This window comes from Eubacterium sulci ATCC 35585 (assembly GCA_001189495.1).
In the GTDB taxonomy this organism is placed as follows: Bacteria; Bacillota; Clostridia; order Peptostreptococcales; family Anaerovoracaceae; genus Eubacterium_B; species Eubacterium_B sulci.
This window is the reverse complement of sequence record CP012068.1, coordinates 115,343-173,013: the sequence shown is the minus strand read 5'-3', so window position 1 is coordinate 173,013 and position 57,671 is coordinate 115,343. Positions and strand designations below refer to the sequence as shown.

50 protein-coding genes and 4 pseudogenes (2 of these 54 running past the window's edge) are annotated in these 57,671 nt (G+C 39.3%); 20 read left to right on the top strand and 34 right to left on the bottom strand.

Annotated elements, in window-relative coordinates:
- The 6 genes from ADJ67_00785 to ADJ67_00760 all read right to left on the bottom strand — a co-directional run.
- A protein-coding gene (locus ADJ67_00785; GenBank protein AKT46385.1) for a LuxR family transcriptional regulator crosses the window boundary here: on the bottom strand, nucleotides 1-1,194 show its 5' portion. 1,062 nt of this gene lie to the left of the window's left edge; 1,194 of the gene's 2,256 nt are visible here — the first part of the coding sequence; it begins with the start codon at nucleotides 1,192-1,194; the stop codon falls past the left edge of the window.
- A gap of 2 nt (nucleotides 1,195-1,196) precedes the next feature.
- Nucleotides 1,197-1,562, bottom strand: a complete 366-nt coding sequence (locus ADJ67_00780; GenBank protein ID AKT46384.1) for an ornithine aminomutase — start codon at nucleotides 1,560-1,562, stop codon at nucleotides 1,197-1,199.
- Between the two features lie 18 nt (nucleotides 1,563-1,580).
- The gene (locus ADJ67_00775; GenBank protein ID AKT46383.1) at nucleotides 1,581-2,987 is read right to left on the bottom strand and encodes a 2-amino-4-ketopentanoate thiolase; all 1,407 of its coding nucleotides are present in this window, start codon (nucleotides 2,985-2,987) and stop codon (nucleotides 1,581-1,583) included.
- Entirely contained in the window at nucleotides 2,987-3,283 is a 297-nt protein-coding gene (locus ADJ67_00770; GenBank protein AKT46382.1) for a 2-amino-4-ketopentanoate thiolase, read from the bottom strand. The genes ADJ67_00775 and ADJ67_00770 overlap by 1 nt, the downstream gene beginning before the upstream one ends.
- A 69-nt stretch (nucleotides 3,284-3,352) precedes the next feature.
- Complete coding sequence (locus ADJ67_00765; protein AKT46381.1) at nucleotides 3,353-4,411, bottom strand: dihydrodipicolinate reductase; 1,059 nt, start codon at nucleotides 4,409-4,411, stop codon at nucleotides 3,353-3,355.
- A gap of 289 nt (nucleotides 4,412-4,700) precedes the next feature.
- On the bottom strand, nucleotides 4,701-6,092 hold the full coding sequence (locus ADJ67_00760) for an arginine utilization regulatory protein RocR (GenBank protein ID AKT46380.1): 1,392 nt from the start codon (nucleotides 6,090-6,092) through the stop codon (nucleotides 4,701-4,703).
- A gap of 295 nt (nucleotides 6,093-6,387) precedes the next feature.
- Between ADJ67_00760 and ADJ67_00755 the strand changes: the two are divergent.
- Nucleotides 6,388-6,615 (top strand): annotated as a pseudogene (locus ADJ67_00755) (hypothetical protein).
- Between the two features lie 213 nt (nucleotides 6,616-6,828).
- Here the strand turns inward: ADJ67_00755 and ADJ67_00750 are convergent.
- Complete coding sequence (locus ADJ67_00750; protein AKT46379.1) at nucleotides 6,829-7,305, bottom strand: 50S rRNA methyltransferase; 477 nt, start codon at nucleotides 7,303-7,305, stop codon at nucleotides 6,829-6,831.
- Complete coding sequence (locus ADJ67_00745) at nucleotides 7,302-8,102, bottom strand: hypothetical protein (protein ID AKT46378.1); 801 nt, start codon at nucleotides 8,100-8,102, stop codon at nucleotides 7,302-7,304. Before ADJ67_00745 ends, ADJ67_00750 begins: the two co-directional genes overlap by 4 nt.
- A gap of 111 nt (nucleotides 8,103-8,213) precedes the next feature.
- Here ADJ67_00745 and ADJ67_00740 point away from each other — a divergent pair.
- A pseudogene (locus ADJ67_00740) lies at nucleotides 8,214-8,603 on the top strand (hypothetical protein).
- 234 nt (nucleotides 8,604-8,837) lie between these two features.
- Here ADJ67_00740 and ADJ67_00735 read toward each other — a convergent pair.
- The 5 genes and pseudogenes from ADJ67_00735 to ADJ67_00715 all read right to left on the bottom strand — a co-directional run bounded on the left by ADJ67_00735 (nucleotide 8,838) and on the right by ADJ67_00715 (nucleotide 15,162).
- Nucleotides 8,838-9,394, bottom strand: a pseudogene (locus tag ADJ67_00735) (antibiotic ABC transporter).
- A 171-nt stretch (nucleotides 9,395-9,565) separates the two neighbouring features.
- A complete protein-coding gene (locus ADJ67_00730; GenBank protein AKT46377.1) occupies nucleotides 9,566-11,644 on the bottom strand; it encodes a hypothetical protein in 2,079 nt (692 codons plus the stop codon).
- Nucleotides 11,645-11,646: 2 nt separating this feature from the next.
- Complete coding sequence (locus ADJ67_00725; GenBank protein AKT46376.1) at nucleotides 11,647-13,743, bottom strand: ankyrin; 2,097 nt, start codon at nucleotides 13,741-13,743, stop codon at nucleotides 11,647-11,649.
- 122 nt (nucleotides 13,744-13,865) lie between these two features.
- Nucleotides 13,866-14,426: a TetR family transcriptional regulator gene (locus tag ADJ67_00720; protein AKT46375.1), complete on the bottom strand. Its 561-nt coding sequence runs from the start codon at nucleotides 14,424-14,426 to the stop codon at nucleotides 13,866-13,868.
- Between the two features lie 28 nt (nucleotides 14,427-14,454).
- Nucleotides 14,455-15,162 carry a SanA protein gene (locus ADJ67_00715; GenBank protein ID AKT46374.1) on the bottom strand — a complete coding sequence of 236 codons (708 nt, stop codon included), beginning with the start codon at nucleotides 15,160-15,162 and terminating at the stop codon, nucleotides 14,455-14,457.
- A gap of 85 nt (nucleotides 15,163-15,247) precedes the next feature.
- Between ADJ67_00715 and ADJ67_00710 the strand changes: the two genes are divergently transcribed.
- A complete protein-coding gene (locus ADJ67_00710) occupies nucleotides 15,248-16,297 on the top strand; it encodes a hypothetical protein (GenBank protein ID AKT46373.1) in 1,050 nt (349 codons plus the stop codon).
- An 87-nt stretch (nucleotides 16,298-16,384) separates the two neighbouring features.
- On the opposite strand, the gene ADJ67_00705 is transcribed toward ADJ67_00710, so the two are convergent.
- From ADJ67_00705 to ADJ67_00625, 17 genes are all read right to left on the bottom strand, one after another.
- Nucleotides 16,385-18,340, bottom strand: a complete 1,956-nt coding sequence (locus tag ADJ67_00705) for a hypothetical protein (GenBank protein ID AKT47608.1) — start codon at nucleotides 18,338-18,340, stop codon at nucleotides 16,385-16,387.
- 22 nt (nucleotides 18,341-18,362) lie between these two features.
- Nucleotides 18,363-19,229 carry a 16S rRNA methyltransferase gene (locus tag ADJ67_00700; protein ID AKT47607.1) on the bottom strand — a complete coding sequence of 289 codons (867 nt, stop codon included), beginning with the start codon at nucleotides 19,227-19,229 and terminating at the stop codon, nucleotides 18,363-18,365.
- Between the two features lie 4 nt (nucleotides 19,230-19,233).
- Nucleotides 19,234-19,800, bottom strand: coding sequence for a hypothetical protein (locus ADJ67_00695; protein AKT46372.1), 567 nt, complete (start codon nucleotides 19,798-19,800; stop codon nucleotides 19,234-19,236).
- On the bottom strand, nucleotides 19,800-20,120 hold the full coding sequence (locus ADJ67_00690) for a hypothetical protein (protein AKT46371.1): 321 nt from the start codon (nucleotides 20,118-20,120) through the stop codon (nucleotides 19,800-19,802). The genes ADJ67_00695 and ADJ67_00690 overlap by 1 nt, the downstream gene beginning before the upstream one ends.
- Nucleotides 20,084-21,364: a hypothetical protein gene (locus tag ADJ67_00685; protein AKT46370.1), complete on the bottom strand. Its 1,281-nt coding sequence runs from the start codon at nucleotides 21,362-21,364 to the stop codon at nucleotides 20,084-20,086. Before ADJ67_00685 ends, ADJ67_00690 begins: the two co-directional genes overlap by 37 nt.
- A gap of 50 nt (nucleotides 21,365-21,414) precedes the next feature.
- Entirely contained in the window at nucleotides 21,415-22,728 is a 1,314-nt protein-coding gene (locus ADJ67_00680; protein ID AKT46369.1) for a DNA helicase, read from the bottom strand.
- Between the two features lie 9 nt (nucleotides 22,729-22,737).
- The gene (locus ADJ67_00675; protein AKT46368.1) at nucleotides 22,738-23,181 is read right to left on the bottom strand and encodes a 50S ribosomal protein L9; all 444 of its coding nucleotides are present in this window, start codon (nucleotides 23,179-23,181) and stop codon (nucleotides 22,738-22,740) included.
- Nucleotides 23,165-24,931, bottom strand: coding sequence for a hypothetical protein (locus ADJ67_00670; protein ID AKT46367.1), 1,767 nt, complete (start codon nucleotides 24,929-24,931; stop codon nucleotides 23,165-23,167). Before ADJ67_00670 ends, ADJ67_00675 begins: the two co-directional genes overlap by 17 nt.
- A 13-nt stretch (nucleotides 24,932-24,944) precedes the next feature.
- A complete protein-coding gene (locus ADJ67_00665; protein ID AKT47606.1) occupies nucleotides 24,945-25,760 on the bottom strand; it encodes a plasmid stablization protein ParB in 816 nt (271 codons plus the stop codon).
- Between the two features lie 83 nt (nucleotides 25,761-25,843).
- Nucleotides 25,844-26,614, bottom strand: coding sequence for a chromosome partitioning protein (locus tag ADJ67_00660; protein ID AKT46366.1), 771 nt, complete (start codon nucleotides 26,612-26,614; stop codon nucleotides 25,844-25,846).
- A gap of 123 nt (nucleotides 26,615-26,737) precedes the next feature.
- Nucleotides 26,738-27,445 (bottom strand): 16S rRNA methyltransferase, encoded by a 708-nt coding sequence (locus ADJ67_00655; GenBank protein ID AKT46365.1) that lies wholly within the window; start codon nucleotides 27,443-27,445, stop codon nucleotides 26,738-26,740.
- Complete coding sequence (locus tag ADJ67_00650; GenBank protein AKT46364.1) at nucleotides 27,426-29,315, bottom strand: tRNA uridine 5-carboxymethylaminomethyl modification protein; 1,890 nt, start codon at nucleotides 29,313-29,315, stop codon at nucleotides 27,426-27,428. The genes ADJ67_00655 and ADJ67_00650 overlap by 20 nt, the downstream gene beginning before the upstream one ends.
- Nucleotides 29,316-29,344: 29 nt before the next feature.
- The gene (locus tag ADJ67_00645; protein ID AKT46363.1) at nucleotides 29,345-30,754 is read right to left on the bottom strand and encodes a tRNA modification GTPase MnmE; all 1,410 of its coding nucleotides are present in this window, start codon (nucleotides 30,752-30,754) and stop codon (nucleotides 29,345-29,347) included.
- A 50-nt stretch (nucleotides 30,755-30,804) separates the two neighbouring features.
- Entirely contained in the window at nucleotides 30,805-31,668 is an 864-nt protein-coding gene (locus ADJ67_00640) for a hypothetical protein (GenBank protein AKT46362.1), read from the bottom strand.
- Nucleotides 31,669-31,705: 37 nt separating this feature from the next.
- A complete protein-coding gene (locus tag ADJ67_00635; GenBank protein ID AKT46361.1) occupies nucleotides 31,706-32,407 on the bottom strand; it encodes a membrane protein insertase YidC in 702 nt (233 codons plus the stop codon).
- Between the two features lie 242 nt (nucleotides 32,408-32,649).
- Nucleotides 32,650-32,991: a ribonuclease P gene (locus ADJ67_00630; GenBank protein AKT46360.1), complete on the bottom strand. Its 342-nt coding sequence runs from the start codon at nucleotides 32,989-32,991 to the stop codon at nucleotides 32,650-32,652.
- Between the two features lie 13 nt (nucleotides 32,992-33,004).
- Nucleotides 33,005-33,139, bottom strand: a complete 135-nt coding sequence (locus tag ADJ67_00625; protein ID AKT46359.1) for a 50S ribosomal protein L34 — start codon at nucleotides 33,137-33,139, stop codon at nucleotides 33,005-33,007.
- Between the two features lie 352 nt (nucleotides 33,140-33,491).
- On the opposite strand from ADJ67_00625, the gene ADJ67_00620 reads away from it, so the two are divergent.
- From ADJ67_00620 to ADJ67_00585, 8 genes are all read left to right on the top strand, one after another.
- Nucleotides 33,492-34,847, top strand: coding sequence for a chromosomal replication initiation protein (locus ADJ67_00620; protein AKT46358.1), 1,356 nt, complete (start codon nucleotides 33,492-33,494; stop codon nucleotides 34,845-34,847).
- A gap of 172 nt (nucleotides 34,848-35,019) precedes the next feature.
- On the top strand, nucleotides 35,020-36,138 hold the full coding sequence (locus ADJ67_00615; protein ID AKT46357.1) for a hypothetical protein: 1,119 nt from the start codon (nucleotides 35,020-35,022) through the stop codon (nucleotides 36,136-36,138).
- Nucleotide 36,139: 1 nt separating this feature from the next.
- A complete protein-coding gene (locus ADJ67_00610; GenBank protein ID AKT46356.1) occupies nucleotides 36,140-37,243 on the top strand; it encodes a hypothetical protein in 1,104 nt (367 codons plus the stop codon).
- A gap of 176 nt (nucleotides 37,244-37,419) precedes the next feature.
- A complete protein-coding gene (gyrB, locus tag ADJ67_00605; GenBank protein ID AKT46355.1) occupies nucleotides 37,420-39,345 on the top strand; it encodes a DNA gyrase subunit B in 1,926 nt (641 codons plus the stop codon).
- Nucleotides 39,346-39,361: 16 nt separating this feature from the next.
- Nucleotides 39,362-41,857 carry a DNA gyrase subunit A gene (locus ADJ67_00600; protein ID AKT46354.1) on the top strand — a complete coding sequence of 832 codons (2,496 nt, stop codon included), beginning with the start codon at nucleotides 39,362-39,364 and terminating at the stop codon, nucleotides 41,855-41,857.
- Nucleotides 41,858-41,932: 75 nt separating this feature from the next.
- Nucleotides 41,933-42,373 carry a hypothetical protein gene (locus ADJ67_00595; GenBank protein ID AKT46353.1) on the top strand — a complete coding sequence of 147 codons (441 nt, stop codon included), beginning with the start codon at nucleotides 41,933-41,935 and terminating at the stop codon, nucleotides 42,371-42,373.
- Nucleotides 42,370-43,104 (top strand): RNA polymerase sigma 70, encoded by a 735-nt coding sequence (locus tag ADJ67_00590; GenBank protein ID AKT46352.1) that lies wholly within the window; start codon nucleotides 42,370-42,372, stop codon nucleotides 43,102-43,104. Before ADJ67_00595 ends, ADJ67_00590 begins: the two co-directional genes overlap by 4 nt.
- A 12-nt stretch (nucleotides 43,105-43,116) precedes the next feature.
- On the top strand, nucleotides 43,117-43,908 hold the full coding sequence (locus tag ADJ67_00585) for a pyrroline-5-carboxylate reductase (protein AKT46351.1): 792 nt from the start codon (nucleotides 43,117-43,119) through the stop codon (nucleotides 43,906-43,908).
- A gap of 40 nt (nucleotides 43,909-43,948) precedes the next feature.
- On the opposite strand, the gene ADJ67_00580 is transcribed toward ADJ67_00585, so the two are convergent.
- Complete coding sequence (locus ADJ67_00580) at nucleotides 43,949-44,557, bottom strand: hypothetical protein (protein ID AKT46350.1); 609 nt, start codon at nucleotides 44,555-44,557, stop codon at nucleotides 43,949-43,951.
- Between the two features lie 9 nt (nucleotides 44,558-44,566).
- Complete coding sequence (locus ADJ67_00575; protein ID AKT47605.1) at nucleotides 44,567-45,292, bottom strand: hypothetical protein; 726 nt, start codon at nucleotides 45,290-45,292, stop codon at nucleotides 44,567-44,569.
- A gap of 378 nt (nucleotides 45,293-45,670) precedes the next feature.
- On the opposite strand from ADJ67_00575, the pseudogene ADJ67_00570 reads away from it, so the two are divergent.
- From ADJ67_00570 to ADJ67_00560, 3 genes and pseudogenes are all read left to right on the top strand, one after another.
- Nucleotides 45,671-46,030 (top strand): annotated as a pseudogene (locus tag ADJ67_00570) (hypothetical protein).
- A gap of 20 nt (nucleotides 46,031-46,050) precedes the next feature.
- Complete coding sequence (locus tag ADJ67_00565; protein ID AKT46349.1) at nucleotides 46,051-47,214, top strand: hypothetical protein; 1,164 nt, start codon at nucleotides 46,051-46,053, stop codon at nucleotides 47,212-47,214.
- A gap of 44 nt (nucleotides 47,215-47,258) precedes the next feature.
- Nucleotides 47,259-47,417 carry a rubredoxin gene (locus ADJ67_00560; protein ID AKT46348.1) on the top strand — a complete coding sequence of 53 codons (159 nt, stop codon included), beginning with the start codon at nucleotides 47,259-47,261 and terminating at the stop codon, nucleotides 47,415-47,417.
- A gap of 170 nt (nucleotides 47,418-47,587) precedes the next feature.
- Here ADJ67_00560 and ADJ67_00555 read toward each other — a convergent pair whose 3' ends face one another.
- Nucleotides 47,588-48,136 (bottom strand): hypothetical protein, encoded by a 549-nt coding sequence (locus tag ADJ67_00555; protein ID AKT46347.1) that lies wholly within the window; start codon nucleotides 48,134-48,136, stop codon nucleotides 47,588-47,590.
- 102 nt (nucleotides 48,137-48,238) lie between these two features.
- Between ADJ67_00555 and ADJ67_00550 the strand changes: the two genes are divergently transcribed.
- The 6 genes from ADJ67_00550 (at nucleotide 48,239) to ADJ67_00525 (ending at nucleotide 56,946) form a co-directional block, all read left to right on the top strand.
- On the top strand, nucleotides 48,239-49,159 hold the full coding sequence (locus ADJ67_00550) for a nucleotidyltransferase (GenBank protein AKT47604.1): 921 nt from the start codon (nucleotides 48,239-48,241) through the stop codon (nucleotides 49,157-49,159).
- A 1,201-nt stretch (nucleotides 49,160-50,360) separates the two neighbouring features.
- A complete protein-coding gene (locus ADJ67_00545) occupies nucleotides 50,361-55,142 on the top strand; it encodes a hypothetical protein (GenBank protein AKT47603.1) in 4,782 nt (1,593 codons plus the stop codon).
- Between the two features lie 136 nt (nucleotides 55,143-55,278).
- Nucleotides 55,279-55,566: a 30S ribosomal protein S6 gene (locus ADJ67_00540; protein AKT46346.1), complete on the top strand. Its 288-nt coding sequence runs from the start codon at nucleotides 55,279-55,281 to the stop codon at nucleotides 55,564-55,566.
- A gap of 16 nt (nucleotides 55,567-55,582) precedes the next feature.
- On the top strand, nucleotides 55,583-56,023 hold the full coding sequence (locus tag ADJ67_00535) for a single-stranded DNA-binding protein (GenBank protein AKT46345.1): 441 nt from the start codon (nucleotides 55,583-55,585) through the stop codon (nucleotides 56,021-56,023).
- 15 nt (nucleotides 56,024-56,038) lie between these two features.
- A complete protein-coding gene (locus tag ADJ67_00530) occupies nucleotides 56,039-56,272 on the top strand; it encodes a 30S ribosomal protein S18 (protein ID AKT46344.1) in 234 nt (77 codons plus the stop codon).
- Between the two features lie 92 nt (nucleotides 56,273-56,364).
- Nucleotides 56,365-56,946, top strand: coding sequence for a hypothetical protein (locus ADJ67_00525; GenBank protein AKT47602.1), 582 nt, complete (start codon nucleotides 56,365-56,367; stop codon nucleotides 56,944-56,946).
- 148 nt (nucleotides 56,947-57,094) lie between these two features.
- On the opposite strand, the gene ADJ67_00520 is transcribed toward ADJ67_00525, so the two are convergent.
- Nucleotides 57,095-57,671 carry the 3' portion of an alanine racemase gene (locus tag ADJ67_00520; protein ID AKT46343.1) on the bottom strand. Its footprint extends 560 nt past the window's final position, so the window shows 577 of its 1,137 coding nt (coding positions 561-1,137); its start codon lies off the right edge, out of view — the gene reads right to left on this strand; its stop codon occupies nucleotides 57,095-57,097.

The window sequence follows — 57,671 nt, the reverse complement described above, 5'->3', positions numbered from 1 at the left end:
GAAGTATCCACCAACTTCGATGATTTCTTCCATGAATAGGAGTGCTCTTTCCTTGATGTCTCTAACCATCTCTCTGAGTGGACCGTCCTTCTTGAGCTCTACGAGTTCCATAAGTCCGTCCATACCGATGAGTGCCTGTTTAGCGTTGTCGCAAGCTTCCATGTTGTAGATGTGCCATGGAACGTTTCTTCCTTCATCAGGTGTGATTGTTGACTGGATGTCAGCACGTGTAAGCTTTGAAATGAACATGTTTAGCACGTGTGTTACAGTAGCTTCTCTTACTGATGAGCAGATATACTTTGTGTTCTGCTGAGCTCTCATCTTATATCTGTCGCAGATATCTCTAAGTGCTACAGCGTATGGTAAGTCAAGGTACATACAAGGAGCTGGTGTTGCTGTTGGAGGTACTGTTGACAGTGAGATATTGCTTGGCTTAATACCAACCTTCTCTGAGAAGAGTGAGTTGATTGAGTGCTGAACGATTAGCTCAGGCATTACCTTCCAAGCTTCTCTTGCTGTTGCGTTAGCATTGTGAGCGCCGTCAATCTGAAGAATGTCAGCCCAAGCCATAATCTTCTTTGATTCACAAGCGTCAACAAATGATCTAACACAGTTGATATCTCTGTAAAGAACGTTGTACTGTGGATCCTGGTGAGCACCGTTGATACCTTCTTCAGCGAACATTACCGCTACATCTGGTCCTGCTACACCTGATACGTATGAGTGGTAGTTAATTGGACGACCTACTTCATCCTCAATTAAGTCAAGAGCCTTTCTCTGTGCTCTAACCTGTTTTCTTGTTACAGGAATGCCACCGATACCCTGTGGAGTACCCTCCATAAGGCCATCGATATGTGACTGACCCATATGTCTGATTACCATGATATGGTCAGCGCCGTGCCATGCAGCCATTCTCATTCTTCTGATATCATCTTCGAATCTACCAGAAGCGATTTCTGTTGTGATTACTGGAAGTGGCTGTGGATCGATATCTCCAAAGAACTTAGCTGGTGGAAGACCAACACTGTTCTTTAGTGGCTTTGAGCAATCCTTATATACAAAAGGTCCTAGCTCTAGGTTTGGAGCTGGTTCACGCCAGTGCCATCCTCTTCTTCTTGGCTCATACTTATCAAGATCCTTGATAATCTCTCTAACGTCGATTTTTTCGTTATGCTTTAAAATCATATCTGACATTTTTATTTGCCCCCTTTCTTAAAGAGAGCAACAGCATCTGTCCAGTATTCACCGTTTGCTAATGCTGTGCCTGCTTCAGGAATAGTAATGTTCTTTTCTTTTGAAATCTTGTAAACAACGTGACCTGCGCCGTGGCCCATTAGTCCGTTGTCCATGCAACCCTGTACAATCTTCTGTGTCTCGAGTGATGAAATTCCCATTCTTAGGAGTACAGCTCTCTCAACTGAAGGTGTTGTGTTCTTCTTTCCAAGCTCCAAAAGAGGATTTACTACCTGTTCTGTAAGCTGCCAGAATCTCTCATATAGTTCTTCGTCAGTAAGATTAGCTATATGTTTTCTTCTTTCTTGAAAATCGTCTTCTCTTATCATTCTTTTTCTCCTTTTATTTTATAGACCTAGGGCGTTCTTAACAAATTCGATATCTGTCTTTGTCTCATCTGCTAGGAACTGAAGGTCTTCAGCTGTTGGGTTTGTTACTCCATGCTTCTTGCATGACTTCTTGATTAGAGACTCTCTGAAGCGCTTGATGTCAGCTTCCTGGATTCTTAGGTAGCTTGGGTCCTTAGGAAGTACTAGGTTTACACCTGGCTTATCTTCCTTATCTGGATCACCGAACTTGATTTCGATTCCATTCTCTCTAGCGAATGCCATCTGTGGCTGGATGTGCTTACCAGCACCTGTGTACTCAGTTTCGCTTACTACGATTACTGCATCTTCTGGAAGTTCCTGAGCTAGTGCAAATGCAGCAGCTACAGCTGTGTTTCCAGCAGGTCCTCTTTCGATACCTTCTAGCTGAGCAAGAGCTTCTGTGATGTACATTACATCACCCTGCTTAACTGTTACGTATCTATCCATGTAACGTAGAGGTCTTGCAGCACTTCTTGGAACATCTGAGTGGTCAGGATCTGTAGCGTATGGTACACCGAATCCTGTGTGTCCTGTTGTGCATGACTTCTTGTTGAATGCTTCGTCTGATGCCATTGAAAGTCCTGTTAGGTCGATTGAAGCTGAAACAAGCTTTGTATCTACAGCACCAGCCTTCATTAGACCACGAGCTGTACCTGTCATCATTCCGCCACCAGCGTTTGTGCAAACTACCATCTCTGGATCCTTACCAATGCGCTCACGGCACTGTGTAGCGATCTCGTATCCAAGTGTTTCTACACCAGCGATACCAAATGGTGAGTATAGTGAAGCGTTGAAGTATCCTGTATCCTCAAGGATTGATAGGAATGAGTAGAATAGCTCAGGTCCTACTGTTAGCTGAACAACTTCTGCTCCGTATGCTTCGCACTTTCTAGCCTTTTCTACGATTTCAGGCTGTCCAACTCCGTGTGAGTCGTAGCACTCCTGAACGATGATGCACTTTAGGCCCTGCATAGCAGCCTGTGATGCAACAGCAGCACCGTAGTTACCTGATGTAGCAGCGATAACGCCCTTGTATCCTAGCTTCTTAGCATGTGCAACTGCGCAAGCAGCTCTTCTTGCCTTAAAGCTTCCTGATGCGTTTGCAGCCTCATCCTTAGCGAAAATTCTTGCACCGTATCCTGGCTTTGCATACTTTCTTGAAAGAGCTGAAAGATTGCGTAGCTCGATAAGTGGTGTGTTTCCTACTGCGTGCTCTGACTGAATTCTAGCGATTTCATCAAGAGTGTATCCTGTTGACTTCATTAGAGCTTCGTAATCAAATGCAACTGAACCTGATTCAAAATCATTGTAGTCAAGTCCAAGAGCTTTCTTCATGATCTCATTCGATCTTCCCATCACGGAATCATAATCTTTTGCTAATGCCATTATTTGTTACCTCCCATGATTTCTCTGAGCTGCTTATCGATTTCGATAATTTCTGGAACGAACTTTCCGTAGCTGTGTGTATAGTAAGGACCTTCTTCAATAAGCTTTCCTTCTACGATACGACCAACTGCAGTCTCTACCTTAACAGTGTCGCCAATTTCAGCGTCCTCTAGTAGAGTTCCCTTTGTCCACATTTCCAAGTCACACTTCTGGGTATCTTCAGGAATCTTTCCTGTTCTTTCTGCAGCCTTAAGAACTACAGAGTGAATTCTTACCCACTCGCCTTTTTTTGCCATTTTGTTACTCCTTTATTGATAGGGCGCGAAAAACAACTTCCGCGCCCGTAGTAAATAACTTTTGTTTAATTATTTTACAATCTTCTTGTCTGGGTTGATTCTTTCTCTTACGTCTCCCATGATTGCGCGTGGAACTGGAAGAGTAATCATTGTGTGTAGACCAGCATCTGCGTTGATAACCTGTGGAATCATGTTTACGCACATAGCGATTGTTCCAAGACCACCTTCAACCTCTGGGCTGTTTACCATGTTTACGTTAGGTGTTCCCTTGATGATTACATAGTCACCAGTCTGAACGCCAACCTGCTCTGGCTCGATCTGCTGTGGGTGCTCCATGCGAACTTCCATTCCGTTTGAAAGTGTAGCGTCAGCTGTCATAGCAACACCTGCGCATGATCCCTTAGCTGCGAATCCGTAAGGTGACTTTCTATCTACATCTGTTGTGATAGGAGCCATGTCCTGAGCGAACTTTTCAACCTTTAGTCCAAGACCTTCAGCCATCATTCCTACTGATTCAGCGAATCCAACGTGTCCTGACATTGTGCCGTTAGCTTTTCTTGTCTCGAACTCTTCTACGCTGATACCGATTCCCTGCTCTTCCATTACAGTCTTACCGAATGGTGATAGTGAGTTAACTCTCTTTGATAGGATGTGCTCTACGTCTACCATGCAACCTGTCATAACAAGTACTAGAAGGTCCATGATGTGTCCTGGGTTGATACCTGTTCCAAGAACTGATACTCCGTTAGCCTTAGCAATCTCATCAAGCTGCTTAGCTAGTTCTGGCTCCTGAGCTGCTGGGTATGACATCTCTTCTGCTGATGTGATAACGTTTAGCTTCTGCTCTAGGATGAATTTTAGCTTATCAAAAGCTGTTCTTGTGAATGAGTCTGTGCAAAGAAGAACGATGTCTGCTGCACCTGGCTTGATTAGATCCTTAGGATCTGAAATTAGTACGTCAGGTCTGTCGCCCTTTTCTGTCTTGATGAAGTCGTACATTGACTTACCAATCTTAGCTCCTCTACCTGCAACGCCAACGATTTCAAAACCCTTCTTTGAAAGAATCATGTCAGCCATTCCGCCGCCCATAGCGCCGAGTCCCCAAATAATTACTTTTACATTTTCCATAATAACTTTCACTCCTTTTCTTTGTCTAAGCTATATGCCAACTAATTTTGGCGATTAGGAATTGCGATTTTTCGCATACCCAATACACTAATGCAATTGCTGTGCCAACTATATTGTGTATACATTATTTTTATATCACGGATTCTTTCGCCATATAGGTTATTATAACACAAAAATCGTGGTTTTTTTGTGAAGAAACAAAAAGACTTGTTTTCGCAAGTCTTTTCAAAAAATTGTACAGTTTTTAGATGCAAATATATGGGCATTTTTGATGCAAATAATTTTGCATTTATTCCTTTAGGCCATATTTCTTCATCTTGTGTTGTAAGGTTTGACGCTTTATCATCAAAACCTCTGCAGTCTTTGAAATATTACCACCTTGATCGAGCAAAGTACCTCTAATTATCTCTTTTTCGAGACTTTCCATATACTCTGTAAGTGGTCCACGCCTCTGCCAATTTGCCATATCATCGCCTAGCGCTTCTGCACGCATAGGCATCTGAAGCAGCTTTGTCGTCAAAACGCTCTCGTTATCAGCCATTGAAACAGCTTGAATTACAATGTTTTCGAGCTCACGCACATTTCCGGGATAGTCGTAGCTGTTCAGCTTTTCTATGACATTTTCGTCAACGCTAGTTAGATGTTTGCCGAACTGCTTATTGTGCTTCTTGAGGAAGGTCTCTATCAAAACAGGAATATCACTCATTCTTTCACGAAGTGGTGGAATGCTTATTCCTACAACATTAAGTCTATAGTAAAGATCTCGTCTGAGTTTACCCTCTTCAATTAGCTTTTGTGGCGGCTCATTAACAGTAGCGATAATCCTTGTATCTATTGGAATGTCACGGGTTCCTCCGACACGTCTTATATACATTTCTTGAAGAACTCGAAGTAGCTTACCCTGAAGTTCATAAGGCATGGAGTTGATCTCGTCGAGCAAAAGAGTTCCGCCACTGGCCTGCTCAAAGAGCCCAGCTCTATCTGTAGCCCCTGTAAATCCACCCTTTGTCGTACCAAAGAGAATTCCTTCGAGAAGGGATTCTGGAAGCGCAGCGCAGTTCTGTGCTAGAAACGGCTTGTTCTTGCGCTTGCTGGCGCAGTGAATACTCTGTGCAAAGAGTTCCTTACCAGTACCAGTTTCTCCATATATGAAGACCGTAGCATCGTTTTTTGCAGCCTTCTGGGCGCGCTCGATTACATGAGTAAAGTTCGGAGATTCTCCAACTAGGTCATCAAAGCTATATCTTTTGATGGACGGTGGTTCAACCTCACTGCCCATGTCCTTTTCTTGTAACTCCAAAATAGTATTGCTCATAGACTGAAGTGCCGTTATATCCTTTGCAACTTCAATCGCCGCAATCGTTGTATTTCCGACCTTTACTGGCACTGTACTATTGACTGTAGTTATATTTCTGCCATAAAGATTCTTATATGATTGACGTTTATTTCTCGTCGAAATTCCCTTCTTCAGCGCTTGAAACATCGTGCTTTCGGCCTGAGTAACGCCCGGAAAAGCCTTGTGATACTCTTTCCCGATTACATCGCTCGTCGAAATTTGCTCAACATCTGACATCGCCCTATTGTAGAAAATGCCAACTCCGTCCTGATCAACTATGTAAACGCCCTCGTCCATTATGTCGAGAAGGCGCTCTAAAATCAGCTTATAGTCCTTGTTTTCCATCTAAAACTCTCCTTCATAACCTACATAATACCACATAAAAATAGCGAGTGCAAATATTTTTGCATCACTTGTCGCCAGCTTCAGCCTTTTTAAATCAAAATGGGTACACTGTGAAAAGTATCGTGTTTCACATCAATGTTTTTAAGGGGAAATTTCGACTTCCCCTTGATTTTTATATGAAAATATCGTATATTGTTAATTGGCAATATGATATGTATAAACTCAGTAAAACCGTTGAAATATACCGCTTCTGAGATTTGCAAAACCTAGATACATCAAGAAATGGAGAAATCAAATGAGAATCAGACGTGAAAACGATATGGCCGATGCCGATATAGAATTTATCGCAAATGTTTCGGATGCATTTGCACATCCTGTAAGGCTTCAGCTTTTCAGATATATAATGCAGGTTAACAAGGAATTTAAGACCATCTGTAACAAGGATCTAGTTGCCGAGTTTGGATATGCTCAGGCAACAATCTCTCAGCACATGAAGAAACTTGTCGATGCTGGTCTAATTGAAACAAAGAAGAGCGACAAGTTCACATATTACTATGCAAGCCTTGGCGTGCTTATGAAATATGTTAAGTTAACAAAGCAATTTTCTGTTGTTTAATGGATGCTGAATTGAGGCAGCCGAATGCTGTGCGAGGCTGCCGGATTTACGGCGAACGTAAAGCGAAAACAGCCGGTGTTTAGCGGGCGAGCTGTGCCTGCGCTAATCTCCGACTGCATTTTATTTGTGGTATTTTTCGCCGCGCGCAATCTTGAAGCTGCGGTAGATTTGTTCGAGGAGGATGGTTCTCATCATTTGGTGCGGGAAGGTCATGTCGGAGAAGGAGAGCTTCATGTTTGCGCGATCGCTTACGGCTTTGGCAAGGCCTAGGCTGCCGCCGATGACAAAGGCTACATCGCTCTTCCCTTCTATCGAAAGACTTTCTATCTTTTCTGCGAGCTGCTCTGAGCTAAGCTTTTTTCCTTTGATTTCTAGAGTTATAACATACATGTTTTGTGTTATTCTCGAAAGGATTTCCTCGCCCTCATGCTCCCTAACTATGCGCTCAGAGGCTTCGCCCTCTCCGCTCTGTTTGCTCTCTTTGAGCTCGATTATCTGTGGATTGCAATAGGCTTTTAGCCTCTTCATGTACTCATTTACTGCATCGCGCCAGTATGCTTCTTTGAGCTTTCCAATACATATAACAGATATATTCATATTTTTATAATCTCTCCTACAATGTCTCGCTCGAGCACAAACATCCTAAAATCACGATTATCCACATATCCCTCTTCCATTAGCCTGCTCTTTATAGTTATATAGGCCTGTCTTGGCGTATTGTTTTCCCTGCTGAGATGCGACAGCGCAATCTTTGGAATTTCCTCTTTTGTTCGCTCACCAAGTGCCCTGATTATTATCTCAGCTGCGCTCTCATTTGATAAATGTCCCTCGTCTCCTAGAATTCTCCTCTTCAGCGAGTAAGGGTAACTTCCCATCAGCAAAATATTTTTCTCGTGATTCGCTTCTAGTACATATAGATCTGAATTTACCAGATAATCAAAAGCATCCTCAGTTATGCAGCCTGTATCTGTAACTATGGTTATGCGCCTTCCCTCGTGCATCAAAGAAAAACCTAAAGGTTCTGCGGCATCATGCGAAAGCGTAAATGGTGAAACCTCAATGTCACCTATTGAAATAGCAGATAGAGCATCAACTGTGAAAGACTTCTCAGATGAAATCTTATCAGAAACTGCATCAAGTGTCCCCTGAGATGCGTAGACCAAGGCATTTACGGCCTTTTTGCTTACAATTCTCACGCTCTTTATGTGATCTGTGTGCTCGTGGGTAATTAAAATACCGTCGAGGTCTTCTGGCTCAAGTCCACATTTTGATAATCCCTCAAATATTTTCTTTCCTGTAATTCCTGTATCGATAAGTAAGTGAGTGGTATCTGTGCTCACTAGATAGCAATTCCCTGAGCTTCCACTCGCAAATGAACAAAATTTAAATGCCATTATATTTCCTTTAATTTTTAAGTCCAAGCTTTCGCTCGCAAATAGATTATACCACAAATTCCCCGTTTACATTTCGTTGAAAAGATATTTGAGCTAGGGTATAATTTGAACATGAGTATTTTAAGAATATATACAGACGGAGCTTGCTCCGGTAACCAGAACGAAACGAATATTGGCGGTTGGGGCAGCATCCTTGAGTTTGGAGATAGCCAGAAAGAGCTTCACGGTGGCGAGCTAAATACTACAAACAATCGCATGGAGCTCACAGCAGTAATAGAAGCGCTTAAGATTCTAAAGCGCGACGGTCTTGCTATTGAGATTTTCACAGACAGCTCCTACGTAGCTTCCTGTTTTAGGGATAAGTGGTATGTGAACTGGCGTAAGAATGGATGGATGACTTCAGGCAAGAAGCCTGTCGAGAACCGCGAGCTTTGGGAAGAGCTTATTAGTCTTGTTGAGAAGAATAAGGTTGAGTTTTTCCGTGTCAAAGGTCATGTAAACCTGTCCTCGCCAAACACCAATGTTTCCGAGCACTACAAGAAGTTCAAGCAGTGGAATGGAAATCGCTTCACCATGGAAGACTTTATCTACATAACCGAAAAGAATAACAGAGCAGATGCCCTTGCCAATATCGGCATGGATGAGCTTAGATAGAAAACCCCGAATCAAACTTCATTTCGAGGTTTTTCTGTTTGAAAAGACAAGTAAGGTCGATGACTTACTTTCTCTAAGTATTCATATCCATTTTTTCATAGCATCTTCCAATAAAATAAAGTTACAATTTGCTTTTCTTACTATCCCTGTTTCCTTTTGATTTTCGTAGATTTTTATAACTTTTTTAGAATATTTTCCTTTATCTTTAAGCAAAATGCGTATTCTTTTCTAAACAAATCTTGATATCTTATATCTTCAAGTTCGTTAAAATTAATTTTTTCAAAATAACCACTCGGCACAGGCACCATTTTCTTGATATCTAATATAGACATTATGTGCATTTTTTTCTCATTCGAATAATATTTATATATATCACCATTAATATTAATACTATTATCAACAAGCTCATAAATCAAAAAATGTTCATCCGAAACATTTTTCCATTTTTTATGTTTTTCCTTAGCAGATGATACGGGAATAAAGTAGTTATAGCTACCTATACCTACAACAATTCCAACAAAGGGCTTAATAGTATTTCTATATGAAGAAGTGTAGTATACTTCAGAGTCTATCCCATTTAAATACTCAAGGTAGTCAGGATCTACAGTGTAAAACCCATATTTTACAATATCCGTCATTAATTCTCCTAAAAAATTAGAGAGGGAAAACCCTCTCTCGTACTTTAATGCTTCACCTTTGTTATATAGGTAGTGAGACACCCTCTTTGTTTAAACAATTATAGCAATCTTTTCTTTTAATGTCAAACTTCGACTTCCCCATACAGGTACTCCTTTTAGTTGTTTAATTTCCTATTCTCCTATAGATGAAGTCTTATACACGAACTTAACATTTGACTTTGTTCCATCTGCCTTACCCGCAAAGTTATCATATGACTTTGCCATATCTGACATAGCACTTAGTCTTGCCGATAATTCTCCAAATCTACCATTGAAGAGTTCAACAATTTTTTGAACACCCTCCTTGTTGAATTTATTCATTCCCTCGGATAGTGTCTTTGCTCCATCGTTTAATTGCGATACTCCACTTATAAGCTTATCACTGCCCGACATAAGAGCCTTTATACCTACCTCTAGCGCTTCTGTTCCTGCCTGAAACTCCTTACTCTTCTCTGCAAGTTGTCCTGCTCCATAATTAATCTTCTTTGATCCTTTAGCGGCCTTGTCTACACCTTCAGTGTACTGTCTTAGACCCTGGTAGAACTTATTATAGTTATCTAGCTGTCCCTTTAGAGCCGTTAAGCTACTTGCTCCAGTTCTAGCCTTTGAAACAGCATCCTCTATACCCTGAACTACGGCTTGAGAACTCATTGCTTGCTCTATTTGGTTATTAATTTCTGCGCTTACTTTCGCTTGAATTGTGCTCTGAACTTGTTCTGAGTTCATCTGAGCTGTAACTGCGCTGTCAATTTGCTGGGCTACTGATGCCGGAATTGTTCCTGAAGCTACTGCATTTTTATATGCCTCTACTGTCATGGATATTCCGGATGCATTTAGAACATTTTGAAGCACCTGTTCTCTTACTTTTTCAGTTACTACTGCTGCTATCTGAGCCTCGTTTTGATGTACCTGAGCCTCAACTGTTTGACGAGCCTTCTGAGTTGCCATAGCTCTTACATTGCCCTCATCCATATTTCTAATTATAGATGTAAGAACACTACTGTAGTTATCCTTTGTCATGTTCACAGCTCCAAGACCTCTTGCACTAAGTTCTGTGTTTGCTTGTGCAATCAGAGAATCAAAGATTTGGGCCGCACCATTATTTAGCTGCTCGCTCTTGCTACTCAAAGCCTGAAGGCCCTCGTTTAGCTCAGTAGTACCTTTATATAATTCATCTGTTCCTTGCGAAAACTGCTTTGCACCATTATTCAGGCTCTCTGCTCCTCTATACAATTTAAGTGTTCCGTCCTTAATCTCGCCTGTCTTTTCAAGAAGCGTGCTGAGTCCATCGTATAGCTGACTGCTTCCATCTGCTAGCTTATTTGCCGAGTTTGCAAATTCATCTAGCTGTGACTTAATGCCGTCTAGGCTTGATAACTTGTCGCTTGAAACATTTGCAAATAGCTCGCTTGATACTACACTTATTGATGTTTCCATTGAAAAATTCTTCACATCCGCTGTCACTTCAAAGGTTTCAGGTAAATTTAAGCTATTTCCTGCATCTCCGAGGTTTTCCTTCATTCCAGGAAGTGCAAATCCCATAACTATATTTCTCTTACCGTCGTTGATAACTCTACCATTTACTACTTCAACATTTGAGAATGACTTATCATCTAGCACAAGACCTGTAACAACGGAAAAAGGAATATACATTGTCATGTTTTGACCGTCAATATTTACGGTTCTTGCCTCGTTATTCTTATATGAGTACTTAATTGTAACCTTTCCGCTCTTTCCTGCTAGCTCCTTTGCGCTCACGCTCTTGCCATCAAGAGTGTAGCTTACAGAGATATCCACAGGAAGTTTCTTATCGATTTCTCCCTGATAGTAGACATCCTTACCCTCTGCAGTCCAAACCTTCATCTTGTCCTTATCAATTACATATTTAGCATTGTCCTTGACATTTTTGATGTTCTTAAGCTCACTATTATCTTCTAGCTTGCTAGCTTTTTCAGTGTTCTTTAACCATTCACTGACAATTATCTTCTGAGGGCTTCCGTCATTTCCTGCTATTACATAGACCGTTTCATCCTTTTCACCCTTGCCTACTTTATCTATTATCTGAGATGAGCTCTGAGCCTTGCCTTTACTTGCACTAGCTTGTTTTTCCTCAGCATATGAGAATCCGCTGAAAACAAGGCTGCTGGTTACAAGTGCCAAGGAAAGCACAGATGCAACAATTTTTCTTCCAATCATATTGTCCTTTTTCATTTCTACACCTCCCTTGCAAGACCGCTCTTTGAAATATGTTTCATGCTAGCAGTTGTCTTGCAAATTACCTTATCAAATACGTGAAGCATAGCTGGCAGTATGAATATTACTGCAAGCACGCTTATAATTGCACCTCTAGACATCAAAGTACAAAGCGACTTTATCATATCTATATTCGAGTACATTGCAACTCCGAATGTCGCTGCGAAGAATCCGAGACCACTTACTATAATTGATGGAATCGATGTTGCAAGCGCTATCCTTATAGCTGAGTCTGTATCCTTACCATTAAGTCTTTCTGCCTTATATCTTGTAGTCATCAAAATAGCATAGTCAACTGTTGAGCCAAGCTGTATCGTACTTATACAGATTGGTGCAATAAACGGTAGGGAAACACCCATCAAATGTGATAGACCAAGATTTATGAAAATAGCAAACTCTATCACGGCAACCAGAATTACTGGAAGCGATGCACTCTTAAATACTAAGAGTATAATTAGGAATACTAAAAGTATTGAAACTGTATTTACAATATCAAAGTCTCTACTCGTTGTCTTAATCAAATCATAGGTCGCAGGAGCCTCGCCTATCAAAAGTCCCTTCTTGTCATACTCTTTAATAATCCCCTTAGCATCTGCAACCTGCTTATTTACCTGATCTGAAGCAACTTCGTACTCAGATGTAATCATTACAAGTTGATATTTTCCAGATTTCAGCTTACTCGTTAATTCACTTGGAATAAAATCGTCTGGAAGTGAACCACCAATAATACTGTCTAGCCCCATAGCAGCTTTGATGCCCTTAAGGTCCTTGATTCTATCTGTCATCTCAGTAAGCTCCTTGTTGCTTAAATCTGAGTTTACCAATGCCATGTATGTACTTCCCAGCTTGAAATGTTCTGCCTGTTTTTCATTTGCAACCACACTTGGAAGCGACTTTGGAAGCGAGCCCCCAATATCGTAGTAAACTTCTTTGTTCGCTTGGTTATATGCAAATATTGCTGGAATCAAAACTATGATGAATATCCCAATCTGAATATATGGTTTCGCCGTTACTTTCTTAGCAAACGAACTCATATCAGGAATTAGACTTCTATGTCTTGTCTTTTCAATGAATCTATCTAATACGAGTATCATTGCTGGAAGAATGGTTACGCAGCTTATAACACCTAGGATTACTCCCTTTGCCATAACTATACCAAGGTCCATTCCAAGCTTATATGTCATAAAGCAGAGTGCAACAAAGCCTGCTACAGTCGTTATTGAACTTCCTACTACGGCACTTAAGGTCTTATTAACTGCCTCTGCCATCGCCTCATGGTCATCGTCTATTATTTCTCTTTCCTCTTCATACTTGTGCCATAAGAATATCGAGTAGTCCATCGTGACTGCAAGCTGAAGTACCGAGGACAGTGCCTTTGTTATATATGAAATTTCTCCCATGAAGATATTTGACCCGAGGTTCCACAATATAGCCATACCTATGCCCGCTAGGAACACGAAAGGTATTAGCCATGAATCTAGAAAAACCATCATCACCAAAGTTGCAAGAAGTACTGCAAGACCAACATATATAGGTTCCTCCTTTTCGCACAAATCCTTAAGATCTGTTACGAGTGCAGACATACCTGTCAAAAAACAATCCTTTGTAGTAATCTTTCGAATATCCTTTATCGCTGTCATGGTCTCTGAAGCCGATGTCGAACTATCAAAGAAGATTACCATCAAAGTCGCATTGCCATTGTTAAATGCATCATAGTACTTCTTTGGAAGAAGCTCCATTGGGACAGTACCATTAGAGAGACTATCATACCAAATAACCGAATCGACATGGTTCACCTTTTCAATCTTGGCCTTAAGCTGAACTATATCCTTTTGATCCATGCCCTCGACAACCATAGTTGAGACTGCGCCCTTGCCAAATCTGTCTAGTAAAATATCCTGACCTTTGACTGTATCCATATCCTTTGGCAGATAATGTAGCATATCGTAGTTGATTCTCGTGCCTATCATTCCAAAGAGGGATGGAATTAGTAGTAAAATACCGATAATCAAAATCAATCTATGATGTTTTACCGTTACCTTTCCGAACTTTTTCATATTTTTTCACCTCTATGTTCAAACTATCCTAAAGGATAATATCCTTAAATTTGCAGAATAAAAATGGACAATAAAAAATCAATGCCCAAAATTTAGGCATTGACCTGTTTTTGTCTAATAAATTACTTTGTTTCTGCGTTTTTAAGCGCATTTTTGACGCTATTATTCATTAATTCGAGAAGCCTACTTATGGCTGCCTCTGGTTCGTCTTTCATCCTGCGCTGAAGCCACTCTAATACAATTCCAACAACCGCATGCTTATAGAAAAGTATAATTAGCTCCTTATCCCTTTCACTCACATTCATACTTACTGCCTGCTTGTTTACATATCTTGCCACAATGTGTGTTGAAACGTTGTATAGATATCGCTCAAGATTATCCCTACTGATTGAATTATATACATTAAATATCATTTTTTTATTTTCTAGTGCAAATCTTGATGATTCTATAAAGATTCTCTCCCAGTCATCATCCTCATCTTGAAAATCCTCAGCAATAGCTTCGGTTTCCGTCTTAAAAATGTCCGCTAAAAGCTCATAGATATCCTTATAATGATAGTAAAATGTATTGCGATTAACTCCACACTCCTCTACCAATTCCTTTACCTTAATTTTATCAAGTGGTCTCTCATTCAGAGCTTTAATCATAGTCTCTCTAAGAGCCTTCTTTGTTAGATTTGACATAATATACCTCTATAAAAACGAATTTGAATTATTCGCCGTGCGAAACGCTTCCATCTCCCTGTAAGGAGATTTTCTCCCCGCCCACAGCATTTCTATTTCCAAGATGATTTATTATAAAGTCCTTATTCCTTGCTAAAATCTCGCGCGCTTCCCTATAGCTTGCTCCCTCAAAGTCATGCTGATCAGCACTCACACCTATCGCATCCATTCCTTCTGCCTCTGCAAGATAGATGGCTCTATACTCATGGTATTTTTGCGTTACAATTATTAGCTTATTTACATCAAAAATATTCTTCGCTCTCACCATGGATTCCGATGTTGAAAATCCCGCATGGTCACAAAAAATGTCGCTCTTTGGTACACCTTGCTTTATGCAGTAGCTTAGCATTGCATGAAGCTCGTTATGCTCCTTTTGACCGTTATCTCCTGTGAGGAGAATCTTAGGTGCAACGCCTTTTTTGTATAGTGCAATACCAGCATCAAGTCTATCCTTTAGGATTTCCGACGGAGTCTCCCTATCTATGATGCCTGCTCCGAGAATCATGATGCAATCTGCTTTTTCTTCAGCTAATTTTTGTGAATCGCTGTCTGATATGCTGCTTTCCTGTGTATCTATAGAGTATTGCAAGCTCGGTGAAGCTGTTTTGATGACATAAAAGTTAACGCCAAGTACAGCTGCAATAAGCAGTATCAGAAAAAATATTATGATTTTTAAGCTTTTCTTTAGAGTTTTCATCGTTAAGCCTCGTCATTTTGCAAAATAAATATATATATGGTATTATTCATATGTATTTAGTGAATCACACCACTAGGAGATAAATATGAAAAAATTTACAGTTTCAACTTCAACTCCATATGATATCCTTATCGGACACGACCTAATTTCTAAAATAGGTGAGTTCCTTAAGCCTGTCTTTTCTCCAAGACATGTCTGCGTTATCACAGACAGCACTGTCAATGGCCTTTATGCTCAGGTGGTGATGACCTCGCTTATAGAATCAGGTTATCAGACATCTAAAATTTTGTTTCCTTCTGGTGAGCACTCAAAGAATTTGACAACCTACTCCAACATCCTTGAAGCTCTTGCTGATGAGGGCCTTACCCGAAGCGATTTAGTTCTTGCTTTGGGCGGCGGTGTAGTTTGTGACCTTGCTGGCTTTGCTGCAGGAACATATATGCGTGGAATCAACTATGTGGTTGTTCCAACAACTCTTCAGGCTTCCATAGACACTGCTATCGGTGGAAAGACTGGTATAAACCTCCTCGGAGGAAAGAACCTCGCCGGTGTATTTTGGCAACCTTCACTGGTCGTTTGCGACAGTAAGATTTATGAGACGCTTCCAAATGAAATCCTTCTCGAAGGTATTGCAGAAGCAACCAAAAATGCTGTAATCGCAGAGGCTGGACTTCTAGATCAGATTCGCAAACATAACTACGAATACGTTATTGAGCGTTGTATCTCCATCAAGAAATCACTTGTAGAGGCCGATGAACGCGAGACTAGCCTCAGGCAGCTCCTCAACTTCGGACACACCATAGGCCACGGAATCGAAAAGCTCAGTTCCTACACTGTAACTCACGGTCAAGCTGTTGCAAAGGGCATGATTGCAGAGGCAAGAGGCGCCTATGCTCTAGGTCTTACACCTAATGACATAAGCGGTGAACTTACCGAGATTCTTAAGGAGTTTGGCTTTGATACCTCTCTTGATTACAATGCCAAAGATATCTATAAGCTTGCCCTCAAGGATAAGAAAATCCGTGATGGACAGATTAACATCATCGTCCCAGATTCTATCGGAAAGTGCACACTCAGAAAGCTTTCTCTTCCTGAGTTAAACGAGCTTATAACACTTGGCCTAAAACAGGCTTAGTTCTATGGTCAGCTTTCATAGTTAGCTACTGAGCTAAACATAAGTATAAAGATAAATCTAAAGGGCTAATTTCTTAGCCCTTTATTTTTATTCCGTGGTACTTATTATTTCCTTATTCGACTTATCAATCTGGCTAACCTTCATTTCCTTTGCCTTATCTGGATCCACCTCTTCCTGAAGTCCAAGAAGTGTCGGACCGAGGTAAATTGTTGATAATGGCTCGCCGTTTAGCGTAACCTTACTGTACTCGGTGAAGTTTTGGCCTTTGATGTAGTATCTTCCACCTACGTTTACAACCTTATCAATCTTAACAGTCTTAACGCCCATCTTCATCTTTGTAGCCTTGACTGCATCCTTGCTTCCGCCGTATATGTAGCGGTCACCGTATAGCATATCGTATGCTAAGAGGTTGAGTCCCTCTAGGAAGCTCTTATCATTATGATTCGTATTCTGCTGATATTTAAATACTGTTCCCTCGTGTATTCCCACTCTATCGCAGACATCTGCAGTTAGCTCGTAGGCGTGCTGGTCCTTATCCTGCTTTTCCATATCAAAGTTAGACCAGATTACATAAGGTGTCTGATATAGATCCTTATCGTATGAATCTGCTGTGATATCAAGCGCTGGGATATGGTCTCCGTACATTACAAGAATCGTCGGCTCATCGAGCTTTGATAATGTATCTGTAAGTTCCTTTACAAACTGATCCATTTCATAAAGCTGATTTACATAATACTCATACTTCCACTTTAGATCCTGTGATGGAGCATCAGTAACCGTAACCTTTGGGTTCTTCACGAGCTGCTCCGTTGGGTACTTTCCGTGTCCCTGAACAGAAATCGTGTATATATAATCTCTGGACTCTGTAGAATTTAGCGCCTCCATAATCTGATTCGTCAAAATCTTATCCTTGGCCCAGTTCTTTGGTGTCTTTGGCACGTCACTCATGTACTCAAGTGATGTGAATGTGTCATATCCAATATTCTTAAATACTTCGTTTCTGTTATAGAACAAAGCTCTATGATTATGGATTGCATGCGTTGAGTAGCCTCTGTTCTTTAAATCTAATGCAATGCTCTCTGCTGGTGTATTTCTCAAAACTGACTTGAATGGATATTCTCCTGGTCCAAAGAACTTAACTGAAAGTCCAGTCATGACCTCAAACTCGGTATTTGCAGTTCCGGCACCGCAAGCTGGAACTGTCAGATATCCAGAAGAATAATTAGCCATCAGATTTCTGAAATTAGGTATTGCATCCGTCGAAAGCTTTATCTTATTGAAAAGCTGCGGATCTGTGAACGACTCTAGCTGCAGGAAAATGATATTAGGAGATTTCTTTCCTATATCCGTGTTCTTTACTTCTAGTGCCTCTTTTCCGTCTTTAATATTTGCCTTCGCTAGTATGTCCTTCATTGCTGTTTCGCTATATCCTGCAGGCTTGTGGATACCCGTGTTCAGCCATGTATTAACAAAGCAGTACGGTGCACCGTAGTCCTGATACGCGTAAGCTAGGTTTCCGAAGAAGGTCGCAAGCACATTGGTTTTGATAAGTCCCCATGTTGCACCAAATGTAACCGCAATAACTAGAGCTACCATAGCAACGCTTTGTTTGAACTTACCTGTCATGTTCTTTCTTGGTAGCTTAATCCAAAGAATTACAATAGTGATAACGAGCAAAATCAAAACGCCCGCTATGATAGAAAGCTGGAATCTGTTAAAGTAATTCGTTAAAATTGTAGCCGCATCGGTAATTGACGATAGGTCTTTAACGGTAAAAGGCGTCATTCTTTCGAGCAAGATTACACCGTTTGCCACACCAATCGCAAGCCAGATGGTCGATATGATGACCATGAAAAACGACCGTCTTTTGAAAAGACATGAAATGGAAAGTGTAGCAGCTATAATTAAGCTGTTATACAAAAAGATTATTGGACTATGTATTAAAAAACTAAATCCACCTAAATATTTTCTTGCGAGTGTCTCTATAATCAGATTGATTGCAAATCCTAAGATCAAGCAAAGCACTATGCCGTTTTGCCCGATCTTCTGTCTCGCGCTCTGTAGCTTACTCATCCTTTTTCTCCACAAATACTGCAAGTTCGTCTGAAATTGCAGCAAAATCCTCTATTGAGAGTGTCTCCGCTCTCCTTGTAGGCTCAATATTTAGCCTCTCTAATGCCTGTTTTATCTCATCCTTGCTGAAGCCAGCTCCCGTTAGGGAATTGGAAATCGTCTTGCGCCTCTGCCCAAAGCCTGCTTTGATGCAATTGAACATCAGCTTTTCGCTCTTTGGATGCACTGGCTTTTCCGTCCTTATGCTCAGCTTGAGAACTGCAGAATCAACCTTTGGTACAGGGTAGAATACCTCTTTTGGTACCTCGGTGACCTCACTGACCTCGCAGTAATATTGCACTGCAAGTGAAATAGCCCCGAAAGTTTTACTTCCTGGCCCTGCCATGATTCTATCAGCAACTTCCTTCTGCATCATAATTGTTATCGACTCGATGTTTATCTCATTTTCGAGCAGATACATGATGATAGGTGTAGTTATATAGTATGGCAGATTTCCTATTACCTTAGTATGTTGAAATTTTGAAGACTTTATGATGTCGTTCAAATCCGTCTTGAGAACATCTTGATTTATGACTTCAATATTGTCGTACCCTTTCAGTGTAAAGTCAAGTACAGGGAGCAAATTTTTGTCGATTTCTATCGCACAAACCTTTCCTGCTTCCTTTGCAGCTTCAACTGTCAAAACACCGACGCCAGGTCCAATCTCGATAACGAGATCTTCCTCGCTTATGTTCGTCGCCTCAATAATACTGTCTATTACACCTTTGTCAGTTAAAAAGTTCTGCCCCAGACTCTTCGCATTGTGAAAGCCAAACTTTTTCCTTATGTAATTTAAAGTGCTTAGGGAATATAATTCCATGTTTTTAGCTATTTCCAAGCTTCTCGTTCACCTTTCTGATTGCTTCATCAAAATCATTGCGGCTAACTCCCATCAAATTGAGCTTCTTTAGCAGGGACTTGCCGTTGCAATAACCAAGCCCGAGCAAGTCGCCAAGCAAGGTGCGCCTCTCCTTTGATGATTCACCACCTATAAGTTCATTATCGCTGAGGTCCGCAGAAGAAAACTCCTCTCTTCTTCCTGTAATCGTGCACTTTGCGAGTTTCAGTGCATTGACTATGTCCTCAGGTCTTGCATTTTCTATACCAATGTCTCCGTTTTTCTCAGCTTTTGCAGCGGTCAAAAAGGCCTGCTTTGCATCAGGATACCTAGCGCAGATTCGCTCCCTTATCTTGCGACCTGCGTGGTCTGGATCCGTCATTACAATCAGCCCTTTAGTTTCATACGCATTATCTAGTTTTTTCCATGTTGCTGCCGAGATTCCGTAACCGTGAGTTTCTATGGTTACAGCCTCTACCGCCTTGTTTATAGCGGCAGTGTCATCCCTTCCCTCGACAACGATGACCTCGTTAATAACCGGCTTTTCTTCCATTATTTTTTGTCCTTATTAACCTTATCCTTTTTGCCATCTAGGACATAAAGAACCTCGCCCGGCTTAATCATCTTGAGCTGTTTTCGAGCCTGCTCCTCGATGTAGTCGAGTTCGTTGACATTCTTGAGCTCTGCAGTAAGGTCATCCTTCTTCTGCTCTAGCTCTTTCTGGGTCTTCTCGAGGTGGTTTTTCTCAATGTGAAGCGTAACAATCTTCTTTATCGAAAACGCACAGCCTATGAGGAGAAAAAGAACTATCAAAGACAGAACCAATCTACCTGTATTTAATTTTTTCTTCGCTTTTCTCGTTGACTTTGCCATTCCTCAGCCTCAATCATCCTTTGTTCTATACAAGAACATCTCTCTCCCGTATCCATAATCCCCGTGTCATCGCACAGATTACACTTATATCTCTCTTCCATGTAATCCATATCGTAGTTGTTTTCGGTCAAAATGATGGCGCGCTCCTCGTATAGCATATTCATCTCATCATTTAGGCTCTTAGACTCGCCATTATCCTGTCCGTATAGCATCATTCCTGAAAGCTTTGCACTCAAGGAATGAATACTTTTCTCTATTTCCTTTATCTTTGGAAGCTTCTTGTAGATTTCCTTACGTCTAGCATCTGCATCTGTTTCTGCCTTCTTGCGCAAGAAATCGTAGTACTTGTTCAAAACCGCTCTGCTCACAGGTTTCTTTTCGTTTACATCCCTGTTATCTTCGCTTGCTTCCTTTCTCCAGTTGTCGAGAATTGAGTTCACATACTTCAGATTAGGATTCGAAATTCCTGCAGTCTTACTGCAAGCCTCTAGCACCTTATCCATCTTAAAGCCCATCTCATCAAACCAGCTGTCCATGAGTCTCTGCTCTTCCTCGGAAGGATTTCTCGAAAAACCGAGCGCCTTCATAACACGTCTATATCTTACGTGTCTCTGGTCGTTTTCTTCAAGATAATTGTCGACATCCTCACTAGTTTTGATACCAATCTTGGTCCATTCCTCGATTACTTTTTCTATGTATTTAAAGCTAACCTTGCCCTTATCTGAACAATAAACCACTGCTTTTTCAACAACTTCAGGCGTCGCCTTCACATCGTCTATCCACGATATGACACTCTGCATGTCACTGCTAGATAAAGTGCGTCCTAAAATCTTTTCTATCTTTGGCATCAAAGCAGGAATTGCCTCGCTACCAAAAACGCTCACAGGTTCAACGCCCTGCGAATCCTTTTGTTCTTCTCCCTTAGCTCCACCGTAAATCAATTCTTTGAGGTCTATAAACTCGACTGCAAAGTCAGCCTTGCCCTCTCCGTAGAAGCGCTTTTTGATGGCGTTCATATCCTCCCAGTATTCCCAGGCTTCAATGATTGTCTTTTCATCTACTGCAAGCTCCTTTGACATCTGAGCATTATCCAGCGGATAGCCTAACTCTGCGTAAAGCCTTGCATAAAGGTACACCTTAACAAAGTCCCCCGGTGCTATCGGAAGAAATTCATTTATGAAAATGTTCTCGAGAGGCATATCACCAAGATACATATCTCGTCTTTTTGCTTTGATATATTTCATGGATTTCTCCTAATAATCTGCTATGTGCTCGCCAATAATGGCGCGCTAAACTATACCATGTCGCTGAACTTGGTATATCTTTCTACCCAGGTCAAATCGCGTCTTGCGGTCTCACCGTTTCTATGCTTTGCGATAATGACTTCGCAAACATTTGGCTTTTCACTCTCCTCGTTATAGTAGTCATCTCTATAGAGGAATATTACCATATCCGCATCCTGCTCGATTGAGCCTGATTCTCTAAGGTCGGAAAGCATAGGTCTGTGGTCATTTCTAAGTTCTGGTGCACGTGAAAGCTGGGAAAGTACTAGCACTGGACAGTCCATCTCTCTAGCAAGCAGCTTCAGGTATCTTGAAAGCTTACTGATTTCTTGCTGCCTGCTCTCAGATCTACCTTCAGACGTCATAAGCTGTAGATAGTCGACAATCACAAGGTCAAGTCCATACTCCGCCTTCATTCTTCTGCACTTATTTTTCATCTCCATAACAGTGATACCTGGAGTATCGTCTATAGTGATGCTTGTCTTTGATAAAATGTCTGCAGCTATATTTATCTTCTGCCAGTCATTTATCTCTATCTTACCCTTTCTGATATTTGAAAGCTCAATGTTACTTTCCATCGAAAGAAGTCTTTGTCCAAGCTGGTCCTTAGGCATCTCAAGGTTAAAGATGATGATTCCCTTCGATCCCCTCTTCGCTGCATTAAGAGCAATATTTAGCGCAAATGAACTCTTTCCCATAGCAGGTCTTGCTGCTAGGATTATGAGGTCAGAACGCTGGAAACCTCCAGTGATCTTATCGATTTCTGTAAAGCCTGAAGGAATACCCGTAACATCGCCGTCTGAACCTGCAGCTTTGTCAATCATCTCAACGTTTTCCATGATGACATCTTTGATGTGTGAGTAATCGTTCTTCTGGCGTTTCTGCGCAATTTCAAATATGTTCTGCTCTGCAAAGTCAAGGATATATCCTGCATCCTCACTCTCCTCAAAGCTCTTTTCTCTTATCTCATCGGCAGCCTTAATGAGCCTTCTAAGCTGTGCCTTTTCGGCTACAATCTTAGCGTAACCTACTGCATTTTTCGCAGATGGCACATTCGCTGTAAGCGATGCAATATATGCTCTTCCCCCTGCTATTTCGAGGCTTCCACGCTTTTTTAGCTCATCGCAAACAGTAACGATATCTACTGATTCGTTTCTTCTGCCAAGCTCTAGGATTACGTCGTAGACTTCCTTATGAGCTGCATCGTAGAAATCATCAGCCTTTACCGTCTCGAGTACATCAAAAAGTGCATCCTTATCAAGCATTGCGGCGCCTAGTACGGACTGCTCTGCTTCTTTATTATGCGGAGGTATCTTCTCTGTCATTTTTGACTCCTAATCTACAAGCTCAACCTTTATCTCACCTTTGATCTCGTGATATAGCTTAACCACTACATCAAAGCTACCAAGCTGCTTTAGTGGGTTTGCAAGCTCAATTTTCTTCTTTTCGATATCCATTCCAAGCTGTTCTTTGATAGCATCAGCTATATCCTTTGATGTGATTGAACCGAAAAGCTTGCCGCCTTCACCTGACTTTGTCTTGATAACAATCTTCTTATCCTTAAGCGCCTCAGCCATGCTCTGAGCTTGCTCTCTGTTTTCCTTTTCCTGCTGGATTTCGAGTGCTTTTTGCTTCTCTAGACTTCTTAGATTTGCCTTTGTTGCCTCAACCGCTAGCCCCTTCTTGAGAAGCATATTTCTTGCAAAACCATCGCTTACCTCAAGAACTTCACCAGCCTTACCTGTACCTTTTACATCCTGTTTAAGTATTACTTTCATTTTTTTCTCCTTTTTCTAATAATCCCAGTACTATCTCTAGCACTTCCTCAGGTTTTTCTTTAACCTGAGCTCCCGCGGTATTCAAATGTCCGCCTCCACCGATTTTCTCAAGTAGAACCTGAACATTTATGTCCCCAAGCGACCTTGCACTTATGCAGGTAATTCCTTTATCGTTTACCCCTGCAACAAAGCTAGCTCTTATTCCTTTGATATTTAGGAGCTCGTCAGCAACCTGTGCATTGATTACCTGAGCATCCTGATTTTGTCCCTCACATATTGATACTGCAATGCCACCATCATAGAAACTTGCATTTGCAATAGCCTTGGCCCTAACTTTAAATGTGTCAGGATCAATTTGGAAGAATCTCTTCACCTCTGTTGTGTCAGCACCGGCTCTTCTAAGCCATGCAGCTGCCTCAAATGTTCTAACTCCAGTCTTTACAGCAAATCTATTTGTATCTAATGTTATACCCGCAAGAAGCGCTTCTGCCTCAAGTTTTACGAGTGATTTTCTCGGAATTACATATTGAAGCATCTCTGTTACAAGCTCTGAAGCTGACGATGCATATGTTTCAATATATGATAATGTTGCTCCCGTGATATAGTCCTCAGCCCTTCGGTGATGGTCTATTACAACGATTCTCTCCGTCTTATCCAAAAGTTCTGGAGCCTCTAAATAGCTAGGTCTTTGCGTATCTACGATAACTAGCAGAGTATCTGACTCTATCAAAGCATTAGCTTTCTCTGTTGAATCAAGATTATAGTTTTGCGTCGCTCTTACCTGGTCATATACGGCTTGCATAGTATCATTCACCTGATCAATAATAATGTGCGCCTCAGTTCCACTGTTGATACACATTCTGTAAATTCCAAGTGCAGAGCCAAATGCGTCCATGTCCGCATTTTGATGCCCCATAATCAAAACTCGATTAGACTGCTCGATAAGTTTTCTCAAAGCATGAGCAATGATTCTCGACTTACCCTTGCTACCCTTTTCTATGGACTGCGTCTTACCACCGAAGTAGCTGATTTCGGATTCCTCCTTGACAACAACCTGGTCTCCTCCGCGTCCTAGCGCAAGGTCAAGTGCCGCAGCCGCATACTCTGAGGTTTCCAATATGTTTGCACCACCTATTCCAAGGCCCATGCTAAGTGTCAGTGGAAAATCTGCTCCTGTATCTATCTTTCTCACATCATCTAGAATAGAAAACTTGTTGTTTACAAGCTCCTCAAAATGTCCGTACTGAAAGTATACGTTGTATATCGTGTCCTTGATTTTATCAAGGGATGCATCTATGTCAGCTGCCCACTTTCTAATGATGCGATCAACCTGACTAGTTACCGACATGCCGGTCTCTGGTGTTACAGAGCCTGCAAACTGGTCGTAGTTATCTACGTTTATACGACATACACATACTTTCTCAGAAACGTATTTCTTCTTAAGATCTTCATATCCTGTGACATCTCTGAAAAATACGATGATATCATCGCCATATTCATTCTTATCGCTATCTGCAATCACTCTAAACTTTCGGCCATTTCTATCGAGTAGATACTTATTATCCCCATCTAAAAGTGATTTTATCTTTATACCTGTGAGAGCAAAAAAATCGGCATCTTCTATTCCTTTGTAGGGGAAGACTCTGTCTATGAATCTGTTCGCACTGGTTACCTTACCATCCCTATTAACTATGCACATCGGCATAGGAAGGTCGGCTGATATAATGCGTTTTGCCACTTTTTCTGTCATCTTTACTTCTCCATTACGAATTTATATTTGCAACTCTGAGAATGTCTATCAATCTGTTCAGTTCATCCATGCTGTAATAGTGGAGTTGAATAGATCCGCCTTTTCCCTTTGCTTCAATATTTACCTTCGTACCATAAATATCTTTAAGTTCATTCTCCACACTGAGAATTTCCTTAGGTTTAACACGCTTTAAAGCCTTGTTTCTCTTCTGTTTTTCGGTGCTTGCGAGCTTTTCTGTTTCTCTCACCGATAGTCCTTCTGCGATAACTCTCTTGCAAAGTTCTTCCTGTTTCTGGAAATTATCTGCTGAAAGAATAGCTCTTGCATGACCTGCTGAAAGTCTACCTTCAGCAACCTCTTTTCTCACGCTTTCTGGGAGATTTAAAAGCCTCAAAGCATTGGTAATATAAGGTCTTGACTTACTTACACTCTTTGAAACTTTATCCTGTGTAAAGCCATATACCTTGATCATTTTCTCTAGACCCTCAGCTTCTTCTATAGGGTTTAGATCCTCTCTTTGCATATTCTCGATTATTGCAAGAAGCATATTTTCTTCATCTGTAAGAGTTCTCACAAGGCAAGGGACCTTCTTTAGGTCTGCTTCTCTTGCAGCTCTCCAGCGCCTCTCTCCTGCAACAATCTCATATCCTACTTCGGCCTTAGTCACAACCAGTGGCTGAATTATTCCGTGTTCCTCTATTGACCTAGCAAGTTCACTTATCTTCTCTGGATCAAAAGTCTTACGGGGTTGCCCGTGATTAGGTTTGATGTCATTTATATTTATATATTTGACACTATCACCTGATTCCTCCTGAGCTGGAAGCTTAATATCCTCATTAACCGCAACTTCACGGTCAGCAAATAACGCGTCAAGGCCTCTGCCTAGTCCACTCTTCTTTCCCTTAGTTGCCATTACTCTTCCTCCCTTTCGAGGAACTCCTCAGCAAATTCTCTATACGCTTCTGCACCCCTTGATTTAGGATCATACTCTGTTATAGCCATACCATAGCTTGGCGCCTCGGCAAGTCTAATATTTCTTGGAATAACCGTAGAATACACCTTTGCACCAAAGTACTTCTTGACTTCTTGAACAACCTGAACAGATAAATTAGTACGTCCATCGAACATGCTCAGAATTACGCCTTCAATCTCAAGCTCCTTATTGAGGTTCTTTCTTACAATTTCGATTGTGCTAACAAGCTGGCTAACACCTTCAAGAGCGTAGAACTCACACTGAATAGGAATAAGTACGCTCTGAACAGCTGTCAAAGAATTTATAGTTAGAAGACCTAGCGAAGGAGGACAATCGATGAATATGTAATCATACTTTTGTCTTACCTTATCTATAGCCTTTCTAAGCCTTTGTTCTCTTCCCTCAATTTGAACAAGTTCAATTTCGGCACCTGCTAAATCTACACTTGCTGGAATTATATCCAGCCCCTTTATATTCGTATGTAGAATTGCCTTTTTGGTATCAAAATCATCCTCAATCAAAAGATCATAGACTGTGTAATCTAGACTCTTTTTCTTGATTCCAATTCCACTTGTCGTATTCCCCTGAGGGTCAATATCTAAGATTAAAACTTTCTTTCCCAAAAGTGCTAGGCATGCACCTAAATTGATGTTTGTAGTTGTCTTGCCAACTCCACCCTTTTGGTTAAATATTGCTATTGCTTTTCCCAATTTTTTATCCTCCATAATCAAAAAATGGACTTGATTTATTATATACCAAATAGAGCTTTTTTTCCACTTTTTTATATAAAAACAGAGAATGTTTCACGTGAAACATTCTCTATTCTATCATACTTACAATGGCTGTTTTGACGGCGTTCCCGCTTTTCTTGGATATTGCCTTGCAGTGTTTTGCAGTTTTTTTATTTTTACAAAGCAGTGATCAATATTTTCATGGTCAGAAGATATGATTTCTACTTTTCCTCCACCGAGAATTTTTATTGCTTTTTCAGCATTTTTGATTTCCTCTTCTGCCGTTCCCGTCTTATACGCGATAAAATATCCTCCTGGTTTGACCATAGGTAGGCAATATTCACATAGAGTTGATAGGTTTGCAACCGCTCTCGAAACACAACAATCAAAGGTTTCCCTATACTCTTGGTTATGCCCTAAATCTTCAGCTCTCCCATGAACTGTGCTAACATTGCTTATGCCGATTTCCCCACAAAGTTCATCTATTACTTTTAATCTCTTGTTCAGCGAGTCTGCTAGGATAAAATCAGTCTGTGGATATACTATAGCAAGTGGAACTCCAGGAAATCCACCACCTGTTCCAAGGTCCATAATCCTGTTACCAGGTTTTAATAAGCCTAATTTGGCTAGCTTTAGTGAATCAATATAATGCTTTTCTACAAAATCATCTTCCTCAGTAATTGCAGTCAGATTGATTTTTTCATTCCATTCAAGAACGCCATTCATATAGAGTTCAAACTGTCTCAAGGTGTCATCGTCACTAGGGAGTGCAAGAGCTTTAAGTTCTTCTTTAAGATTTTGCTTTTTCAATTCTCTTCTCCTTTTCTAAATGAACCTGAAGCACATTTATATCTGCTGGTGACACGCCTGAAATTCTTGAGGCCTGTCCTAAAGATACTGGCTTAATCTTATTAAGTTTCTGTGCTGCTTCAATTCTGAGACCGTCTATTTGTTCGTAATCTATATCGCTAGATAGAGGTTTTCTCTCAAGTTTTTTAAATTTCTCAACCTGTTGAATTTGTTTTTTTATATAGCCTTGATATTTTATTTCTACTGAAACCTGAGCTCTTGCATGCTCAGACATTTCAGGTCTTTCCTTGTCTATTTCTAGGAGGTTTTCATATGTTACCTCTGGTCGCTTTAGAAGATCTGCAAGGCTAATTTTACCCTCAACCGGAGAACTGTTAATTTTTTCCAAATATGCATTTGTTTCCGCCACAGCTGGTGTTACCGAGCTTAGTCTTTCGATTTCTCTCGCAACTTCCTCTTGCTTTGATTTAAGTCTGTTAAATCTCTCCTCAGAGGCTAGTCCTATCTCATAACTCTTCTCTGTCAACCTATCATCTGCATTGTCTTGTCTCAGAAGCAGCCTATATTCCGCTCTGCTCGTCATAATTCTGTAAGGCTCGTTAGTACCTTTAGTTATTAAATCGTCGATTAGAACGCCAATATAAGCCTCGTTTCTCGCAAGAATAAAAGGATTTTTACCATTTATTGCCAAATGTGCATTCACGCCTGCCATTAGTCCCTGAGCAGCTGCCTCCTCGTATCCCGAGCTTCCATTAAACTGTCCAGCACAAAATAACTTCTCTATTATCCTGCTCTCCAAATTTAATTTTAATTCTAGCGGATCTATGCAATCATATTCTATTGCGTATGCAGGTCTAGTAATAACTATATTCTCAAGCCCCTCTATACTTTGATAGAAATCTCTCTGAACGTCCTCTGGAAGACTTGAGCTCATTCCCTGGATATACATTTCCTCTGTATCAAGTCCTTCTGGCTCAATGAAGAGCTGGTGTCTTTCCTTTTCGGCAAAACGATTAACCTTATCTTCTATTGAAGGGCAGTATCTTGGTCCTATTCCCTCAATTTGTCCACCAAACAAAGCGGAACGGTTAAAATTGTCTCTGATTATCTCATGAGTTCTACTGTTTGTATATGTGAGCCAGCATGAAACCTGTTCCTTATCAATTTTATCGTTAAGGAAAGAAAACGGCACGATTTTTTCATCGCCATTCTGCTCTAGCATCTTTGAATAATCAAAGGTTGATGCCAGTGCCCTCGCTGGAGTTCCAGTTTTAAATCGTCTTAGCTTTATTCCATATTCAGCAAGTTTATTCGAAAGCTCATTTGCAGGTGCAAGTCCGTTTGGTCCACTTGAATAAGCGCTGTCTCCTATAAATATCTTTCCACGAAGGAAGGTTCCAGTTGCAATGATAACAGCCTTTGCCCTGTAAACAGCGTGATTTCTTGTAATAACTCCGCAGGCTTTTCCATCTTCAATTATTATATCGATGATTTCATCCTGCTTCATAAAGAGATTTTCCTGCTTTTCTATGGTCTTCTTCATCTCAAGATGATATTGATATTTATCAGCCTGTGCTCTAAGAGAATGAACTGCAGGTCCTTTTGCTGTATTTAGCATTCGACTTTGTATAAAAGTCTTATCTATATTTACGCCCATCTCACCGCCAAGAGCATCAATTTCCCTCACTAGATGGCCCTTGCCAGTTCCACCAATAGAAGGATTGCAAGGCATCATAGCTATAGCCTCTAAATTGATAGAGAACATAATTGTCTTGCTTCCCATTCTAGCTGCTGCTAGTGCTGCTTCGCAGCCTGCATGACCTGCTCCTATGACGATTACATCGTATTTTCCCATTAAATACTGGTCCATCTATTTCTCCATTTTGATATGATTGAGATTTATTTACCTAAACAAAATCTACTAAATACCTCATCTATGACATCATCCTGCACCGAATCACCTGTTATAAATCCGAGCTCTTCGTATGCATTTCTAATATCTATTTCTAGGAATTCCAAAGGAATATTTCCGCTGACTGCATTAATAGCTTCTCCAAGTGAAACACTTGCTCTTTCTAACATATTCTTATGTCTTGCGTTTGTAACTATATTGCTCTTTGGTGATCCTGCAAGCCTATCTGTTTCACTTTCTTTTCCTAATAAGAGATTTCCACCTGCCTTCTCAAAGATTGCATTTTCAACCTCATCAACCGATTTACTATCGTTTACAGAAGTTAACATATAGCGCATGCCATCAGCAAAAGAAATCATATCTTCTTCTTTTATTCTCGCAATCTTATCAGCCTTATTGAACAAAATTAGAAGTTTTGACCTATCTACCTGACTAAGAATATCATAATCTTCATCAGAAATCTCAGATGTCAAATCTATCATAAATATAACTAAATCCGCTGATTCCAAAGACTTCTTTGATTTATCTATACCAATTTGTTCAATCACATCATCGGTAGTTCTAATTCCCGCTGTATCTATTAGATTTACAGGAATTCCCTTTACATTTATGAGCTCTTCTATCGTATCTCTTGTCGTTCCAGGAATTTCAGTTACTATAGCCCTTGACTCTCTGAGTATAGCATTCATCAAGGATGATTTTCCAACATTTGGACGACCTACAATCGCAACATTAATGCCTTCTCTCAAAATCCTACCTGTATCAGAGCTTCCTATGAGATAATCGATTTTTTCTTTTATCTGCTTGAGTTCTTTTTCTAGCTTATCATAAAGTATAAACTCTATATCCTCGTCTGGATAGTCAATATTAACCGCAATATCAACTAAAACATCCGTTATTTCCTTACGTATTTCATTTATCTCTTTAGAGAATCTTCCCCTTAATTGTTCCATGGCTACATCAAAAGAGGAATTTGTCTTTGAATTTATGACATCAATTACGGCTTCAGCCTGTGTTAAATCAAGCCTTCCGTTTAAAAAGGCTCTCTTTGTAAACTCACCAGGCTCTGCTAAATCAGCACCACAACGTAAAACAAGTGAAAGCGTATTCGATAATGGTACAATTCCACCGTGACAATCTATCTCTACTACATCCTCAGCTGTGTAGGTCTTTGGCGCAGGAAAATAGACAGCTAGAACTTCATCTATAATGTGTCCTTGCTCATCTTTTATGTGGCCGTATATGAGTTGTCTATGATTATCCTTTGGCGCTAAGTTCTTACTCGCTGGATAAAATATTTTGTTTAGGATATTTAGGGATTCTTCTCCACTTATCCTTATAATTCCAATTCCGCTTTCTCCCGGAGAAGTTGCTATAGCAGCTATTGTACTTTCCATAAATCTTCCTTTGATTACAAAAGGCTGCCGCAAAGCGACAGCCTAATCTACTATTTAAGTTCGATATGAATCCTTCTGTATGGATCCTGACCCTCACTCTTTGTTGTAACGCGTGGATCTTTTTGTAGTGTTGCATGAATAATCTTTCTCTCGTAAGGATTCATAGGCTCTAGCTTGAATGGCCTACGGCTTCTTACTACCTTTTCTGCTAGTCTCTTTGCTAGCTTTTCCAAGGCTTTCTCTCTCTTTGCTCGATAATTCTCAGCATCAACAACTACGCGAATATACTCTCCGTTACCCTTATTTACCACAAGGCTAGTCAAGTACTGAATTGCGTCGAGAGTTGCTCCTCTCTTGCCTATTACGGTTCCAGAGTCCTTTCCTTCTAAGAGGAAGAACAAATCGGTTCCGTCTGTTTTACCTACAACGTCAAGCTCAATTCCCATCTCTTCTACAAGACCCTTTAGGAATACAAAAGCTGCATTGTCCTCTTCCAAATCATTTAGGGAAGACATATCGATTTCTGGAATGACAGGTTCGCTTGTCTGATTTTCATCATCGCGCGGTCTGTCATTTCTCATAGATTTTTTCTTCTTTTTCTTGTGCGATGGTGATTTATGTGTTGCCTCTGCATTATCCTCAGAAGCCTTCTCACTATCTACATTTGCATCTTCAGTGGATATTTCTTGTACTTCTTCTGCAAATTCTTGCTTATCATCTTCTTTCTTGAGCTCTTCTTCCTTATCCTTAAGGCTTACTCTAACGAGCGCAAGCTTTGATCCTATTCCAAAAAATCCTCTTGAAGGCTGCTCGAGTACTTCTATGTCTACCTCTTCCTTGCTTGCATTTAATTCCTGCAAGGCAAGTTCAACTGCGGTATCCACATCGGTTCCCCATTTTTCCGAAACTTTCATCTTATAGATTCCTCCAATGAGTGTACGTGAATACTAATTATTTTTTCTTCTTTTTACCCTTTTTATCCTTTGCCTTCAATTCTTTTCTCAACTTATTGAATCTGATGTTGAAGAATATCTGAGTAAAGTTACTGATAAACCAGTAAATTGCAAGGCCTGCTGGATATGATCTTCCTAACCAAACTATCATGATAGGGAATATATATTTCATCATTCCCATGCCCATATTAGAACCCTGCTGTCCTAGCTGGTTCTGCTGTGACATTGAGAAAGAGAAAAATGTTGCTATACCCGAAAGTATTGGCAAAATCCATGGGTCTGGCTGACATAAATCCTTAATCCAAAGGAAAGATTCGTGTACAGCGAATACCATGTTCTCATCATTGACATAGTTCAGAGGATTTCTAAGCAGAATAAAAAGACCCGAAATAACTATGAACTGAACAAGCATAGGCATACAACCCGCACTTGGGTTAAAACCTGACTCCTTGTATAGCTCAGCTATTTTCTGGTTCATCATGTCTTTGTCATTAGCATACTTTTTCTTGATTTCGTTCATCTTTGGCTGCATATCTGCCATGCCAGAAGTTGAAAGAATCTGCTTCTTATATAGTGGGTACATCGCTACTCTTATCAGAACTGACAAGAGGACAATTGCTAACCAATAATGTCCCGTTATGTTATAAAAGAAAGCGAGCAGTATACTAAACGGTTTGGCTAAGAAATTAAATAAAGCCATATACTAAATTCCTCCGTTATTTTAAAGGGTCGTAACCTCCTGGATTACCAGGATGACACTTTAAAATTCGTTTAATACCTAAGTAACTGCCTTTAATAGGTCCGTACTTCTGTAGTGCCTGTATGCAATAAGTAGAACAAGTTGGATAGAATCTACATGTCTTTGGAAATAGCGGAGATATAAAAAGCTGATAGAATCTAATTAGCTTTATCATGAAGAATGAAACAATCTTACCAATAAATCTAAACATTTTTCTTTATTTTAGCCTTTCTCAAAGCTGAGGAAATTGATCTTTTTACATCATCCTCTTTCTTATCGTTAATAGTATTTCTGGCTATGAATATAAAATCGTAGCCAGAATCTAATCCATCACAAAGATATCTATATCCTTCCTTCATCAGTCTTCTTGCACGATTTCTTTTCACACTATTACCTACTTTTTTGCTTGCTAAAAAAGCAGTTCTATTATAGGCTAAGTGGTTCTTTCTCCAGAACAGTACTATGTACCTATCTCCTACAGAATTTCCTTTTTTGTAGATATTATCAAAATCGGACTTTTTTCTTATTACATTAGGTCTCAACATACTAAAACACTTACTAAGCTGAAAGTCTTTTTCTTCCCTTAGTTCTTCTTCTCTTTAGAACGTTTCTACCATTCTTAGTAGCCATTCTCTTTCTAAAGCCGTGTTCCTTCATTCTCTGCCTGTTCTTAGGCTGAAATGTCTGTTTCATTGTTTTTACCTCCTCTTTTGTAAACTTACCTGCATCTTCTAAATTTCAAAAACGCATACAAAATTATTTTATATTGATATACATTCTATGTCAATACAAGATTTGAATTTTTCAACGTTTTGAGCCTAAAAGCTATATGTGGATAATTATGATAAAGTTATCCTCTATATGTGGATAACTCTTTTTATAACTACAAAATAAACATCTCTTTTTATTAATAACCTGTGGATAACTTTTTTAAAAAACATATTTTTTTATCAAAAATTTTTCAAAGTTCCCATTCAATATACCTTGTTTTAAATCTAATTATTCTATACAATATATTTATATCATTTTTAGGGAGGCATCATAATTGAATAAAGAAGAAATCCTAAAAAAAGTCCTTCTTGATATAAAAAGCAATGTTACTCAAGCTACATATGATTCATTTATATCAAAAGTAAAGATACATAATATTTTAGAAAACCCTAATCTTGTTGAATTATCAACAGATAAAGAGTTTACTTCTAATATCTTAAACCGAAGATATAATCATGTTTTTGAGGATTCCCTAAAGTCAGTTTTAGGTAAAAGTTACCGTGTTGTTATAAAACCTGAATTTGAGTATAAAGAAAACAACAAGGTAATAGATGATACTAAGAAATCTACGGCATATAATCTCAATTTCTATTCAAGTAAAGAGAAAATTTTTAACCCTAAATTTACCTTTGATAACTTTGTTGTAGGAAATAGTAATACATATGCTTATTCAGCATGTATGGCAGTTGCAAAAAATCCATCTTCTGCCTATAATCCTCTATTTATCTATGGTAAATCTGGATTAGGTAAAACACATTTACTTAATGCTATAGGAATATACCTATTAGAAAATAATGAGAATATGAGAATTCTCTATGTTTCTTCTGAGACCTTTACAAATGATTTTATTAAAGCTCTCCAGGAGGGTAAGGCTTTTGAATTTAAATCTAAATATAGAAAAGCTGATGTTCTACTAGTCGATGATATTCAGTTTTTAGAAGGTAAAGAAGGTATTCAAGAGGAATTCTTTCATACATTTAACTCATTACATGAGGATAATAAACAGATTATATTATCTGGAGATAAACCACCTAATAAGCTAGTTAAACTTGATGAAAGATTAAGATCACGCTTTGGTTGGAATATGATTGCAGAAATAGCACCTCCAGATTATGAGACTAGAGTAGCAATACTTAGGAAAAAAGCTGAACTTTTCAACGTTGAGTTAGATGATGATGTTGAACAAGTAATAGCTATGATTTCCGAAAAAATCAAAGATAACATCAGAGAATTAGAAGGTGCATTTACAAGAATTCACGCTTTTGCTCAGATGGGTAATTTGAAGATTGATATGAATCTTGCTAAATCTTGTCTTACAGATGTTGTATCAATAGGTGGAAATATAAGTCCTGCTAAGATTAAGTCAACTGTTTCAAAGTATTATAATATCAAGGTTTCTGACTTAGAATCTGATAGTAGAAAGAGTGAATTTGCTTATCCTAGACAAATTGCTATGTATTTATGTCGTATCCACACCGATTTATCTCTTCCTAAAATAGGAAAGTTATTTGGTGACAAACATTACTCTACTGTTAAGCACGGCTGCGACAAAATAGAAGATGATTTAAAAGATAATAAAGAACTAAGAGAGGTTATTGATCAGCTAAATGATGAATTGAAAGTTATATAATACTTATCCTCATTCATCAACATCTTATCCACAGGCTTATACTTCTATAACTGAGGATAAAAAATGACGGAATTTCAAGGCTGAACATAGTTATCCACTGTTTCCACAGACCTTATTACTAATATTATTATATATAAGTTAATAATAAAATTGCATTTTCAGGAGGTTTTTTATGAAGTTCACATGTAATCAATTAGAATTAACAAGAACTCTCAATATTGTATCTAAAGCTATAAGCTCAAGAACAACAATACCTACACTTAAAGGTATTAATATCAATATAAATTCAGGCATAGCAACTTTTACAGCATCTGATATGGATATAACTATAGAAAACTCGATGGAAGTATCTAATTCAGAAGATGGTTCTATTGTAGTTCCAGCAAAGCTATTTGGTGACATAGTAAGAAAACTTCCTAATAATGATATTGAATTTACTTGTGAAGATGAAAAAATTACTATTAAATGCCTAACATCAGAGTTTTCTCTAGTAGGAATGTCGTCTGATGAGTTTCCAAACATAAAGAATACAGAAGATGATGCAAAAGAATTAACTTTTGATAAGGGAAAATTTGCTGAAATGATAAGAAAAACTTCATTTGCGGCAAGTATTGATCAAACAAAGGGTGTGATTACAGGTATTCTTCTAGAAATATCTAACGATAATATCAAAATGGTAGCTATTGATGGATACAGAATGGCTATTACATCAGAAGAAATGGTTAATAAAGAGGATCACAGAATAATAATCTCTGCAAAAATAATGAATGAAATTAGCAAGATTATATCAGAAACAAACCTAAATTCTGAGAGTGAAGATATTAAGATATTAGTTGATAATAAGAGTGCTGTTTTATTGATGGATAACATCAAAGTTATCATGAGATTAATAGCTGGTGAGTTTATTAAATACCAAGATATCATTCCAAAGACAGCTTCAATAAATGTAAAACTTAGAAAATCAGAGCTTATGGAGTGTGTAGAGAGAGCTTCTCTTCTATCAAAGGAAGGTAAGAATAATCTTATTAAACTATCCATAAAGGATAATGTTATTACAATAACTTCACGTTCAGAGGAAGGAAATGTAAAAGAGGATTTACTAGCAGAAAAGACTGGTGAGGACCTCGATATAGGATTTAATGCTAAATATATCATAGATATACTTAAAGTTATAAGTGATGAAGAGATAGTAATGAAGTTTAATACAAGCATATCCCCATGCTTAATCACTCCTGTAGAAGGTGAAAGCTACGAGTATCTTGTTCTTCCAGTAAGACTATCCAATATGTAAGATGCATATAGAAAAAATAGAGCTGCAGAATTTTAGAAACTATAAAAATTTAGAACTAGAATTTAGCAAAAATGTTAACTTAATATTAGGAAAAAATGCTCAAGGAAAGACGAACCTATTAGAAGCAGTTTATTTAACTGCAATAGGTCGTTCTTTTCGTACATCAAAAGATCTTGACTTAGTTAAATTTAATGAGAATAATGCCATAGTAAAGGTATGGGCTGAAAAGGAATTAAACAATACAACTATTGAAATTTCAATTAAAAGAAAAGGTGAAAAAAGCTCTGAAAAATTTATAAAAAAAGATAGAAAGAATGTAACTAAGACTTCACAGCTATTAAAAAATATTTTGATAGTTATATTTTCACCTGAAGATTTAAAGATAGTAAAAGATGAGCCCGAAAAGAGAAGGAAGTTTATAGATAGAGAGCTGAGTCAAATTTCTCCTAAATACTATAATAGCTTATCAAACTATAAAAAATCCCTTTTACAGAGAAATACCTATCTAAAAGAGGATAATTTAGAGCCTTCCATAATAGATCTTTGGGATATGCAGCTAGCAAAATATGGAGCTGAGGTAATATTTTTAAGAAAAGAGTTTATAAAGAAGCTAAGTGAATACAGCGCTAAGATACATTCTGGTATAACAGGAGGCAAGGAAAAATTAGATATTTTATATGAGCCAAATGTAGAAATAAAGGAAAGTTTGCCTGAGCAGGAAGATTTTATATATAGAGAACTAAAAAATTCCTTTAAAACCGACTCAAGAAATAGAAATACATCTGTTGGTCCTCATAGAGATGATATTTCATTCATTGTGAATAATATAGATATGAGAAATTTTGGATCACAAGGACAGCAGAGAACTTGCGCTTTATCGCTAAAATTAGCAGAGCTTAACCTCATAAAAGAAAAAACTGATGAGGATGCAATACTGCTATTAGACGATGTTATGAGTGAACTTGATGCTGATAGACAGGAATTTCTCATAGACACTATGAAAAAGAATCAATTATTCATAACAACAACAGAACTTGATCAAAATATAAAGGATAAGTTTGATGAGCTGAAAATATTCTATATAGAAAACGGAACTCTTATATAATATATATATTAAACTGATATATATTTAATAGATTAAAAATATCGCCTTAGGGCGATTTTTTTATATATCGTAATAATTTTTCTTTTAAAAAAGTAAAAACTTGTTAAAAAGTCGATTTTATTGTATAATATATGCTATCGTTTTGATAAAAAATGTAGAAGGAAAGCGAGGATTAAATGAGTACAGGAGAAAAGGTAAATACTCAATACGACGCCGCGCAAATTCAAGTACTTGAAGGATTAGAAGCAGTTAGAAAAAGGCCTGGTATGTACATTGGTAGTACCGGTGCTAGAGGTCTTCATCATCTAGTATATGAAGTTGTTGATAACAGTGTCGACGAGGCATTGGCTGGATATTGTAAACACATAAAGATTAGTATTAATAAAGATGGATCTTTAACGGTTGAGGATGATGGTCGTGGTATGCCAGTTGATAATCATCCTAAGCTTGGAATTCCAGCGGTTGAGGTTATCCATACAGTTCTTCACGCAGGAGGTAAGTTCGGCGGCGGAGGATACAAGGTATCCGGAGGACTTCACGGTGTAGGTGCTTCCGTAGTAAATGCTCTTTCTACAGATATGGTTGTAGAGATTAAGAGAAACGGAAATATATATAGGCAAGAATACAAGAGAGGTAAGACAGTTACTCCTCTTGAGGTCATTGGAGAATCAAAGTCAACAGGATCTAAGACAACATTCTGGCCTGATGCTGAGATTTTCGAGACTATAGAATTTGATTACGATACTCTTCAGCACAGATTTAGAGAAATGGCTTTCCTAAATAAGGGAATTAAGATTTCCATAACTGATGAGAGAGTTACACCTAAGAAGAAGGAAGTTTTCCACTACGAGGGTGGTCTTAAGGAATATGTTCACTACATTAACCAAAATAAGGAAGTTCTTCATAAGGATGTAATATATTTTGAGGTAGAGAATAAGAATAGCATGGAAGTTGAAGTTGCTCTTCAGTACACTGATAGATACAACGAATTTATACTTTCATATGCAAATAATATCAATACTACAGACGGCGGAACTCACATGGCTGGGCTTAAGTCTGCTTTGACAAGAGCAATAAACGATTATGCTAAGAAGTCAAAGATTCTTAAGGATAGTGATCCTACCTTAAGCGGTGAGGATATTCGTGAAGGTATTACAGCCATAGTTTCTGTAAAGCTTGCTCAGCCACAGTTTGAAGGACAGACTAAGGCAAAGCTTGGAAACAGTGATGTTAGAGGTTTTGTAGAAACTGCGACAAATGATAATTTAACAGCTTACTTAGAGGAGCATCCACAGGAAGCAAAGATAATTATAGAAAAATGTATCATAGCTTCAAGGGCAAGAGAGGCTGCGAGAAAAGCTAGAGACCTTACAAAAAGAAAGAATGCTTTAGACAGCACTTCACTTCCAGGTAAGCTTGCAGACTGCTCAGAGAAGGATCCAGCGCTTTCAGAGATATTCCTAGTCGAGGGTGACTCTGCGGGCGGTTCAGCAAAGCAGGGACGTGATCGTTCAAGACAGGCTGTTCTTCCACTTAGAGGTAAGATTCTAAACGTTGAAAAAGCAAGACTTGATAAGATTCTCAACTCAGAAGAAATTAAGAATATGATTACAGCCTTTGGTTGTGGTGTAGGTGATAATTTTGACGCTAGCAAGCTCAGATATCACAAGATAATTATCATGACCGATGCCGACGTCGACGGAGCACATATCAGAACTTTGCTTTTGACATTCTTCTTCCGTCATATGACACCTTTGATAGAAGGAGGCTACGTATATGCAGCTAAGCCACCTCTATTTATGAGCAAACAGGGTAAGGATGTTTACTACACATATTCAGAACCTGAGCAGGAGAAGCTACTTGCTGAGCTTTCAACAAAGAAGACTAAGGTAGATATTCAGAGATACAAGGGTCTTGGAGAGATGGATTTCCACCAGCTTTGGGAGACTACCATGGACTTCAACAACCGTACTCTTGTACAGATTACGATGGATGACGCATCTCAGGCAGATGAGATATTCACTATTTTGATGGGTGATAAGGTTCCACCTCGTAAGAAATTTATAGAAGATAATGCTAAATACGCAGAGATAGATATCTAAGAAGGGGGGGTATACAATGTCAGATCTTTTAGAAGATACAAGATTAGAACAAACCGAGATATACTCGGAAATGAAAAAATCGTATATTGACTATGCGATGAGTGTTATTGTAGGCAGAGCCCTTCCAGATGTACGAGATGGTCTAAAGCCAGTACATAGAAGAATTCTCTACGGAATGGGACAGCTAGGTGTAACACCTGATAAGCCACATAAGAAGTCTGCGCGTATTGTCGGAGAAGTAATGGGTAAATATCACCCTCACGGTGACAGCTCAATCTACGATGCAATGGTAAGACTTGCACAGGACTTCTCTACAAGATATATGCTTGTAGATGGTCACGGAAACTTCGGTTCAGTAGACGGTGACTCGGCTGCTGCTATGCGTTATACGGAAGCAAGGATGACTCCTTTTGCTCTCGAAATGCTTAGAGATATCGATAAGGAAACCGTTGATTTTAGAGATAACTTTGATGGCGAAGAAAAAGAACCTGTAGTTATACCAAGCAGATTCCCTAACCTACTTGTTAACGGATCAAATGGTATAGCTGTAGGTATGGCAACATCTATACCTCCACATAACCTAAAAGAGGTAATAGATGCGACAATTAAGGTAATTGATGAGCCTGACTGTGACATAGAAGAACTTATCAAAATTGTAAAGGGTCCAGATTTCCCAACGGGTGCTCAGATACTCGGCAAAGCAGGAATGAAGGAAGCTTACAGAACTGGTACTGGTAAGGTTAAGGTTAGATCTTGCTGTGAAATTGAAGAGACAGATCGCGGCAAGTCACAGATTGTAATAACTGAGATTCCATACATGGTTAACAAGGCTAGACTTATCGAAAAGATGGCTGACCTAGTTAAGGAAAAGAAGGTAGAAGGCGTTTCAGCTATTCGTGACGAGTCAAACCGCGAAGGTATTAGAATTGTTGTTGAGTTAAAGAGAGATGCAAATCCTCAGATTACGCTAAACAGATTCTATAAGCACACTCAGCTACAGGATAGCTTCAGCATGATTATGCTTGCTCTCGTAGACGGAAAGCCTGAAGTTCTAACACTCAAGAGATTCCTTGAGGAGTATGTAAAGTTCCAGAAGGAAGTAGTTACAAGAAGAACAAAGTTTGATCTAGCCAAGGCAGAGGCAAGAGCTCACATCTTAGAAGGACTAAGAATTGCTCTAGATAATATCGATGCAGTAATCAAAACTATTCGTGAGTCATACAGCAATGCTAAGGAAAATCTGATGGAAAACTTCGGTCTTTCAGATATCCAGGCGCAGGCAATTCTCGACATGAGACTTGCAAGACTCCAGGGACTAGAGCGCGAGAAGATTGAGAATGAGTATAATGAGCTGATGAAGAAAATTGCTTATTACAAGTCACTTCTTGCAGACGAAGTTCTTTTGATGGGAGTTATCAAGGACGAGCTCACAGAAATCAGAGACAAGTACGGTGATGAGAGACGTACTCAGATTGTCAGAGATGAGGGAGAATTTGATGAGGAAGACCTTGTTGAAGAGGAAAATGTAACAATTACATTTACTCACCTCGGATATATCAAGAGAGTTCCAGCTGATACATATAAGGCTCAGAAGCGTGGAGGAAAGGGAATTACTGGCGTTACAACTCGTGATAACGACTTTGTTAAGGACCTTGTAATGACTTCAACCCACGATAATCTAATGTTCTTTACAAACACAGGAAAGGCTCATAAGATTAAGGCTTACGAGATTCCAGAAGCTACGAGAACAGCGAGAGGAACACCTGCGATTAACTTCCTAAATCTCCTTCAGAGGGAGAGAATTACGGCAGTTATTCCTGTTAAGGAGTTCTCAGAGGATAAGTATCTGATTGCTATTACTAAGAACGGTTTGATTAAGAAAACTGCTCTTAACGAGTTTGATACAAAGAGAACAACCGGCTTAATTGCAATAAATTTAAAAGATGAGGATGAACTCATCGCAATTAAGCAATCCACAGGAAGCAACAATATCATCATCGTTACCAAGAAGGGTAAGTGCATAAGCTTCTCAGAAAAGGACGTTAGACCTATGGGAAGAATTGCTAGCGGTGTAAGAGCTATAAAGCTAGACAAGGATGATGAAGTAGTTTCTATGGAACTAGTTGAGCCAGAACAGCAGCTAATGGTTGTAACCGAAAACGGATTTGGTAAGCGTACACCTGTTGAGGAGTATAAGATTCAGGTTCGTGGTGGAAAGGGTCTTCTGACCTACGACAAGGCTAAGTTCAGCAAGACTGGTGCTCTTATCGGAGCTATGGTTGTTGACGAAAGCGACGAAATTTTGATGATTAACTCAGACGGAATAATTATAAGAATAAGAGCTAGCGAAGTTTCTATCCTAGGACGTGCAACCCAGGGTGTTAAGATCATGAAGGTCGATGAGGGAAGCAAAATCGTTGCAATAGCAAAGGCTATACGCGACGATGAGGATGAGGTAGAAGAGAGTTCTGCAAGCACATCAAATGAAACAGAGGAGCAGATTAGCCTATAAGGCTTAATTTGGATATCGAGTAAAGTAGATATTCACCTTTGATTTTATTGAGTCAATAAGCTATAATAAGCCTGTATGTGGTGTAAACTGCATACAGGCTTTTACATGGAGGAGAAGATGGATAATTTAAGAATTATCATTCCCGGCAAACCAGAATATATGACTATGGTAAGGCTCACAACAAGCTCAATTGCCGCAATGGCAGGATTTAATCTCGAAGACACAGACGACATAAAGATGGCTGTTTCAGAAGCGTGCAAGAATGTTTCGTGTCATGGAGAGCAGGGCTTAAGTGATCAGTACGAAATATCATTTAAGATGGATGAGGGATACCTAGAGATTAAGGTAGTAGATGCGTGTGAAAAACACACGCTAGCAAAGGTCAAAAAGACCTGTTTACACTGTCCTAAGGACGGTGATATTGGTATAATCGTGATCAAATCACTCATGGACGAAGTTGAATTTGGACGCGATGAAGATAATCATAAGTTTATCAGTATGGTGAAGAGAAAATGATAGATCAGGAATTGTTTGAAGATTACAAGCAAAACCCGACAATTGAAAAACGAAATGCAATCGTAGAAAAAAATCTCTACATGGTTGATATTTTGATACGCAAATATCTTAGCAAAGGTGTGGAATATGACGATCTATATCAGATTGGAGCACTTGCTTTGGTAGCTGCGGTTGAGAGATTTGATCCAGCAAAGGGATTTGAGTTCAGCTCATTTGCAACACCTACCATACTTGGTGAAATAAAGAAATATTTCCGTGATAAGCAGTGGAGTCTTAAGGTTCCGAGAAGGCTAAAGGAAATAGCAGCCAAGGTACAGGATGCAAAGGATAAGCTGAACAGCGAGCTGCACAGAACACCTACCGTAGCAGAGATAGCTGAGTTTACTGGTTACACAGAGGAACAGATAATCGAGGCTATAGAAAGCTCGCATGCTTATGGAACCTACTCGCTAGATAAGACCTTTGATGAGGCTGGCGAGGATGGAGAAAATGCATTTTTAGAGAAGTATACCGGTTTTAATGAACACGGATACGACCAAATAGAGACGGCAGAAATAATTAACAAGGTCGTAAACACCTTCAATGATCAGTATAAATTCATATTCCGCGAACGATTCATAAACAACAAGTCTCAGTCAGAGATAGCTAAGAGCCTTGGAATATCACAGATGACGGTATCAAGAGCAGAGAAAAACATAGTTGGAAAGTTCAGAGCGGAACTGTTCAGGTAGATGAGGAATAATATGGATAGCAAGACAAAGGTTGGGTTTATAGGATTTGGTAACATGGGTAGCGCAATCTGCGATGGGCTTATCAAAGCAGAAGCAGTAAGCACATCTAATATATTTGCGTGTGCAAATAATTGGGATAAGCTACTTAAGGAAGCGGAATCAAGACAGATTAAGGCTTGCAAGAATGCCGAAGAATTAGTAAAAAATGCAGATATGATTGTGGTTGCAGTAAAGCCCAATATGGTCGAAAAAGTACTTGAGCCAGTAAAGAATGAGCTTAAGGGAAAGATCATAGTTTCAATTGCAGCAGGCTGTAATGCAGATTTTTATGAGAATCTTTTAGGAAGTGAGTATAACTACATTGTAACGATGCCAAATACTCCGATTTCGATTTGCGAAGGTATTCTTTTATGCGAGGATAATCATAGACTCAAGGCAGAGCAGTTAGAATGCTTTATGGGCATTTTTACAGCTGTTGCGACAGTCGAATTCATAGAGAGCAAGGTGTTTTCAGTTGCTGGAGCTATGAGTGGTTGCGGGCCTGCCTTTGCCTCGATGTTCATAGAAGCTCTAGGAGATGCAGGAGTTAAGTATGGACTCAAGAGAGATGTTGCGTATAGGCTTGCATCTAAGGTTATTTCAGGAACAGGCGAGCTCCAAATGGCTACAGGAGCGCATCCAGCAGCAATGAAGGATGCGGTTTGCTCACCAGGAGGAACAACAATCAAAGGCGTGACATCGCTTGAAGAAAACGGATTTAGATCTGCAGTAATCAAAGCGATAGACGCGATAGAAAACAAATAATCTAAAAGGCTGCTACCAGTTAATCTGAGTAACAGCTTTTTTAGTTCTCTTTTATATCGAATGTTTTCTTACTATCATTGCTTTTAATGTAGTATATAGAGTCCTTATTAAAATCCATTTCGAATTCTTTTTCAAATAGAACCAGCGGTTTGCATAGCCTAGTAAGGTAGTCTAGCCTTTGAACCATAATCATATGAGTTCCTGCTGTAATTGATATCTTATTAGGTGATAATAGAAATCCTTTACTTGATTCTTTGATGGGAAGTCCATCTATATGCGATATACTTATGTGACTTCTCACGCCCCTTTCAGTAGATTTCTTTTTCTCAAATCTGATTTTAGCTGATCTAGGATTCTTTATATTCCATAGCTTGCGCAAGAAAATATATAGATATACTATGGTAAATACCAATAAAACTACAAGAAAATAGAGTAATTTGGATATATATCCTATATTTTTGTCAAAAATAATGTCAAAACTCTCACTTATTAGCAAAGTAAGGCATGATTCTAGTATAATTACCGTCAAAATCGCAAGTACAAGGTAAATTTTTCGCGTTTTTGCATCATACACTCTTAAATTATAGTGCATAAGCCATACAAATAAGGCTGAAAAAAGTAAAACTAAAATTATGAACACTATTGGCATTTTAATATCCTAATTTGCATCAGCAGCTAGACGTTCTTTTATTTCTTCCTCAATCTGGTTTGGAAGAGCTGCTAGTGACTTTCTATCAAGGGATGCTGTATCTATGGCAGGTAGAATGGTAACTCTGACAGTTTCCCCCTTGGATACCTTTCTTTTTTGTTCGAAGACCTTATAGGTTCCGTCAATTACAATTGGAACAACAGGGGCTTTGGCCTTTGATGCTAGCTTGAAGCTTCCTGGCTTAAAGTCGGCCATTTCACGCTTTTGGCTACGTGTTCCTTCTGGGAAAATAACAAGAGAAAAACCTTTGTTTATTAGTTCTGCGCCCTCGTTTATTATCTTGAGACTCTCTCTAACATCTCCTCTTTTGATGAAAAGTCCTCTGATTGCATAAATCCACTTGCCTAGTAGTGGAACCCTGCTGAACTCGTTCTTTGCGATAAATCCAGTCTGTTTGCCGCTTACTGCGTAGAGAAGCGCCATTATATCAAAATATGCCTGATGATTTGCGATGAATACACAAGAACCTTCTGGAAGGTTTTCCTTGCCAATTATCTCGTATCTTATATCAAAATGCTTGGATACATATGCAGACCATCTTGCTGTAACTTCGGCGATGAGTCTTGTTTCTTCTGCCTGATCGCCAGCTGCTCTGGCTTTTTTTATTTTGCTTCTAAAAGGTAAAAACTTTATTCCTGACCAAATAAGGAAGAAAATTGCACCTAAATTTCTTATTTTGTTCACGATAAACCTCCATTTTTACTCCATAATAATATACCATAAATGATATGGTAATATCCATATTTTAGGTTATAATATATGAAAAGGTTTGGGATGGATATGAATACTAGTAAATTTAAGATATATGGCGCAATAATTCTCATCGCTACTCTCGTTTTCATCGGGGTTGCAGTGGGCGTTCAGACGGGCTATCTTGATGGTTTTGATGATGCCGTGCGCTACCGTGTTTACAGCATGAGAAGTGATAAGCTAACGGCGTTTTGGAAGTTCATAACGCATAGTGGGGATAGGTATGTAGTTATTCTGCTTGGCGTTATACTACTTTTGATAAAATCACTGAGGGAAAAGTATGGAGTTAAGTTTGCAATAGCAGCACTCTCTTCGACAGCACTTTATCAGATAATGAAGTATATTTTCCAAAGACCAAGGCCAGATCTTGCTTTAAGACTAATTGAGCAGGGAGGATATTCATTTCCAAGCGGTCACTCGATGAACTGTCTTGTGAGCTATGGAATTTTGATTTATCTACTTCTGAGGTATTGTGAAAACAGAAAGCTTGCGAAGATTCTTTCTGTTGGACTAGGTCTACTCATAGTTTTGATTGGATTCAGCAGGGTTTATGTAGGAGTGCACTTCCCTACGGATATTATCGGAGGCTGGAGCCTGGGAATTGCAGTGCTTGTAGCGATGATTTACGCATTTGAAAAATTTGATAGCAGAAGCGAAGGCTGATGCAGGTGAAAGGATAGGTAATGGCTCTTAAGATTAGCATGTTATCAAAGCTAGAGACGACGAAGAATTTTAAACTCGTCGCTGGTGCTGGTGGACTTGAGAAGACCATAGATTGTACGGAAATACTTGACTTTGAATTTGATGACGAGGGGCAAAACTACAGGAAAGAAAGAGCCTTCGACGGAAACAGTCTCGTTCTCACAAGCTTTATCTATGCAAAGGGAAGACCTGATTTAGTCGTTGATTCCATAAAAAAGCTGATTCAATGTGATGTGCATGCGCTAGCATATAAGCCGGTCGTGTTCAAAACGCTTCCAAAGGAAGCTCTAGAAATCGCAGACGCAATGAATTTTCCTATATTTGTCTTTGAAGATGATGTCTATATGGAGAACATAATCCTCGAGATAAACAGTGCAAATCTAAAAGACCATAGCGAATCTATCAAAAGTTTAATCCTAGAGTCGGTCATCAAAGGTAGCCGCGAGGAGACTCCAATTATAAATCAAGTAATGAATCAGAGATATTGCTACGCTTCGGCTCTTTGCATAGGCGTAAAGGATATCAAATCCATAGAGGAAAAGCTGAAATTTTCAATAGTTGGACAGTATATAAAAAGGCATGTCTTCATAGGTCTTTATAACGAGAGGTTGATAATTGTTATAGCACAGGAAGAAAATAACAGGGAGCTTTTTATAAACACAATTTATGAAATTGCCTCATTTTATAACCTAAGTCTGGAGATGATAAACGAGGCTCACAAGGGCTGGAGCAGAATAGATTCAGACAAGGAAAAAATTACGGATTTGATTCGCGAAGCCTACTGGGCAGAAAATATTGCAAAAATTGAGGACGAAAAAGTTAAGTATTACGAAAATGTGGGTATATACAAATTAATAGCGCACCATTCAGGTGACAAGGAGACTTTGGAATTTGCCTATAACTATCTAAAACCAATACTTGGAGAGGATGGGAAGGATAATGAACTTCTGCAAACAGGCATAGCTTATGTCTTCGCCGGTGGTGATGCTAATCAAGCAGCAAATAAGCTGTTTTGCCATAAGAATACCATCAGGTATAGGATAAATAAGATCCAGGAGAAGCTGGATCCGGTCGCAACGGAGGCAGATTTCTTTACAAATCTGACCACAGCGATAAAAATTTATTTGTTAAATCGTTATAGTTAATGATAAATATAAAGAATAAAGTTAAGAACAAAAGGAGAAAAGAGATGAAAGTATATGTATGCGGCGCATGTGGCTATGAGTATGATCCAGCAGTAGGTGATCCAGATAACGGAATCCAGCCAGGAACAGCATTTGAGGATCTTCCAGAAGATTGGACATGTCCTATCTGCGGCATGGGCAAAGACGTTTTCGAAGAGAAATAAATCTTAAGCCAAGCAAGATAAACAGTAAATAAAACTCCGCGGACTTCGCTGCTTTTGCAGTGAGGTCTGCGGAGTTTTTATTTCTTGAGTAGTAATGAGCAAATCCTTAGAGATTTGCCTCAGATTAGAGTTTGTTTTGCCCTGCGGGCAAAGCTGTGACAGAGCAAAAGCTACAGCAGTACGGAGCCTGGTGCTCTGTCGAAGTAGTTGCTCTTCGCCCCTGTGGACAGAGGTATTCCATAGCAAAGCTTAACATTGTCGGCGAAGAGCTTGAGCCTGAGCGCTGAGCGGCCGATGGAGTACATGACGCGGTTGTCGATGCGGTTATCGGCCGCGAGTGCGACGGCCGAACCGATGGCGATACCGAGGTCCGTCGCACTGAATGAGCAACAGGCGTCAGCCTTGCTCATTTCAGCGCAGTTCTCAAAACCGCACATAGCGCAATGTGGAACGCCGCTGGCTGTTCCCATAGCGGCAATTAGAACGACGCAGTGGCTGTTTCTAATGTTGTCTGCGTCGCGGCAAAAGAACTCGAGGCCGTATTCCTTGCCAGCCACTTCCATTTCTTTTGCTAAAGGCTCTATATCCTCACCTGAAACTATCAGGGTTCTAATCTTGTCTAGTCCATTTGCCTTTGGGGCAGTGTGAGCAGCAGCGCACATAGCATCAGCGACTCTGAAAGCTGCTTCCCTTTCGGCGTCTTTCATATTTTTAATCATAAATCTTAGTCTCCTTTGAGATTATTATATCATATGATATAATTTAAATACTATTGTTTGAATCAAGAGGAGAGGTAAATTATGAGTATTTCCACAAAGAAGATAGATAAGCCTGCTCTTATAGTAATGGCAGCAGGCATGGGAAGCAGGTATGGAGGACTAAAGCAGATAGATCCGATAAGCGATCAGGGAGAAATAATTTTAGACTTCTCTCTTTATGATGCGATGATGGCAGGCTTTGAGGAGATTGTTTTCATAATTAAGAAGGAAAACGAGCAAGACTTTAGGGCTTTGATAGATGAAAGAAGCGGAAAGCACCTAAATATTCACTACGCATTCCAGGATATAGCTGACATACCTGAAGGATGTGAAATTCCTGAGGGACGTGAAAAACCTTGGGGAACAGGCCATGCGGTACTTGCAGCGCGCAAGCTAATAGATGCACCTTTTGCTGTAATAAATGCAGATGACTACTACGGCGCTGGAGCATTCCAGACCATGTACGATTTTCTTGAGAATGCAAAGGATGATGACAAATATAGATATTCCATGGTTGGCTACAGGCTAGATAAGACTTTGACAGAAAATGGTCATGTGGCAAGAGGTATTTGCACAGTTGATGAAAAGCACGAGCTAGTATCAGTTGTCGAGCGAACAAAGATTATGAGAAGAGGCGATGCAGTTGCATTTACCGAAGATGACGGAGAAACTTGGACAGAGGTTGCAGGCGACACTATAGTTTCCATGAACTTCTGGGGCTTTACAAAATCTATGATGAGCGAATTAGAAAATAATTTCCCAAGATTCTTTGAGACTAGCGTGGTTGAAAACCCACTGAAGGCAGAATACTTCCTTCCAGGCGTAGTTTCCGAGCTTTTATCTGAGGATAAAGCTACGGTTAAGGTTTTGACCTCGCAGGACAAATGGTATGGTGTAACATATAAAGAGGACAAGCAGGGCGTTGTCAACGCACTGCGCTCAATGAAGGACAAAGGCCTTTATCCAGAAATATTATGGAGATAAGAGAGTAGAAGTAATTAGTAAGAAAGTGGCTTAACTATGCATCAGTGATTCTATGATAAATAATATTAGGAACTAGCAAATCATTAATTTAGAGCAGTATTAAATATTTTGATAAGATAAATCGTTTTACCTAGTATAGATGATAAATCGCTAAAAATGAACATGTTGACTAAATTGTATAACTAAATGCTTGAGTGCAATTTAAAATTGTAATTTATAGAAACTTTGAGTATAATTACAGTAACATGTACAATTATATTGGAGATTGGCGGACTTAGAGGTAAAGTAACAAATTTCATAAGATAGACAAAAGAGACGGATAGATGTAGTCTTTCTTATCTAGGTTTATTGGGCAGGTGAAAGCAATACGCCTTTTTGATGTATTAAGGCATGTTGTTTTGCCTGCTTTTTTACTTTTTTGCAAATCTTTAATGACGAGTATTTATAAAGAGAAAGGATGAAATCTATGATTGGAAGACAAGGCAAGCGCAAAACAAGTATGGTTATTCTTGCAATTTTTGTTTCAATTCTTCTAATTGGACAGAGTATTACGCTGGCATATGCCGGAGATTTGGAATCGAATCAAGCGGCTGGAACAGAGCAAAAAGAGGATGCACCAGCACAGAATACACCTGGTGAAAGCGCTAATCCACAGGAGTCAGAAAAAGCTTCAGAACCTGCTAAGCAACAGGAAGCTGAGAAAACTCAGGACGCAGCCCCATCACAAGATATAGCTGAATCCAAAGATTTGAGCAGTTCACAGCCCGCTAAAGAATCTGGATCTGACAAGCAAGCTATATCAAAACCGATATCAAAACTACCAAAATCACAGGTGGGAATAGGATTGGATAGAAGTGCAAGTGCAAATACAAGGTATATGCAAGCCGGAAGTTTTGATAGCGAAATCAGCGGTTTATTTGATTTCAAAGCAGAGTATGGTGATAATACATTTCCTTGGGGCACAGAGTTAAGCACTTCTTCATACATGAATGAAGCTAATATAGATGCTGCAAAGAAAAAGATGCTTGAGCTTTCAGGTAAAGACGAAAGTGAATTTTCGGTACGTAAAATCGTAGGTATGGAGATTTCATTCCAAAAACGCTTTTTGAGAGAACCGATACAGCCTGAAAACGACAACTCAGTAAGAATTTCAATAAAAAGAAAAGATGGAATAAAGCTCAAGGCGGATGAGCAGTACCAGCTGCTTCACCTAAATGGTAAAAACCTTGAGCCAGTTGAATTTACCGTAGACGAAAGCGGAGTACTCCATTTTGAGTCTAAGTCATTCAGTCCGTTTTTCCTTGGAGTGCTAGGACCAACAACAGCTCCTGCAATCACAGGGCTCAATATTCCAGTTGACAGCCCATTGATTAATGCCCAATCAAAAGACAGTGACGGAGTCTATGATTTTCCAATAAATCCAGGCAAGGATGGAGTGTTTAATTTAGTGCTCCCTAAAGAGGCATTCCGTGTAACAGAGGCTCGCCTAGCAGTTACACTTCCACCTGGAATGGGTTTTGATAAGATAAGCCTTGATAACCTAAAATCAAAAGACGAGGTTCTCAGTGTTGAATATGATGATAAAAACCCAGGCTATGTTGTTGCTACATTCAAAAGAAATCCTGAAGCCATGTCAGATTTAGCGACTGCACTTGCATACCATACAGGTGTAAAGTATTTGTCAAGAGCCGATTTAAATGACATTATTGTTAATGGACCTAAGAAAACAACTATTAGTTTCAAGCTACTAGACAGCAATGGTGGCCTAATGGGTGAAAATAAATATTATACTGTAAGGCCAAAAACTGGTAAAACTGCCACAGTTAATATTAGCAGTAACTTCGCAACTAATATTGCAAGTATAACGATATCCTCAGACATAAATAATTCAGTATTTATGAGGAATAATTTTGAGAGAAACCTATACCCATTAGTGAATCTTAATATTCCTGAGATAGATAAGGGAAATAACAAACTTATTCGTATAAAAAGGGTTAAGGTTTACCGTCCGGCAGGACTTGAAGATAAATGCCAAGCTGATTCAGTAAGGATATATTCAAGCTATACTAATAAGGAAATAAAAAGGACGAATGTTAACGCCTTAACTGACAGCAAGGGAACGTATGACATTTATGAATACAAATACAACCCTAATGAGACAATAGATCCACGCTTTGATACGGAATACAATAAGTTAAATCAGACTTCAATATGGGCAATGTGGAAGTTTAAGGAGGGGGAATTCCTTACTCCTAATACCCTATTTGAGGCAGCAGATACTGAGGTCACATTCGAGACAGAAAAAGGTGAAGAAATCACAAAAACAGCAACTGGAACAAAAATGAGGACAACTAAGGGGGTGTATGATGACAGATTCAAAGTAACTCCTAGACCTCAATATAAAAAAGACGCTGCAAATATAAAGACCGTTTTGCCGGGCCGCCTTGTATCCAAACAGAAGTTTATCGACGTATTTAACGAGATTTACTCACAAAACCATGATGCTAATGGAGATCTCTTTATGTCAGATGGTGCGTTTACGGAAACATATCATTTTCCATATGAAATACGCCCAACAGTATTCTATCGTCAGACAAACGTATCAAGCTATGATAGAGCGATTGCTAAAATGGCTCTGACGATAAAAAAGGCTGACGGAAGTATTGTTAATAAGGACATGCCAGAAACGGAACTCAGAGAGTATGCTAGTAAAATTTCACTCACAGATTATATGGAGTCTGGTGATCGAATTACAGATATAAGAATTGAATGGAGCAAATTTAAACACTCAGCAAGTTCATCAGATGATCCGATTACATTTGATTATATGGTTAGCCGTGATCATGAAGATGGAAGCCCACTTGTAAAGGATCAATTAATCAAAATAGGATATGAGGCAGAGCATCAGAAAAAAGATGGAAGCTCGTATACATATAGCACAAATTCAGATACAGATTACCTTTACGTAAAGGTCGGTGAAGAAAAGTGCAATGAATTTATAGCACAAGGACAGATAGGAACAAAAGATATCTATACACTCGGCTATAAGACAGATAATGACTTCTTCCGTTACCCGTATGCAGGTGGAGTGATGCTGCGTGGAGATAAAGAAGCATATAAGTCTGTATATAAGAACCCTACAATAACTCTCAAAGCAAGCTCTAGCAACATAAATGGAATGGAAGAGCCTATAAGCTTTATAGGTGGGTTCAGCGTATACAAGAGAATGGTTGGATGGAAGATTGTCTATTCAAGCTATAACAAAACAACAGGTGTTAGCAAAGCAAACCAGGAATATATAGTACCAGATTTCAGCGATAATTTTCAAAGGATTACTAAAAAGGACATGGGACTCTCAGATGACGAGTACTTTACATCTGTTAAGTTTAAGCTAGATGGAACCATGACGCTAGATTATATAAAGGACTCAGACTTTATAGATTCTGATAAAATGGTATTTAAACTTTTCTATGTTCTTATTGATATAGAAAGAGATCACTCTTTGTACAGTAACCAAGACATAACAATTCCTGGTGGGGCACTTGGACGTGGACAAATTGATGTAGATGCATTCTTAAAGTATGATAATCCATGCCCAGGCACTGTATATACAAATCCTGACGGTACTAAGGCTAGTGCTTTGAATAATAACGGCATACAACTTATGTTTGCAAACAAGGGACAGAGCTGGGTAGTTAAGCACAGAGGCTTCAAATCTGACAACAGAACCGTTACAACTTATCAAGGAAGTACTGTAACAGCAGAACAAAGCGAGCTTTATGATTCGTTTGGTATGTTCGGTGAAAACGGCGGTGCTTTCAATGGTGAATTTGAATTCAGACGTGATGATGTAAATAGTGGAGAGTCAATGGCCAATTCGTCGGCTAAACTTGATGCTCCAGAAGCAGTATATATAGAAATCACCGACCCTGAATTTGATGTTGCATCAGTTCAAGCAGCTGATTTTGCTGCAGATATACAGCGTTTCCAGCATCCAATAAAGGATAATGAGGTGTCTGTAATAAATGTAAATGGAAAGAGATACCTAAAGGTTTCTAGTGGAAATAATCTAGGACACTTTAACGATTTGGGCATATCTAACTATAAATCTTTAGCGGAGTACTCACTAGCAAAGATAAAGCTTCAAGCATGGAATGGAGCAACACTTGGAGCGCATCATCCACTAGGCAAGGTTTATTATGATATATCAAATTTGCAAACAAAGTATGATGGTTCAGCTGCATCAGGCAATATCAAATACACATTTAATGGTGCAGTTCCAGACGTAGACAATATTAGAGGAACAGGTGATACGACAACTCCAACACTTTTCGAAGTAGGAAACATGAATGGCTTTACAGTCAATGTTTTGCAACATGTTTTCAACGGAGTACAGCTATATCCTGGAAAAAACAATATTGTTGACAGGCAAAAGCCTACTTCGTTCTTCTCGCATGAGAAAAATTCTTTGCTTGTTAGTGAACAAATCAATATTCCAGGTACGACAACAAATGCAGACGTTATCATAAAGATGCCAGAGAAAGGTGAAACGGTTTCTGTTTCAAGATATGATTCGGAGGGACACGTAACAAACGATACAAAGACAAACGAATACACAATCAATCTTAAAGATAAAGCGGTAACCCATCAAATTTCAGGAAATTCTGCTGGAGATACTCTGACATATTCGTATAGTATGGATGGTACTACATTCGTACCTGAAAGTGCGATAACATCGACAGATGACCTAAAAAATTACAGATATGTTAAATTAAGTTTCACACATCAGGCTACTCCTGGAAACGATGTAAACATAGAGGTTCGCATACCTGTAGAGGCAAATGAAGAGGCTGCGAAGAATGAGGACCTCCATGCCTATGTTACAGGTGACTACCATTTTAAGGCCGGATCTGAGACAACAAATTCAAAGTGTTCAACAGCAGAATTTGATTTTAAAGCATACACGGTAAATGGAACACTATGGAAGGACAAGAATGAGGATGGAGTCTTCGATGAAAACTCTCCAGTAGCTGCAGATAGTGGTATCGTTGTAAAATTGAAAGACTCTAGTGGTAACGAAATTGGAACTACAGCAAATCCGGAAATCGGAAAAATAAATGAAGATGGTACATTTTCTATAAGAACAAATCATCTCGATTCAAACTATACGGTTTCCTTGCAGCTGCCAGACGGACTAAAGGTAACAAAGAACACTGGAACTACAGATCCAACAAGCTCTGGTACGGATTCAGATTTTGATAGGAACACTTTAACAACACAAGCCTTTAGTGGTTTTGATGTATCAGGAACGGCAAATAACATATCAGCAGGAATTATAAATTTACCTAAGCTTCCTACTGACGATCAGTTTGTACATGTCACAGATGGACGTCAAAAGCTTGATGTTAAAGCAATAAGCGATAACCCTGATAATATGAATCCAGCAATCGTATTTACAGCATTAACTAATCCAGCAATGGATATAGATACAGATGGATTTGTTACACCAAAGAAAACTGGTGCTGTAGAACACTTGCAGATGAAGACTAGCAATACATTAGGGGATACGGTTACAGGCGAATTAAGAGTTTTTGTATATTCAAATGTAATATACAAAAACGATGAGTCAAATGTAAGTGGCAATGCTCCGGTTGATTCGAAAAAATACTATCCTAGTGCTTCAGAAGATACAGATAAGGTTACAGTGATGAATGCGGGCACACTTAAGAAATCAGGTTACCAATTAGTAGGCTGGAAAGATGAGAGTGGAAAAGTATATAAGCCAGGCGATAAATTTGCAACAGGGGATGTAAAAACGGATACAGTCCTAACAGCAGTATGGGAAAAAATTCCTCTTAGCAAAACAGCAAAGGCAAATAATAAACCTAATACAGGTGATACAAATAGCCAGGTAATATACATAGCGATTATGATATCAGCTGCAGCCTTAATACTGGCTTCCTACAAGTGCTCCAAAAAATAGACTGGTTGCACACGAAATCAAACTAATTGTCTTGATTTTTTAGCAGATTAGTATATAATATTAGGGTATGTAACTATGCATACAATCTCTGCGCTATAGGAATAGCGCCATTTAAGACCACAGGGAGGTGAAACAAATGATTAACTACGAGGTAATGTTCATCATCGATCCAGCATTGGAAGATGAGAAGAAGGACGCAGCTGTTGAGAGAGTTAAAAGCGTAATCGCAGCTGAAGGAGAAGTAGGAAATGTTGATGTTTGGGGCCTAAGAAAGTTAGCTTACCCAATCCAGAAGAAGAACGAGGGCTACTATGTTGTCATCGACTTCAAGGCAGAACCTACATTGCCAGCAGAGCTCGATAGAAGACTCAGGATTTCAGAAGATTTCATGAGACATATCATCGTTAATAAGGACGCTGAATAAGAAAGAGGTGTAGATAGTGAATAGTGTAGTACTAATAGGAAGACTCACAAGGGATCCTGAACTTAGATACACCACATCTCAGATGGCTGTAGCAACATTTAGCTTGGCTATTGACAGACCTGTTCGTGCAGGCAAGGAGAGAGAAACAGACTTTCCGCGCGTAACTGTATTTGGCAAGCAGGCAGAAAACTGCGAGAAGTATCTTGCTAAAGGCCGTATGGCAGCTGTCCAGGGAAGACTTCAGACAGGAAGCTATACCAATAAGGACGGAGCTACAGTTTACACCACTGATGTTGTTGCCGATCGTGTCGAATTCCTAGAATGGGGAGATAGACCACAGGGCAGCGCAGCAAGACCACAGCAAACACACGTATCTGAGCCAGCAAGCGTAAGCGGCGGCTTTGATGACGAGATGCCGGATTCATTTCAGGCAATTGACGAAGATGTACCGTTCTAAAGAGAGGAGATAAACATGGCAGAGAGAAGACATGGTGGCATGAGAAGAAAAAAAGTATGCCAGTTCTGTGCAGATAAAGCAGAAAAAATCGATTACAAGGATGTAGATAAGCTAAGAAAGTATATTTCTGAGAGAGGCAAGATTCTTCCAAGAAGAGTGACAGGAACTTGCGCACTACATCAGAGAGACATTACAGTTGCAGTTAAGAGAGCAAGAATTGTAGCTCTTCTTCCATACGTAGCTGACTAATCTAAGTAAATCAGAGAGTCTAGAGTATTCATTCTATAGGCTCTCTTTTTTCGTCTAACTTGATAATTTTAGGAGATGATGGAATGAAAACTATTGATAAAGAGACAAGAAACTATATAGAGAATTTAAAAATCAGCGATGTCCCTTGGAATAGACTGCCAACGATATACGGCAGGGCGACTGATTTTCCTAGGTATCTAGAGACTTTATCTAAAATGGATAGCATGGATGATATAATGCAATGCGGCGAGGATATAGCTATGAATATAGAGCATCAGGGCACTTTGCTACATGCGACGCCATTTGCTATGGTATTTCTTCTAAGGATTTTTAAAAAGGCATATGAACAAAGGGATACAAATGATATTGCAAGAAGGCTTTTTGATGAACTGCTTGAACTCTTCATGTATATAGCTGAGGCTATAAGTGATGCCTTCCAATGCGATCACGCAGATGAATTTCCTCATTTTGCCGACATGCTCAAAGAGGAGTATCTGTGGTCAGAGGAGTACGATGAGGAAGAGGATGAACTTAGATATGAGGAAAATCCTTTCCCAGATGATTTGTTCTACAGTTTCTACTACTATTCGTATAAGGTTCTTCTTTTGTGCGAACCTATAATAGAAAATTTGCAGTCTGAGAATGCGAATAAACTGCGCTCATTGCTACAGTAGAATCTGCGATATCAAAGCGAATTAAAAAACAGCGAAGCTTGGAGAACCAAATTTCGCTGTTTTTGTTTGTAAATTATCCTAAATATGTGAATCGCAATTAGACGATTACTTAGTTATATACAGGTTTTCAAGCTTTGATATCTTGATATTAGTCAACGTACACCTTTGGAAGTCTCTGTCCGAAAGCACAGCAGATTTCGTAGTTAATTGTTCCTGTTGCGTTTGCGATGTCGTCAGCTGTAACTGAGTTTACGCCGTCTGAACCCATAACGATTACTTCGTCTCCAACCTTTACATTAGGTACTGCTGAAACGTCTACCATGCACTGGTCCATGCAGATGTTTCCGGCGATTGGGCAAACAACTCCGTTTACGATAACCTTAGCATTTGCTGAGAATGGTCTTGGATATCCATCTGCGTATCCTAGAGCAAGAGTTGCGATTCTTGCAGGTTTTGTTGAAATGTACTTACGTCCATAACCTACTGAGAAGTTCGCTGGAACATCCTTTAGGTGAACTATGTTTGCCTTTACTGACATTACAGGCTTGATTGAAAGCTGTGCGCGTTCAACCTCATCTGATGGGTAGCATCCGTATAGAATGATTCCTGGTCTTACGGCATCAAAGTAAATCTCTGGAAGCTCCATGATTGAAGCACTGTTTGCTAGTGTGCGGAAAGGAATCTTGATGTTAGCCTTTGTTAGAGCCTCGTAGAATGCGTTGTAC

Excerpts from the sequence above, each read along its gene's own strand:
- ADJ67_00780 (AKT46384.1), bottom strand. The coding sequence starts at position 1,562 with ATGATAAGAGAAGACGATTTTCAAGAAAGAAGAAAACATATAGCTAAT.
- ADJ67_00775 (AKT46383.1), bottom strand. The coding sequence starts at position 2,987 with ATGGCATTAGCAAAAGATTATGATTCCGTGATGGGAAGATCGAATGAG.
- ADJ67_00770 (AKT46382.1), bottom strand. The coding sequence starts at position 3,283 with ATGGCAAAAAAAGGCGAGTGGGTAAGAATTCACTCTGTAGTTCTTAAG.
- ADJ67_00765 (AKT46381.1), bottom strand. The coding sequence starts at position 4,411 with ATGGAAAATGTAAAAGTAATTATTTGGGGACTCGGCGCTATGGGCGGC.
- ADJ67_00760 (AKT46380.1), bottom strand. The coding sequence starts at position 6,092 with ATGGAAAACAAGGACTATAAGCTGATTTTAGAGCGCCTTCTCGACATA.
- ADJ67_00750 (AKT46379.1), bottom strand. The coding sequence starts at position 7,305 with ATGAATATATCTGTTATATGTATTGGAAAGCTCAAAGAAGCATACTGG.
- ADJ67_00745 (AKT46378.1), bottom strand. The coding sequence starts at position 8,102 with ATGGCATTTAAATTTTGTTCATTTGCGAGTGGAAGCTCAGGGAATTGC.
- ADJ67_00730 (AKT46377.1), bottom strand. The coding sequence starts at position 11,644 with ATGAAAAAGGACAATATGATTGGAAGAAAAATTGTTGCATCTGTGCTT.
- ADJ67_00725 (AKT46376.1), bottom strand. The coding sequence starts at position 13,743 with ATGAAAAAGTTCGGAAAGGTAACGGTAAAACATCATAGATTGATTTTG.
- ADJ67_00720 (AKT46375.1), bottom strand. The coding sequence starts at position 14,426 with ATGTCAAATCTAACAAAGAAGGCTCTTAGAGAGACTATGATTAAAGCT.
- ADJ67_00715 (AKT46374.1), bottom strand. The coding sequence starts at position 15,162 with ATGAAAACTCTAAAGAAAAGCTTAAAAATCATAATATTTTTTCTGATA.
- ADJ67_00710 (AKT46373.1), top strand. The coding sequence starts at position 15,248 with ATGAAAAAATTTACAGTTTCAACTTCAACTCCATATGATATCCTTATC.
- ADJ67_00700 (AKT47607.1), bottom strand. The coding sequence starts at position 19,229 with ATGGAATTATATTCCCTAAGCACTTTAAATTACATAAGGAAAAAGTTT.
- ADJ67_00695 (AKT46372.1), bottom strand. The coding sequence starts at position 19,800 with ATGGAAGAAAAGCCGGTTATTAACGAGGTCATCGTTGTCGAGGGAAGG.
- ADJ67_00690 (AKT46371.1), bottom strand. The coding sequence starts at position 20,120 with ATGGCAAAGTCAACGAGAAAAGCGAAGAAAAAATTAAATACAGGTAGA.
- ADJ67_00685 (AKT46370.1), bottom strand. The coding sequence starts at position 21,364 with ATGAAATATATCAAAGCAAAAAGACGAGATATGTATCTTGGTGATATG.
- ADJ67_00680 (AKT46369.1), bottom strand. The coding sequence starts at position 22,728 with ATGACAGAGAAGATACCTCCGCATAATAAAGAAGCAGAGCAGTCCGTA.
- ADJ67_00675 (AKT46368.1), bottom strand. The coding sequence starts at position 23,181 with ATGAAAGTAATACTTAAACAGGATGTAAAAGGTACAGGTAAGGCTGGT.
- ADJ67_00670 (AKT46367.1), bottom strand. The coding sequence starts at position 24,931 with ATGACAGAAAAAGTGGCAAAACGCATTATATCAGCCGACCTTCCTATG.
- ADJ67_00650 (AKT46364.1), bottom strand. The coding sequence starts at position 29,315 with ATGGACCAGTATTTAATGGGAAAATACGATGTAATCGTCATAGGAGCA.
- ADJ67_00645 (AKT46363.1), bottom strand. The coding sequence starts at position 30,754 with ATGGAAAGTACAATAGCTGCTATAGCAACTTCTCCGGGAGAAAGCGGA.
- ADJ67_00640 (AKT46362.1), bottom strand. The coding sequence starts at position 31,668 with ATGAAAGTTTCGGAAAAATGGGGAACCGATGTGGATACCGCAGTTGAA.
- ADJ67_00635 (AKT46361.1), bottom strand. The coding sequence starts at position 32,407 with ATGGCTTTATTTAATTTCTTAGCCAAACCGTTTAGTATACTGCTCGCT.
- ADJ67_00630 (AKT46360.1), bottom strand. The coding sequence starts at position 32,991 with ATGTTGAGACCTAATGTAATAAGAAAAAAGTCCGATTTTGATAATATC.
- ADJ67_00625 (AKT46359.1), bottom strand. The coding sequence starts at position 33,139 with ATGAAACAGACATTTCAGCCTAAGAACAGGCAGAGAATGAAGGAACAC.
- ADJ67_00615 (AKT46357.1), top strand. The coding sequence starts at position 35,020 with ATGAAGTTCACATGTAATCAATTAGAATTAACAAGAACTCTCAATATT.
- ADJ67_00610 (AKT46356.1), top strand. The coding sequence starts at position 36,140 with ATGCATATAGAAAAAATAGAGCTGCAGAATTTTAGAAACTATAAAAAT.
- gyrB (AKT46355.1), top strand. The coding sequence starts at position 37,420 with ATGAGTACAGGAGAAAAGGTAAATACTCAATACGACGCCGCGCAAATT.
- ADJ67_00600 (AKT46354.1), top strand. The coding sequence starts at position 39,362 with ATGTCAGATCTTTTAGAAGATACAAGATTAGAACAAACCGAGATATAC.
- ADJ67_00595 (AKT46353.1), top strand. The coding sequence starts at position 41,933 with ATGTGGTGTAAACTGCATACAGGCTTTTACATGGAGGAGAAGATGGAT.
- ADJ67_00590 (AKT46352.1), top strand. The coding sequence starts at position 42,370 with ATGATAGATCAGGAATTGTTTGAAGATTACAAGCAAAACCCGACAATT.
- ADJ67_00585 (AKT46351.1), top strand. The coding sequence starts at position 43,117 with ATGGATAGCAAGACAAAGGTTGGGTTTATAGGATTTGGTAACATGGGT.
- ADJ67_00580 (AKT46350.1), bottom strand. The coding sequence starts at position 44,557 with ATGCCAATAGTGTTCATAATTTTAGTTTTACTTTTTTCAGCCTTATTT.
- ADJ67_00565 (AKT46349.1), top strand. The coding sequence starts at position 46,051 with ATGGCTCTTAAGATTAGCATGTTATCAAAGCTAGAGACGACGAAGAAT.
- ADJ67_00560 (AKT46348.1), top strand. The coding sequence starts at position 47,259 with ATGAAAGTATATGTATGCGGCGCATGTGGCTATGAGTATGATCCAGCA.
- ADJ67_00555 (AKT46347.1), bottom strand. The coding sequence starts at position 48,136 with ATGATTAAAAATATGAAAGACGCCGAAAGGGAAGCAGCTTTCAGAGTC.
- ADJ67_00540 (AKT46346.1), top strand. The coding sequence starts at position 55,279 with ATGATTAACTACGAGGTAATGTTCATCATCGATCCAGCATTGGAAGAT.
- ADJ67_00530 (AKT46344.1), top strand. The coding sequence starts at position 56,039 with ATGGCAGAGAGAAGACATGGTGGCATGAGAAGAAAAAAAGTATGCCAG.